The following is a 42,301-nucleotide window of genomic DNA, read 5'->3' on the forward strand; positions in this document are numbered from 1 at the left end:
CCAGGTGGCCGCGACGCGGCAGCACGCGTCGAAGGTGCCGCACCGCAAGGGCGTCAAGGCCAGCCGGCGCAACGCGGCGAGCGTCAGGAACGCGAACCGCGCGAAGCACGTGAACAACGTGGCGGCCGCGAGCAGCGCGAAGGCCGGGAAGCACGCGAAGCACGTCCGGAACGCGTCGAACGCGGTCAGGAACGCACGGAAACCGCAGAAGCAACGCGTGGCGAACGTCAGGAACGCCCGGAGCGCGCCGAACGTGGCGAGCGCCGTGAGCGTGGCGAACGCGGCGAGCGTCGCAAGCAGCAGCCGGAAGCAGCAGAAGCACTGAGCCAGAACGAAGCACAGGCGGATGTCGCAGCACAGGCGCAAGCCAATCTGACGGGCGGCGCTACGTCCGCAGAGGAAGCGCGTGATGGTGAAGAACGCCGTCGTCGCCGTCGCGGCCGTCGTGGTGGCCGTCGCGAGCGCGATGAAGAAGGCGTGAACGTCAATACGGCCGCGGATGTCGCGGAAGCGGAAGGCGAAACGGCTGTGGCAGCATCGGCGGAAGCGCCTGTGCGCACGCCGGAGCACACCGGCCGTCACGAGGCACAGCCGCAAACCGTCGAGGCCGTCCAGCAGCAGCCAGCGCAAGAAGTGAAGCCGGTCGAAGTCGTCGTGGCCGCTGTCGCAACGAGCGCAGCGGTGGTCGGCGAACTGCATGCATCGGCGGAAACGCCGGCGCTGGCAGTCGAGAAAGCCGAGAAGGCGGAAGCCCTCGTGCCCGCCGACCAAGCACCTGCCGTGACGCAAACGGCAGCAGCCGTCGAAGCGCCCGCTGTCGTCGAGCCGCAAGCCGTTGCGCCTGTTGCTTCGACGGAAGTCGTGGCCGAAACGCCCGCGCCGGTTGAACCTGTCGCGGCTGCGCCTGCTGTTGTCGAAGCGCCCGTGGCTGTCGAAACCGTGGCTGAGCCGGTCGCAGCACCCGCTGTTGAAGTGCAGCCGGTTCTGGAAACGCCCGTCGCTGCCCAGCCGGTCATCGAGCCGGTTGCACAGCCCGCCGTCGAACCGGTCGCCGAACCCGTCGTGGAAGTCGCGCAAGCGCAACCCGCGGTGGAACCTGCGCCGGCCGTCACGGAAGCAGCGCCTGTCGTCGCAGCCGCCGAGCCGCAACCCGTTCGCACGAACGGCGCAGCAGCCCATCAGTCGACGGAGTCGCTGACGACGATGCTGGATAACGCCGGCCTCGTCTGGGTCAATACCGACTCCGACAAGCTGCGCGCCGCGCAGGAAACGGCAGCGCAAGCAGTGAAGCCCGCGCGCGTGCCGCGCGAGCGCAAGCCGCTGCCGGCGGTCGACGCGACGCCGATGCAGCAGGTCGAAACGGCCAAGCCGCAGTAAGCGGTCGCTAACTTCGCCCGGGCTGTTGTGCCGGGCGATCCAGAAAGCCCGCCCCAAAGGCGGGCTTTTTGCTATTTATGACATAGAAGCACCGCGCGTTCGCCCTACTGTGATGCCGAAGTGCTTCCGCTAGAATGAAGTCTGATATCCCAAATATGTCATCATGTCCCGACGCATCATCCCTGTTGCCGACGTCAGCGCTGTGCCCGAGGTCTCCGGTCCTGTCCGGGCGCCGCGCGGCGAGCTGACCGATACGCTGTCGCGCCCGCTGCGCGATCTGCGCATCTCGGTTACGGATCGTTGCAACTTCCGGTGCGTCTACTGCATGCCACGCGCGGTGTTCGACAAGGATTACTCTTTCCTGCCACACAGTGCGCTGCTGACATTCGAGGAAATCGAGCGGATCGCGGCGATCTTCGTCGCGCATGGCGTCGAGAAAATCCGTCTGACGGGCGGCGAACCGCTGTTGCGCAAGAACCTCGAATTCCTGATCGAGCGGCTCGCGCGGATGAAGACGGCCGCGGGCAAGCCGCTCGACCTGACCCTCACCACCAATGGCTCGCTGCTCGCGCGCAAGGCGCGTAGCCTGAAGGACGCGGGCCTGAACCGCGTGACCGTAAGCCTGGACGCGCTCGACGATGCGCTATTTCGCCGCATGAACGACGCCGATTTCGCGGTGCGCGATGTGCTCGACGGCATCGAAGTCGCGCAGTCCATCGGTCTTGCGCCGCTGAAGGTCAACATGGTCGTCAAGCGCGGTACGAACGACAGCGAGATCGTGCCGATGGCGCGGCACTTCAGGGGCTCGGGCGTGGCGCTGCGGTTCATCGAATACATGGACGTCGGCACGTCGAACGGCTGGAACATGACGGAAGTGCTGCCGTCGGCGGATGTGGTCGCGCGTATCAGCGAGCACTTTCCGCTTGTGCCGCTCGAAGCGCACAGCGCCGCCGAAACCGCGCAACGTTGGGGCTACGCGGACGGCAGCGGCGAAGTCGGCGTGATCTCCAGCGTGACGCGCGCGTTCTGCGGCGATTGCACGCGCGCACGGCTGTCGACGGAAGGCAAGGTGTATCTGTGCCTGTTCGCGTCGGCGGGCCACGATCTGCGCGCGCTCGTACGCAACGGCACGAGCGACGAAGGTATCGCCACCGCCATCGCCAATATCTGGCATGCGCGCGGCGACCGTTACTCGCAGCTGCGCGGCAGCGCGAGCGCGGCATCGAAGGCGGCGCGCGAAGAGCGGCGCGTCGAGATGTCGTACATCGGCGGCTGAGGCCGTCTTTCCATGACCATTTCTCGCGAATCGATCACCGGCCTGTTGCTTGCCGGCGGACGCGGCATGCGCATGGGCGGCGCCGACAAGGGTTTGCAGACGCTACACGGCGAGCCGCTCGCACTGCACGTGATGCGGCGACTCTCGCCGCAAACCGGGCCGCTCCTGATCAGCGCGAACCGCCACGTCGAGCGTTACGCAGACCTGGGCGCGCCCTTTCACGCAACGGTCATCTCCGACACGCTGCCCGATTTTCCCGGTCCGCTCGCCGGCCTGCTCGCGGGTCTGCGTACAGCGCGCACGCCGTTCGTGCTGTCCGCGCCCTGCGACACGCCCGGCTTTCCGGCCGATCTCGCCGATCGCCTCGCGACCGCCCTGGAAGCCAACGACGGCAGCATCGCGACCGTCACGACGACAGACTCCCAGGGCGAAACGTCGATTCACCCCGTTTTCGCACTCGTGCGCACGTCGCTGGCCGATGATCTTGAAGGCTTTCTGCAAGCGGGCGAGCGCAAGGTACGCACGTGGTACGCACGCCACAAGGCGGTTGAAGTCGCCTTTCCGGACGAGCGCACGTTTTACAATATCAATTCATTGCAGGAACTTGCCGACCTCGAACGACGCTGACACGAGGCTGAGCAGGTTTGACATCCGCTGCCGCCATTTGCCGCGGTCGCCCGGCCGCCGCAGCACTGCATCCCGTCGCGACGCTCCCCTTTCATGACCACGCTGAACGAAACCTCGAGTTGCGTCGCACAGTACGACGCCCAAGCCATGCCGGTGTCCGCCGCGCAGGCCATCGTGCGCGAATGGGCGACGCCTGTGACGACCGTCGAGCGCGTCCATCTGCGCGACGCGCTCAATCGCGTGCTCGCGCAGGACATCGTGTCGCCCATCGACGTACCCGCGCACGACAACTCGGCGATGGACGGCTATGCGTTCTCCGGCGCAGCGCTCGAAGGTCAGGCGGGCGACATCGCGCTGAACGTCGCAGGCAAGGCATTCGCGGGACATCCGTTCTCGGGACATATCGACACCACGCAATGCGTGCGCGTGATGACCGGCGCGACGATGCCCGCAGGCTGTGACACCGTCGTACCGCAGGAAGCCGTCACGCGTGAAGGCGACACGATCCGCTTCGCCGCCGCGCCGCTGAGCACGGGCGCAAACCGCCGGCTCGCCGGCGAAGACCTCGCGCGCGGTGCGGTCGCACTGAAGACGGGCCGCATCGTGCGCGCGTCGGATCTCGGGCTGCTGGCTTCGCTGGGCATTGGCGAAGTGTCGGTACGCCGCCGTCTGCGTGTCGCGTTTTTCTCGACGGGCGACGAACTGCGCTCGATCGGCGAGCCGCTCGATCCCGGCTGCGTCTACGACAGCAACCGTTACACATTATTCGCGATGCTCAGGCGCCTCGACGTCGACCCAATCGATCTCGGTGTAGTCCGCGACGAACCCGCCGCACTCGAAGAAGCATTGCGAACGGCTGCGTCGAGCGCGGATGTCGTGATAACCTCCGGCGGCGTTTCAGTCGGCGAAGCCGATCTGACGAAGCAGATGCTGCGCATGCTCGGCGACGTTGCGCACTGGAGTCTCGCGATGCGGCCTGGCCGCCCGCTGGCTTTCGGGCGCATCTGGTCGGGCGGCAAGCCGGGCGCGGGCGAACCGGCTATCTTTTTCGGGCTGCCGGGCAATCCTGTCGCGGTGATGGCGGCGTTCTACCAGATCGTGCGCGAAGTGCTGTTGCGGATGTCGGGCGCGACCACGCACGCCGTGCCGCTGATCCGCGCAGCCTGCATCGACACGATCCGCAAGCGGCCCGGCCGCACGGAATTCCAGCGCGGCGTTGCGCAGCGCGACGCACAAGGCGCATGGCACGTCACACCGACGGGCTCGCAAGGCTCGGGCGTGCTCAGTTCGATGAGCGAAGCGAATTGCTTCATCGTGCTCGCCCATGAACAGGGCGACCTCGATTCCGGCGACGCCGTCGACATCATGCTGTTCGACGGCCTCATCTGATCACGCGCGGGCCGGCAGTTTTCACGCATTCCACTACGACATACGGGTTTGACTTACATGAAAAAACAGATCTCGTTCATTGCACCGGGGCAAACGGCAAAGGCACTGATCCTCGTGTATCTGACGTTCAGCGTGCCGATCGTGCTGCTCGGCGTGCTGGTCGCCTTCATCCGTTATGGGTCGGTGGAGCTGTCGACGGTGTTCAGCGCGCTGCTGCTCAACGCGATTCTCGGCTTCATCCTGCTGTGGATTGCATGTCACGCGTACAACTGGGTCGCGTCACGCTTCGGCGGCATCGAGATCCAGTTGAGCGACGTACCGGAGGAAGCGTAATGTCGGCAACGATTCGCGCGGCCAGGTCTGAAGACGTCGGCCCGATGCTCGCGTTGATGTACGAACTGGCCGAGTTCGAAAAGCTCACGCATCTGTTCATCGCGACGGAAGACGGTGTGCGCGATGCGCTGTTCGGCGCGCGGCCTTCGGCAGAAGCGATCGTCGCGGAGCGCGACGGCAAGATGATCGGCTACGCGCTGTTCTTCCACAACTATTCGACGTTCCTCGGCCGGCGCGGTTTGTATCTCGAAGACCTGTACGTGCAGCCCACCGAGCGCGGCACGGGACTCGGCTCGAAGATGCTGCGCTATCTGGCGGCGCTGGCCGTCGAGCGGCAATGCGGCCGTTTCGAATGGTCGGTGCTGGACTGGAATCAGCCGGCCATCGATTTCTATCAGAAGATGGGCGCGACTGTGTTGCCGGACTGGCGCATCGTGCGCATCACGGGCGACGCATTGGATCAACTGGCTGCGAGCGCTAGCTGATCTTTGATCGACTCCGCGCCGCACTGGCGAGACGCATAACGATTCGCGTCTCGCCTCCTCAACCTTCCTCCGAATCCGCTCCCGATAGCGAATCCCCGAGCAAGCCGGCCGCCCGCTCTTCCGGCAACGCCTCGACATCGCGCAACTTGCGGTTCATCTGCCGTGTACGCACTTCCGCTGCTTCGATCGAGCGCGTGACCGTTTCGAGTTGCGACTTGGTCTTCGCGAGCACATCGCCGAATTTGCCGAATTCCGTCTTCACCGCGCCGAGCACCTGCCACACTTCGCTCGAACGTTTCTCAATGGCGAGCGTGCGGAAACCCATCTGCAGACTGTTGAGCAAGGCCGTCAACGTCGTCGGGCCCGCGATCGTCACACGGTAGTCGCGCTGCAAAAGATCCGTCAAACCGGGACGACGCAGAATTTCGGCGTACAACCCTTCCGTCGGCAGGAACAGAAGAGCGAAGTCCGTCGTGTGCGGCGGTGACACGTACTTTTCGGCAATCGTCTTTGCTTCCGCGCGAATCCGGCCTTCGAGCGCGCGTGACGCATCTTCAACCGCAACGGGATCGGCGCGTTCCTGTGCTTCTAACAGGCGCTCGTAGTCTTCACGCGGAAATTTCGCGTCGATGGGCAGCCAGACCGGCGTCGCCGCAGCATCGGGAGAAGGCTGACGTCCAGGCAGCTTGATGGCGAACTCGACGCGATCGTTGCTCTTCGGAATCGTCGACACATTCTTCGCGTACTGGTCGGACGTCAGGATCTGCTCGAGCAACGCCTCGAGTTGCACTTCGCCCCACGTGCCGCGTGTCTTGACGTTGGTCAGGACCTTCTTGAGATCGCCGACGCCCGCCGCCAGCGTCTGCATTTCGCCGAGACCGCGATGCACCTGCTCGAGACGGTCGGACACGAGCTTGAACGATTCGCCGAGCCGTTGTTCAAGCGTCGCGTGCAGCTTTTCGTCGACCGTGCGGCGCATTTCTTCGAGCTTGGTCGCGTTGTTCGCTTCGATGTCTTTCAGACGCTGCTCAATGGTCGCGCGCACTTCCGCGAAACGACGATCGTTGGCTTCCGTCACCTGCGCCAGTTGCTGCTGCAAGGTCTCGCCGAAACGCTTCAGCGTCATGCCCTGCTCGTCGCGCGCCTGTTGCGCCTGCTGTTGCAGGCTCTGGCGCACGGCGTCGAGTTGCTGCGCATTGGTGTCGGTGAGCTTGACGAGCTGCTGCGCGAAGCCGTCAATCTTCCCCGCCTGCACGGTCGTCATGCTCGTGAACTGCGACGCGAGCGTCTGCTGGAACTGCGAGAAGCCCCCGCTCAGTTCCGTGCGCGACACACGCGCGGTTTCGGAGATTTCACCCCGCAACTCGCGTTCGAGCCGCTCGTACTCGCGCGTCTGCGCGAGCGCGGCGGCTTCCAGACGCTCACCCAGTTCGTCGAACAGCATCAGTTGCTGCGCGCCGCTATTGCCGCGCATCAGCATCACTAGCGCAATCACCAATCCAACGGCCAGTACCGCGACGGCCGCGATCAACACCATGGTCATGAACGTGCCTTTCCGATCACATCAGGGTTGATCGGATTCGGCGGACGTCCCGCGCGTGGCCCCTCGCCCAGCGCGGCGATCAGGTTGTCGGCTGCGAGATTGGCCATCGCGCGACGGGTCGCTTCCGTCGCGCTCGCAATATGCGGCGTCAGCACGACATTCGGCACGGTGAGCAGCGCCGGATTCAGCTTCGGCTCGCCCTCGAATACGTCGAGGCCCGCTGCCGCGATGCGCTTGTCGCGCAGCGCGTCGGCAAGCGCCGCGTCGTCGACGATACCGCCGCGCGCGATGTTCGTGAGCGTCGCCGTCGGCTTCATCAACGCGAGCTCCGCTGCGCCGATGGTGTGATGGTTTTCCGCTGTATACGGCAGCACGAGCACGACGTGATCGGCACGACGCAGCAGATCCTGTTTCGACACATACGTTGCGTTCAGTTCGGATTCGATCTCCGGCGCGACGCGCGAGCGGTTGTGATAGATCACGTTCATGTTGAAGCCGCGCGCACGGCGCGCAAGCGACTGCCCGATACGGCCCATGCCGATCACACCGAGCGTCGAGCCATACAGGTCCGAGCCGAGAAAGCCGTCGTACGACCACTTTTCCCACTTGCCAGCGCGCAGCCAGTGCTCCGATTCGGCGATACGGCGGGCAGCGGCCATCATCAACGCCCAGCCGAAGTCCGCCGTCGATTCGTTCAGCACATCAGGCGTATTCGTGCCGAGCACATTCGACGCGTTGAACGCAGCCATGTCGAAGTTGTTGTAGCCGACAGCCATGTTCGACACCACGCGCAGACGCGGCGCAGCGGCGAGCACGGAAGCGTCGATCGCGTCGCCCGCCGTCAGCGCGCCGTCCTTGTCGGCGAGCCGGCGCTTGAGTTCGTCGGCGGGCAGCACATCGCCGTTATGCCAGTCGACTTCGAAATGCTGCTTGAGGCGCTCGATCACATCCGGAAAGATAGGACGCGCAACCAGGACCTTTTGCATTGTCATTCTCCGAGTATCAGGCCGCGGCGCGCGCTCACCGGCGCACGCGCGGCATCAAAAGAAAATCAACGATGTTGCGATAAACAACGGTATCAGCACGACGCCCGACCACGCGAGATAGCCGAAAAAACTCGGCATTTTCACGCCGCGCGATTCGGCGATCGCCTTCACCATGAAGTTCGGCGCGTTGCCGATGTAGCTGACGGCACCCATGAACACGGCGCCCGCCGAAATTGCGGCGAGCGTCGATGCGCCCGTGGTCGTCAACGTCTGCGCGTCGCCGCCCGCGAGATTGAAGAACACCAGATACGTAGGCGCATTATCGAGGAACGACGACAACAGGCCCGTCGCCCAGAAATACATGTCGTCGCGCGGCTGGCCGGCCGCGTCGTTGACGAGATGCACGATACCGCTGAACGCGCCCGCCTCGCCCGCGCGCAAGATCATGATGACGGGCGCGATCGTCACGAAGATGGCGGCGAACAGTTTCGCGACTTCCTCGATGGGCGCCCAGTTGAACGCGTTGCCTTCGCGCGCGGCGCGCGGCGTCACGGCCAGCGACAGCAGCGTCACGACGATCAGCGCGACATCACGCACGAGATTCTGCAACGCGACGTGCGTGCCCGCCACATCGAACGTGATGCCGGATTTCCAGATGCCGCTCATCAGCACCAGCGCGATCACCAGTGCAAGCAGCACGAAGTTGATCTTGCCGATGACGCCGACGTCCGGCGTATCCGGAGACGGATCGACGGGACGCAATTCGTCGCGATGCCGGAAATAGAACGAATCGAGCGCGTAGAAAACAGCGAGCAACACGATACAGATGAAGAGCATCGGCAGCGCGAGATGCACCGTCGTCCAGAAGAAACCGACGCCGTTCAGAAAGCCGAGAAACAAAGGCGGATCGCCGAGCGGCGACAGCGAGCCACCCGCGTTCGCAACCAGAAAGATGAAGAACACGACGACGTGCACGACGTGACGCCGGTTATCGTTCGCGCGTAGCAGCGGCCGGATCAGCAGCATCGCCGCGCCCGTCGTGCCCATGATGCTCGCGAGCGCGGTGCCGAGTGCGAGCAAAGCGGTATTCAGGCGCGGCGAGCCATGCAGATTGCCCGTCACGCAGATGCCGCCCGCCACCGTGTACAGCGCCGTGAGCAGCACGATGAACGGCAGGTACTCTTCGAGCATTGCATGAATCAGCGTGCCGATTGCCGTCGATGCTCCGAACGCGAACGCAAACGGCACAAGGAACGCGATCGCCCACGCGGCGGAAATCTTGCCGAAGTGGTGATGCCAGAGTTTTGAGGCGACGAGCGGAAACACGGCAATCGACAACAGGATGCCCGCGAACGGCACGCCCCACCAGGCAGAGAGCGACGCGCCGTCGAGGCTCGCGGCCGATGCAGCAAGCGGCCAGCCCAACAACGCCAATGTCAGAGCGACCCCGTGCCGCTGCCACGGCACAGCCCTACGCGCCACGTACGACGATCGCATGCACGCGATAAGGACCGTGCGCGCCCAGCACGATGGTTTGTTCGATGTCGCCCGTACGCGATGGGCCGGAGACGAAGTTGACGGCACGCGGCAGTTCACCGCGTTCGCTGCGGATCAGGTTGAACGCTTCCTCATGGCCCGACACAATGCGCGAAGCCGGCACGATTGCAATATGCGTCTCCGGCAGCAGGCCCGCCGACGCATAGGTCTCTGCCCCGGACAGCAGCACCAGCGTGCCTGTCTCGGCGGTCGCGCAGAAGCAGCCGGTGATGCCGACGCGGTCTTCGTCGCGCGGTTTGCGAAACTCGACCTCGATGCCGGAGCCCGCCCAAGGCAGCCCTTCGAGCGTCTGCCATGCAATGGCCTGGGTCGGAAGATTCAGTTCAGTCAGATAGCGATGTGCTGCAGCGGGCGCGTCGGCGAGCGACTCGACGGTATCGACCGTGGTCGCCATCTTCTTGGCCTGCTCGATGAAATGCGCGACGAGATCCGCAGGCATTGGGGGACGCGGACCTTGTGGATGGCTTGCCAGATACGCCTGCGCCGCTTCACGCTCGGACGCGGCCGGCTCGGGCTCGCGCCCTTGCGCCGCGCGAATGCGCGCCAGGATGTTGCGGCGGGCAGTAGATGTATCCATGTGCAATATCCTCGTGCCGGTGACCGTGTGGATCGGGGGAGATGACACGCGAATTATACCGGCCGCCCTTCACGCGAACACCTGGCCGAACGGCATATAGCGGCGCCCGCAGGGAGCGCCGACAATCCCTTCACATGCCATGCGGTTGCAACAGCAAAGAGGCCTCGCGTTACTTGCCCGCGTCTTCTTCCAAAGGCTGATCGATGCCGAACACCTGGCGCAGATAGGCAAGGTACGCCTTGTCTTCGCACATGTTCTTGCCCGGCGAATCGGACAGCTTGGCAACAGGCTGGCCGTTGCACTTGACCATCTTGATGACGATCTGCAGCGGGTTGTAGCCGAGGTCGTTGGTGAGATTCGTGCCGACGCCGAAGGCCAGCTTGCAGCGGCCGCGAAAGCGCTCGTACAACTGCAGCACCTTCGGGATATCGAGCGCGTCGGAGAACACCAGTACCTTGGTGCGCGGGTCGCAGCGGTTCGCTTCGTAGTGCGCGAGAAGACGCTCGCCCCAGTCGAACGGATCGCCGGAATCGTGGCGCGCGCCGTCGAAGAGCTTGCAGAAGTACATGTCGAAATCACGCAGGAATGCCTTCATGCCATACACGTCCGACAACGCGATACCGAGATCGCCGCGATATTCCTTGGCCCACATCTCGAAGCCGAAAATCTGCGAGTCGCGCAGGCGCGGGCCGAGCGCCTGGCAGGCCTGCAGGTACTCATGCGCCATCGTGCCGAGCGGCGTGAGACCGTGCTTCATCGCGTAGAACACGTTGCTCGTGCCCGTGAACTGCTCGCGCAGGCCTTCCTTCAGCGTAAGGATCACTTCTTCGTGCCAGCGCCCGGAGAAGCGGCGACGCGTGCCGTAGTCGGCGATCTTGCAGTCGGCGAACTCGGGGCGTGCGCCGAGCAGCTGGATCTTGTCGCGCAGGCGCTCGCGCCCTTCGCTGTAGTCAGGCTGCTGCTGGGTGTTGCGGAAGTACACCTCGTTGACGATCGCGAGCACGGGGATTTCGAAGAGGATCGTGTGCAGCCACGGCCCCTTGATGTCGATCTCGATCTCCCCGTTGCCCTTCGGCGAAGGCGTGATCGAAATGTACTTTTCGTTCAGATGGAAGAGCGCGAGGAAGTCGATGAAATCATTTTTGATAAAGCGCATCCGGCGCAGATAGTCGAGTTCGCCCTCGTTGAAGCGCAGCTTGCAGAGCTTGTGCACTTCACTGCGAATCTCGTCGATATACGGCACGAGGTTGACGTTCGGCGTGCGGCAGCGGAACTTGTATTCGACGTTGGCGGCCGGGAAATGATGCAGCACAACCTGCATCATCGTGAACTTGTACAGGTCGGTATCGAGCAGCGAAGTAATGGTCATGATCTTGCAAACCGGGACTGCATGAAATCGGAAGACGTCAGGCCTCGTGCGCCTTCGTCCTTTTCGTGTTCGCCTCGTGCGCGATGCCCGGCATGCACGCGGCGGGCTTCGCGCAGTGCCCGCGCAAACCGGGACTCGCGAGGATGCTGTCGCATGTTACCCGAATGCGCGCGACGGGTTGTCTCAACACGTCAACGCAGCCGGGCGCGGGCGGCGGCCCCATAAACTAATCACCAAACGATATAAACGGCCTGGGCCGATGGCGTATGCACTACTTGACGTTACGTTACAATACCGCTTTTGGCGTTTCGCCATCTCCCCACTACCCAAAAAATATCGTTTGCAGGAGTTGCCTGAATGACTCACGTTGTGACCGAAAGCTGCATCAAGTGCCGCTATACCGACTGCGTCGATGTGTGCCCGGTGGACTGCTTTCGCGAAGGTCCCAACTTCCTCGCGATCGACCCCGACGAATGCATCGACTGCGCTGTGTGCGTTGCGGAATGCCCGGTGAACGCCATCTACGCTGAAGAAGACGTGCCCGGCGACCAGCAGCACTTCACGGAACTGAACGCAGAACTGGCAAAGGCATGGCCGAGCATCACCAAGACCAAGGCGCCGTTGCCCGAAGCCGACGAATTCAAGGACGTGAAGGAAAAGCTCGCGCTGCTCGAACGCTAATTCGCGCGCGTAGCAAAACCTGTCTTCCCAGCTCGAATCAGTCGAATTAAATTGAGATGAAGCGGGGGTATTGACAGCTTCTGCGCTACCTCCTACAATTCCGCTTCTCTGCTGTTGTTGTTCCCCGATAGCTCAGTCGGTAGAGCGCCGGACTGTTAATCCGTAGGTCCCTGGTTCGAGCCCAGGTCGGGGAGCCAAGAATTGCAAAGGCCCGTTAACCACGACGGGTCTTTTTATGTAGCAACAAGTTGTATTGCTGTTCCCCGATAGCTCAGTCGGTAGAGCGCCGGACTGTTAATCCGTAGGTCCCTGGTTCGAGCCCAGGTCGGGGAGCCAAAATTTGAAGGCCCGCATTCGTGCGGGCCTTTTCTTTTTCTACGCTCGCTTATCGGCATGCGGCTTCGTCGGTGGCGTACAGCATCAGGAAGTCGAGTCAACGGGCCGCACCACCATCCAGGTTAGGATGACATTCTCGCCGGCAGATGCCCCGCCCTTCACTTGCTCATTGTTCCGCTCACCTGATGAAACTCGCCCTGTCCTGTGCGCGCGTCGAACGCGCGGCCATTCTCGCTGCCTCCGTTGCGTTCGCCTGCGCGCCGCTCGCGCATGCCGAGGAAGTCGCCAGCGTCAACACGAACTTTCATATCACCGGCTCGGACCGCGTAGTCGTCGAAGCCTACGACGATCCCGCCGTGCAGGGCGTCACCTGCTACGTGTCGCGGGCGCGCACGGGCGGCATCAAGGGCACGCTCGGGATCGCCGAAGATCCGACCGAGGCGTCGATCGCGTGCCGCCAGGTCGGCGCCATCAAGATTGCCGAGCCTCTGCGCCAGCAAGCCGACGTGTTCACCGAACGCATGTCGCTCATTTTCAAGACGCTGCACGTGGTGCGGGTCGTCGATTCGAAGCGCAATACGCTCGTGTATCTGACCTACAGCGACCGCGTCGCGACGGGCAGCGCGAAGAACAGCGTCACGGCTGTGCCGATGCCCGCCGGCACGACGATCCCCGTCCGTTGAAAACACGTGCAAGCGGCCCCGGAACGGACGACGCGCGGTAAACTGACAGGTCCACCGGACTTTGCTCATGACTTCGACCCGTTTCCGCGATAACGCCCGTTACTGGCGCACGCCGCTTCTGCCCGGCGCGGATCTGCTCACGGCCGAATATCACGATCACGAGTTCACGCCGCACTGGCACGACGCGTACACGATTCCCGTGATCGAGGCGGGCGCGGAAACGTATCGTTATCAGGGCGCGCGCCATGTCGCCGAGGCGGGCAGCGTGCCTGTCATCAATCCCGGTGAAGTGCACACTGGCTCGCGGGCGATGGACGAAGGCTGGCGCTATCGCGTGATGTACGCGCCTGTCGACTTCCTCCATGCGCTTGCCGAAGACATCGCGGGCCGCGCGCAACCGCTGCCATGGTTCGACGCCGACGTGATCCGCGATGCCGATCTCGCGATGCGGCTGTCGCGTGCGCATCAGTTGCTGGAGGCGAATGGCGATCCCCTCGTCGCGGAAACGGCGATGCTCGACGCACTGTCGACGCTGCTCGTCCGCTACGGCCGCACGCGCCCCGTCCCAACGCAGTGTTCCACCGACGACGCGCGCGTCGTCACAATGAAAGAGCAACTCGCCGCCGAGCTGGCCGAGCCGCTCAAGCTCGCCGATCTCGCCGAGACTGTCGGCCTGTCGCAGTTCCACGCCGCGCGGCTGTTCACGCGCGTAACCGGGTTGCCGCCGCACGCATGGCGCAACCAGATGCGCTTGCAGCGATCGCTTGCACCGCTGCGCGCGGGCGCGTCGGTGGCCGATGTGGCGGCGGCGAGCGGCTTCACCGACCAAAGCCATTTCACCCGGCATTTCCGCCGCATGTTCGGCGTGCCGCCGGGGCGCTGGCAGTCGGCATGAATCCCTGAAACCGCAAACCCTCCCACTTCGAAGCGACAAGCGCAAGAACGTACAAGCCGCCCCATTCCTCGCCGGCTATGCTCCAGCCCTATCGAGGAGGAAAGCTTGACTCAACCTGCACAACCCGTTCGCCGTCTCAAGGAACTCACGGCGGGCGCACGCGACACGATCCCGATGATCGTCGGCGCCGCGCCGTTCGGCGTGATTTACGGCACGCTCGTCGCATCCGGCCCGCTGCATCTGTGGCATGGCCAGCTGATGTCGCTGATCGTGTTCGCGGGATCGGCCCAGTTCATCGCGCTCGGCCTGATCGCCGGCCACGCGAGCTATGTCGTCGTGTGGGCGACGACGCTCGTCGTCAACGCCCGCCACGTTCTCTACAGCGCGACGCTCGCGCCGTACGTGTCGCATCTGCCGTCGCGCTGGCGCTGGACGCTCGGCGGCCTGCTCACCGATGAAGTCTTCGCCGTCGCCTGGGCGCACTACCGGCTGCATCCGCCCGGCTCGGTCGGCCCGTACTATTTCCTCGGCTCCGGCCTCGCGATGTATCTCAACTGGCAGATCTGGACGCTGGTCGGCCTGCTGTTCGGCGCGGCCTTCCCCGGCCTGCAATCGCTCGGACTCGATTTCGCGATGGTCGCGACGTTCATCGCGATCGTCGTGCCGCAACTGGTTGCCGTGCGCTATCTGGCGGCGGCCGCCACGGCAGGCGCACTGGCGTTCTTCTGGCAAGGCTGGCCTTACAAGCTCGGCCTGCTTGGCGCCGTGTTCGCCGGCGTCGCGGTCGGCGTGGTGCTGTCATTGCCAGCCTTCCAGCGCACCCGCACGGTGGAGGCATCGCGATGAACTACGTGCTCCTGATTGTCGGCATGGCCGTCATCACGTGGCTGATCCGCGCCACCGTGTTCATGCTCGGCGACCGCATCGTGTTTCCGCCGCTGGTGCGCACCGCGCTCGGCTTCGTGCCGGTGACCGTGCTCACGGCGATCATCGTGCCGATGGCCGTGTCGCCGCACGGCGTGGAAGCCGAGATTACCTGGCGTAACCCGCAACTCATCGGCGCGCTCGCCGCCGTCGCCGTCAGCGCGCTCACTCGCCGGCCGCTCTTGACCATCGCGGTCGGCCTCGCGGTTTTCTTCCTCTGGCAAGGCGTCGTGCTGAAGTAACGCCTGTCTGACACCTACGTACGCCGTCCGCCCGGACGGCGTACGACCCTCAAGTTCCCTTTCAATCCGCCGATAAACACTCGTGGTCCGCGAACCAGGCAGCGTCTGTCGATGGCGCGCCGGCAATCCGGACAGAACCGCACCGAGTACCGGTGCCGCCAGCGCACCGAGGGCGCACGGCACGAGGCAAAGGCCTCGACGGTATTCGCGCGGTCGACGAAACGGGATAAGACATGGGTCAGATAACCCTTAACATCAAGGACGAAACGCTCGCTTCCTTACGGAAAGATTTCGACGCGTTCGTGCGGGTCTCGCTAAAGCTGGATCCACAGTTCGCGACGCCGTCGTTCGAGGACTTTTTGCGCGCGAAGCTCCTCGACAACATGGTGCCGCTGACCGAAAACGCCGTGCAGCGGATGCTGCAGGGCGGTCAGTACGCTTGGGCGAAACGCACGCTGGACAAGGAGTTCCCCGACGTCGTTGCGATTCTGATGAAGCAGGCGAACGAGTTCGGCTTCGGCTTTGCCGCGCGCTCGGAATGGACGCCGGAAGAACTCGCGAAGCAGAGCCGCGAGTGGGCGGCGGCCATCGTCAAGGAAGCGGAAGGCGCGCCTTCGCTGGTGGATCCGCTTGCCGCGCAGATCAAGTCGGCGGCACAGGACATTCAGGCGCTCGAAGAAGTGATGCAGACGCCCGCGTGGCGTCTGGCCGAATCGCTGCGTCAGCGGGTGTATGAGGCGAAAGTCGCGTGCGAAACCAGCGTGGGCAGCGCGGCGCGCGAAAAGCTCGGTGAACTGCGCGGCCTGTTGCGGCTGGGCATTTCGCACGGCTCGTTCCAGAAGCAGGAAGCACAGCAGATCATGGAGTATCTGCGTCTGCTGAAGCCGGAAATTTTCGTCGAAGAGCCGTATGACGTGTTCACGCGACTTGCCGCGTGGCTGCGTAACTTCTTTATGCCGCCGCCGCGGCCGCAGCAGCAACAACAGCGGCAATCGCGCTAGCGTCATCTCAATTCGACGGCGTCCGACATGGACGCCATCAGATCGCGGCAAGCTCAGTCCCACATCTTTCTGAGCTTGGCCGCGATTTCTATTTTGGCTTGCGCAGCGGCGGCGAGCCCCGCTGCCGTCGGCGCCGACACGACGGGCGCAGGCGGCCACGCATGCATATCGAATAGCGGCAGCAGATGCGGCGGGATGAAGCGGGTACGCGACGCCCACACGTGCCGGTCGCCCAGTTGCGTCTGGTTGTGCACGTAGAAGCGCTGCGGCATCACGATGTGCAGGTCTTCCTTCGCGCGCGTCATTGCCACATACAACAGGCGCCGCTCCTCGTCGATTTCCTCCTCGCTGCCCGTGCCGAGATCGGACGGAATGCAGCCATCGACACCATTGAGCACGAACACATTGCGCCACTCCTGCCCTTTCGCCGAATGAATGGTCGACAGGATCAGATAGTCTTCGTCGATCAGCGGGACGCCGGACTCGTCGCTGGTGGCGTCGGGCGGATCGAGCGTCAGTTCCGTGAGGAAGCGTTCGCGCGACGCATACGTGCCCGCGATGCTTTCCATCTGCACGAGGTCGGCCTGGCGAATCGACGCGTCCTCATGATTGCGCTCGAGATGCGGCTCGTACCACCGACGCACCATCTCGAATTCCGCGGGCCAGGGCATTTGCCGGCCGCAGATGGATGCCATCATCGCGACGAACGGATGCCAGTCTTCGAGCGCGCGCGCCGGAGGCGCAAAGGCGGCGAGTGCATGAGTGGTGCAGTTCGAAGCGGCATGGGGCGCGCCGCCAGACGCGAGCGCATCGGCACGTGTAGCGATATCGTCGAGCACGCGCGCGGCCGTCGCAGGCCCGACGCCCGGCAGCAGTTGCACGACACGAAAGCCCGCCACGCGATCGCGCGGATTCTCCGCCCAGCGCAGCACGGCCAGCACGTCCTTCACATGGACGGAATCGAGAAACTTCAGCCCGCCGAATTTCACGAACGGAATGTTGCGCCGCGTCAGCTCGATTTCGAGCGTGGCGCTGTGATGCGCGGCGCGAAACAGCACCGCCTGGGACTTCAGCTTCATGCCCGCCTCGCGCGCCGCGAGCACCTGCTCGACGATATAGCGCGCCTGGTCCGCGTCGTCGGCGACCGTGACGAGATGCGGGCGTTGCGCAGATGCCTTGTCCGTCCACAGATTCTTTGTGTAACGCTCTGATGCGAGTCCAATGACAGCGTTCGATGCTTCGAGAATAGGCTGGGTCGAGCGGTAGTTGCGCTCAAGCGTGACCTGCTTCGCGGGCGGATCGAAATGCGACGGGAAATCGAGAATGTTGCGCACGGTCGCGCCGCGAAACGAATAGATCGACTGCGCGTCGTCGCCGACCACCGTCAGCCCGCGCCCGTCCGGCTTCAGCGCGAGCAGGATCGACGCCTGCAGACGGTTGGTGTCCTGGTATTCGTCGACGAGCACATGATCGAACCGGCCGGACAGATCGGCGGCAATCGCGGGTTCGGCTGCCATGTGCGACCAGTAGAGCAGCAGATCGTCGTAATCGAGCACGCTCTGCTTCTGCTTGGCGTCGACGTAGGCGGCGAACAGCATGCGCAGATCGGCTTCCCATTCGCGACACCACGGGAAGGCGCCGTTGAGCACGTCGGCCAGCGACGCGCCGGTATTCACGACGCGCGAATAGATCGCAAAACACGCCGACTTCGACGGAAAGCGCTTTTCTTTCGCCGACAAACCGAGTTCGTGGCGCACCAGATTCATCAGATCGGCGGAATCTTCACGGTCGTTGATCGTGAAGGTTGGCGCGAGGCCGATCAGATCTGCGTATTCGCGCAGCAGCCGCGCGCCGACGCTGTGGAACGTGCCCGACCAGGTGAGCCCTTGCGCCAGCGCGGCGCGCGAGCCGAGTGCCGCGCCCGCGATGCGCGTGACGCGCCGTGTCATTTCGAGCGCGGCGCGGCGCGAGAACGTCAGCAGCAGGATGCGGCGCGGATCGACGCCCTTGACCACCAGATTCGCGACGCGATGCGCGAGCGTGTTCGTCTTGCCGGATCCCGCGCCGGCGATCACGAGCAGCGCGCCGGATGGATGCGCGACGTCGTCGGCGCCATACTCGACGGCTTCGCGCTGCGCGTCGTTGAGCTTCGCGAGCCAGTCGGCAGCGGATGCGTCCGTCGCGGCGGACGACGCAGAAGTCGGGGAATCGGCGACGGAAAGCACGATCGGCGCAATGGATAGTGAGGGCGACGCATACTGTATATCCATACAACCTGCGACGACAAGCGCCCCATTTTTCGATGTCGCATGCGGATCGACATGCACAAGAAAAAGCCCGGCATTCAGGCCGGGCTTTTTCCTGCCGGACGGGACATGTGGCGCCCGACCGGCGCAACGACGGATCGCTTGCCTATTGCGATTTCGCGTCCTTGACCTTCGCTTCCGCGTTCGCCTTGTCGGCGTCGGCCTGTGCATCAGCCTTCTTCTTGTCGGCCTTTGCCTGCGCGACATCCGCCTTCTTGTTCGCCTTCGCCTGTTCCTTGGCGGCCTTGCTATCGGCGTGCGTCATCGGCTCGGTGGCGGGATCGTGCGTCGTTTGCGCGACGGCGAGCGTGCTCACGCTACCGGCGATCAGCGCCGCGCACAGCGCGCTCATCGTCTTGCTGGTCGTTTTCATGTTGTGTCCTCCCTCATGCAAACTTCGTCAAACTTCGAAACCTTCAGGCTGTGACGGCTCAAATCAGCGCGTATCAGTTATGCGCCTCACCCGACGCGGCCGCGCCTGTCGGCTGGCCCTGCATATCGGCCTTCAGTTCGTTCGATGCGGCCGCCTTGTCGGCCTTCTTGTTCAGCTTGGCGTTGCGGACCTGATCCTTGTAGGTGTCCTTCGCGGCCTTCTGCTGATCCTTCAGTTGCTGCTTCGAGAGCTTCTTTTGTGCGCTGTACTCGGCGTTCGCCTGCGCGTCGGCGTTGCGCTTCTGGACGAGCGGATCGGTCGAGCCGGGTGCCGTCAGGTTTTGCGGCGCGGGAGCAGGCATCTGGACGCCTTGCGCGGCGGGTGCGGCGGCAGGCGCCTGCTGGACCTGAGCCTGAGCGGAGAGATCCGCGGAAGGCTGGGCGGTCGTCTGGGCGAATGCGGCAGTCGACGCCATCGCAGTGAGGGCGGTACCGATCAGAAGCGTACGGAGCTGGTTCATGGCAATCCTCTCTGAAGTTTGTCGATATCGGCACGCGGGCAGATTCCAGTTGGCGTCGATAGCGTCGACGCCACCCGCGTTTTGCGCCAGCCGCAAAATTGCAGCAGGCTATTCCACAGACCGGGGTATCGCGAGTGAAGTTCGCCACAAAAGCCGACTGTTACTCACCGTTTCATTTTCTGACAACTGAATAACATCTGCTTGCAAGTGCCCGGCGTGCGGCCATGCACGCACGCCGAAGCGCGGCGCGATGGCTTATCATGCGAGTCGCTTTTCAACGACTGAGCCGACATCCGTCGATCGCAACTGCCATGCCCAACCTTGATTTCACCCTGACCGGCGACTACGTCGAACTCCACAATCTGCTGAAGATTACTGGCCTCGCGGACAGCGGCGGCTCGGCAAAAGTGATCGTTGCATCGGGCGCCGTGACCGTCGATGGCCAGGTCGAAACGCGCAAGACGTGCAAAATCCGCGCAGGCCAGGTCGTGCTGCTCGGCGATACGCGGATCGCGGTTCACGAAGCCTGACCACCCGGCAAGCCTGTTCGGGCGCTCCTGCCGGGTCGCGCCGTATGCGACACACATAGGCGGCACACGTAGGCGCCACACCTAGGCGGCACGTGACTCCGGCCATAAAACCCGCACCAAAAGTGTGCCTGTTCATCGACAGCGCCGCGTTCCCGCAATAAGCTGTCCGTCTGGACAGAAAAACAAACGACGCGCGGCACCTTTGCTGCGCGTGTCGCCCTTACGCGCAACAGCGCCTGAAACATGAATCCGACCGGAATGTCCCGCGCGCTCAGCGGGCCGCCCACTCTTTCGCGCCACGCCGCCGATACCGCGCGCCTCGCCGCCCCACTCGCCATCGCGCAGCTGTCGCAGATGGCCATGAGCGTGACAGACACCGTCCTGCTCGGCTCGCTCGGCCCGGATGCGCTGGCGGCGGGCGGCCTCGGCGCGAATCTGTTCTTCGTCGTCGTGACGCTGCTGCAGGGCGTGCTGACGTCCGTCAGCGTGAGCGTGGCGCATGCACGTGGCGCGCAGGCCGAGGATCGCGTGCCGCACATTTACTGGACGGGTTTCCTGCTGTCGATGCTGCTGGCGGTGCCGGCGTTCGTGCTGCTGTCGTTCGCGGCGCCCATCCTGATGGCGTTCGGCGAGCCGGCGCTGCTTGCCCACAACATCGGCGAGTACTGCGCGGTGTTGCGCTGGGGCGCGCCCGCGAGCCTGATCGGCGTGGGGCTGATGCGCTCGTTCCTTCCCGCGATCGGCGCGGCGCGGCGGCTGCTGTGGGTGTCGATCGGCGGCGTGTTCATCAATGGTTTTCTGAACTACGGGCTGATTCATGGCGCGTATGGCTTGCCGCGGCTTGGCTTTCTCGGTTCCGCTGGCGCAACGACGATCACCGTCTGGCTCACCGCGCTCACGCTGATTGGTCTGCTGCATCTGCGTCCACGCTTCCGGCATTTCGTGACGGCCACGCGGCCGAACGTGCCGTTGATGGGCGAGCTATTCGGGCTCGGCTGGCCGGTGGCGATTACCTATGGCGTCGAATCGATGCTGTTTCTCGCGACGGGGTTGATGGTCGGCCTGCTTGGCGAGTCGCAGCTCGCTGCGCATCAGATTGCGTTGAATGTGGCGTCGGTGGCGTTCATGGTGCCGCTTGCAATTGGCCAGGCGGCCAATGTGCGCGTCAGCTTCTGGTCTGGGGCTGGACAGCCGCTAGCGGCGCGGCATGCCGGGTTTGTCGCGCTCGCGCTGGGTGTCGGGTTCATGAGCTTGTCGGGGCTGTTTCTGATCGCGGCGCCGCGGTTTATTGTCGGGCTGTATCTGCATCTCGATGATCCGGCGAATGCGCCGACTGTGGCGCTAGCCAGTTCCTTGCTGGGCGTGGCTGCGATTTTTCAGATTGTCGATGGGATGCAGACGGTCGGTTCAGGGTGCTTGCGTGGGCTCAAGGACACGCGGATTCCCATGATCGCTGCTGCGTTTGGATATTGGGGAATTGGGTTTCCCACTGGATATACCCTCGCGTTTCATTTCGGGCTCGGCGCCCGCGGGCTCTGGTGGGGGTTGGCTGCTGGCCTCGCCAGTGTCGCTATTTTGATGACCCTGCGGTTTCATAAGAAGAGTCTTTAGGGGGCGGGTTTTTGCTGGCATATGCGGTTTAGGCTTTGCGCTGGCGTCCTCGGTTTAGGCTCTGCGCTGGCATCCGCGATTTGTTATCGGTGCTTCACGCGTCGCCCCTGTGCGGGGCGGCACCTACTTTTCTTTGCCGCGGCAAAGAAAAGTAGGCAAAAGAAAGCCGCTGAACACCGCTAGTTCTTGTTTCTATCCACGGGCCCCCAACGGCCCCGTCCTGTTCGCGGCAACGTTCTTCTCAATGCCCGTTGCCAGCGCCTTGAAACGGCGCCTCACCCGCTGCACGCTCCCGCGTCGCCATACACGCGATCAAATCGCCCACGTTCTATAGCGGCAAACTGTGTGTAGGCTGTCGCGGCGTATGCGCTTCACTCCGGACTGAAAACCAAGGTGGGCCGCTCGGAAGCAGGATCGGTGTCGTAGGAGCGCTGACGCGTGAAGTACTACGACCTACACACAGTTTGCCACCTGGGCGGCCGTAACCATTCGCTGCCGCTGGCAGTTGTACGGGTGTTTGAAGTAGGTGAGGCGCCTAGCCGAAGCGCTGGCAACGGGCAGTGGATGGCAGAACGCCGTGTGAAGTGGAGGACCCGTTGGGGGCCCTCAGGCGGTGGACAAGAACGGGCGGTGTTAGCCCGCTTTCTTTGCTTACTTTCTTTGCGGCGGCAAAGAAAGTAAGTGCCGCCCCGCACAGGGGCAACGCCTGAAGCAGGCAAGACAAAACGCGGATGCCAGCGACAACAAAAGCAAACCACGCCAGCGTCGCAAGACAAACCGAAACCAAAACCAAAACCAAACCAACCCCAGGCGAAAGGTAAAATGCCTGCCGCATTCAGGCAAAAAAACAAACTTCCAGGACAAACTCCATGCTTGCCCGCATCACCCGTTTATTCCCGCTCTGGGCCGTGCTGTCCTCCCTCGCAGCCTACTTCTCGCCATCCTCAGTAACGGGCATTGCCCCTCACGTCACGACACTGCTCACGATCATCATGCTATCGATGGGCGTCACCCTTTCCATCGACGATTTCCGCCGCGTCTTCACGCGCCCCGCGCCCGTGATCGCAGGTATCGTCCTGCATTACCTCGTGATGCCGCTCGCCGCATGGGTCATCGCCAGGGCACTGCATATGCCGCCCGACCTGACAGCAGGCATGGTGCTGGTCGGCAGCGTCGCCAGCGGCACGGCATCGAACGTGATGATCTATCTCGCGCGCGGCGACGTCGCGCTGTCCGTCACGATCAGCGCACTGTCCACGCTCGTCGGCGTGTTCGCGACACCGCTGCTCACGCGTCTGTATGTCGATGCCTCGATTGCCGTCGACGTGCACGGCATGCTGATGAGCATCCTGCAAATCGTCGCGCTCCCCATCGCCGTCGGTCTCGTGGTCAATCATCTGGCCGGCAAGCTCGTGCGCAAGATCGAACCAGTACTGCCGCTGGTTTCGATGGTGTCGATCCTGCTGATCATCGCGGCCGTGGTCGGCGGTACGCAGAAAAGCATCGCGTCGGTGGGCCTCGTCGTTGCGTTCGGCGTCGTGCTGCACAACGGCATCGGCCTGCTAGGCGGCTATTGGGGCGGTCGCCTGCTCGGCTTCGACGAAGCCGTGTGCCGCACGCTTGCCATCGAAGTCGGCATGCAGAACTCCGGCCTCGCCGCTACGCTCGGCAAGCTCTACTTCACACCCATCGCCGCACTGCCCGGCGCGCTGTTCTCGGTATGGCACAACCTGTCCGGCTCGATGCTCGCGGGCTATTGGGCTGGCCGCCCGGCGAAAGGCTCCACGGCCGGGCAGGACGCAAACAACGCGCTGACTCGCGAACGCGTCTGATATCTGCCTTTCCCTTCCTTTCCGACACGCCGCGCATTCAGCATCTCGCGCAGCGTGTCCTCCGAACTTCCCTACTACAAACCGGCCCAGGCGCCGGGCACGCGCGTTGCACTGTTGCAGTGCGTTGCTATCCGACCCGCTTTACCGATTCCCCTTAGAATGACCCGGTCGATGGGCGACGCAAGACGACCATCCATGCCGCTCTAGTGGAGGAACAAGCGTGTCGGTAGACAACTCGAACGACGCCGCCGTATCGCCGCATCAACAGCAGCAACGCAGCAACCCCGTCTCGCGCCACGCTCGCAGCACGCTGCTCCGGCGTGCGTCCGCGCTGGCCGTATCGGCGGCGCTGCTGGCGGCCTGCGCGACGCGCCCGCCCGCCACTGCGTTCGACCGCCCTGTCACGCACGCGCTTCCCACCACCGACGCCACGCCGCTTGCCACCGCGCTCGCTGCGCCCGAACGCGCGCATCCCGGCCAGTCGGGTTTTCGCGTGCTGTCCGAAGGCACGCAAGCGCTGCAGATGCGCATCGCGCTCGCACGCTCGGCGACGAAGACGCTCGACATGCAGTACTACATCGCCGAGGAAGATACGACCGGCAAGCTGCTGCTCGGATCCGCCCTGTACGCGGCGGATCACGGCGTGCGCGTGCGCATGCTGGTCGACGACCTGAACTTCAAGGACATCGACCGCGTGATGGCCGCGCTGAACTCGCACGACAACATCGAGATCCGCGTGTTCAATCCGTTCGGCAGCGCGGACACGAGCTTCTACCAGCGCAGCGAGAACTTCTTCACGAAGGTGGGCGCGTTCACGCGGCGCATGCACAACAAGGCGATGATCGCGGACAACCAGATTGCGATCGTCGGCGGTCGCAATCTCGGTGATGAATACTTCAGCGCGAGCCCGACGTTGCAGTTCCGTGACATCGACGTGCTCGCGACCGGCCCCATTGCGGCCGACATTTCGGCGAGCTTCGACGCGTACTGGAACGACAGCAACGCGTACCCGCTGCGCGCGCTGAACAAGCAGAAGTTCGACCCGCAAGAACTCGACGACATGCGCAACGAACTGCGCGCGCACTGGCGCAAGAACGCCGATCCTTACAACGCAAAACCGCTGAACGCGACGCCGCTCGCCACGCAGATCGCGAAAGACGAACTGGGTCTCGTGTGGGCAAGCGCCGAGTTCAAGGCCGATTCACCTGAAAAAATGAAGCTGCCCGCCGATCAGTACAAGAGCCCGCCGATGCAGCGGCTCATCGAACTGATGCACGGTGCGCAGACGGAATTTCTGATCACGTCACCCTATTTCGTGCCGCACCAGGCAGGCGTCGATGCGCTCGGCGAATTGACGAAACGCGGCGTGAGCGTCAAGGTGCTCACGAATTCGCTGGCCGCGACGGACGCCATCGCCGTGCAGGCAGGCTACAGTCCGTACCGCGTGCCGCTGCTCGAACGCGGCGTCGAGCTGTACGAGTTCAAGCCGACGCCCGGCGACGAACCGCCGACAGCCGGCCTCTTCGGCTCGCGCTCGAAAGCGAGCCTGCACGCGAAGACCTACGTGATCGACCGCAACACGCTCGTGATCGGCTCGATGAATCTCGACCCGCGCTCGGCGCATCTGAACACCGAACTCGCGCTCGTGATCCACAGCGCGCCGCTCGCCGGTGAGGTCGCGAAGCTGTTCGACAACGCCACGAAACCCGCCGTCAGCTACCACGTCACGCTCGCCACGCCAGCCGAACTGGCCGTGCTGCGCTACTCGGCGACACCGCAGTCGAAGCTTGTCTGGACCGACGAGGAAAACGGCCAGATTCGCCGCTACAACCTCGATCCCGGCGCGGGCTTTTACCGGAACGCGCTGACGGGTCTATTCTTGTTGCTGCCAGTCGACGAGCAGTTATAGCGACACAGTCACAGGTGCGCCTCGCACCCTTCCCCGGAAGCCTTCCGATCACCCAAGTCAAGCGGAGTAGAACATGACCGAAAATGTGCGCATGGAACGCGATACGTTCGGCGAAATTGCCGTGCCGAACGCGAAATTGTGGGGAGCGCAAACGCAGCGATCGCTGCAGAACTTCAAGATTTCGACGGAAAAACAGTCGCCCGAACTGATCACCGCGCTCGCCATCATCAAGCGCGCCGCCGCCGAAGTGAACCTCGCGCTCGGCGTGCTGGACGCGACCAAGGCGAAGGCGATCATGGCCGCCGCCGATGAAATCATCGAAGGCAAGCATCCCGACGAATTCCCGCTCGCCGTGTGGCAGACGGGCTCCGGCACGCAGACCAACATGAACCTCAACGAGGTGATCGCGAACCGCGCGAGCGAACTGATGGGCGGCGAGCGCGGCGAAGCGCGCCTCGTCCATCCGAACGACGACGTGAACCGCGGGCAATCGTCGAACGATGTGTTTCCGACCGCCATGCACGTGGCGGCCGCCGTCGGCATCGTCAAGCATCTGGTGCCGTCGATCAAGGCGCTGCGCGGCACGCTCGACCAGAAGTCGAAGGCCTTCGCCGATATCGTGAAGATCGGCCGCACTCACTTGCAGGATGCAACGCCGCTCACGCTCGGCCAGGAATTCTCAGGCTATGTCGCGCAACTCGACCAGTGCGAGAAGCACGTCGAGTCGGCGCTGCCGCATCTGTATCAGCTTGCCCAGGGCGGCACGGCCGTTGGCACGGGCCTGAACGCGCATCCGAAGTTCGCCGACGACGTCGCGGCGGCGATCGGCCGCCTGACGGGTCTGCCGTTCGTGTCGGCGCCCAACAAGTTCGAAGTGATGGCCGCCGCCGATGCGCTGGTGTTCGCGCACGGCGCGCTGAAGACGCTCGCCGCCAGCATGATGAAGATCGCCAACGATATCCGCTGGCTCGCGAGCGGCCCGCGCTGCGGTCTGGGCGAACTGTCGATTCCCGAAAACGAGCCGGGCAGCTCGATCATGCCGGGCAAGGTGAACCCGACGCAGTCCGAAGCGGTGACGATGCTGTGCTGTCAGGTGTTCGGCAACGACGTGGCCGTCAATGTGGGCGGCGCAAGCGGCAACTTCGAACTCAACGTGTTCCGTCCGATGGTCGCGCACAACGTGCTGCAATCGGTGCGACTGCTCGCCGACGGCATGCACAGCTTCAACGACAACTGCGCGGTCGGCATCGAGCCGAACCGCGATCGTATCGATCAGTTGCTCAATGAATCGCTGATGCTGGTGACGGCGCTCAATCCGCACATCGGCTATGACAAGGCCGCCAAGATCGCCAAGAAGGCGCATAAGGAAGGCACGACGCTGAAGGCGTCGGCGCTGGCGCTCGGCTATGTGACGGAACAGCAGTTCGACGAATGGGTGCGTCCGAACGACATGGTCGGCAATACGAAGGCCTGACGCGCCGTCGTATCCTCCTGATGCTCTGCGCGCGCAGAGCATCACGTGCAGGCAGGCGTTACAGCTTGCCCTGCGCCACTTCATCAGGCTTCAGGTCGACGATCGCGTCGAGTGCGGCCTTCACGTCCATCGCGTACTTCGCGAGCGCCTTGTGCTCGTCGGTCTGCGGCACGAACGACGGCACGGGCACGGGGCTGCCGTTCTCGTTCACAGCGACCATCACGACGAGGCAGTCGGTGGTTTGCAGCAGTTCGCCGCCCTTCGGATCGCCCGCATACACCGACACATGAATGTGCATGCTCGTGCGCCCCGTCGCGACGACGCGCGCGCGCAGTTCGACCAGATTGCCGACGTGAATCGGCCGGCGAAAGCGGATATTGCCGACGCTGACCGTCACGCAATAACGGCTCGACCAGACGGCCGCGCATGCATACGCGGTTTCGTCGATCCATTTCATCAGCGCGCCGCCGTGCACCTTGCCGCCGAAGTTGACCGAGGTCGGTTCGGCGAGAAAGCGGAAGGTGGTCTCTGACCGATCCAGCGGTGCAGCGGTTGGCGTGCTCATGTTGACTCCCGTCAAACAAATCGAAAGGAGCCGATTATACGAGCGCAATAAGGCAGCCGCTGCGCTGTCTGGGCGTGCGTTGCTGGGGATTGCGCAAATGCGCGCGACGTGCCACGCGCGGATTTGCGACTACTGCCGGCTCAACGCAGACGCAAAGCGCTCGCGATAATCGAGCGGCAGCACGCCAAAGCTGCGGATAAACGCGCGCCGCAGGTTCTGTTCGCTGCCGAAGCCGCAATCGAGCGCAATCCGTTTCAGCGGACGGCGCGATTCGGCCAGCGCGCGCGAGGCCGCCTCCAGCCGCATCGCCGAGACGGTCTTAGCGGGCGTGCGGCCCACTTCGTCGACGTAGCGCCGCGCAAATGTACGCGGACTCATCCGCGCTTCTTCGGCGAGCCGCTCGACGGACAGGTCCGTGCTCAGATTGGACGCCATCCAGCCATGCAGGCTGTCGAACGCGCCGCCAGCCGAGGTCTGCGCCGCCAGCGCCGCGCTGAATTGCGCTTGCCCGCCTGGCCGCTTGACGAACACGACGAGGCGCCGTGCGACCTGCATCGCGACGGGATGCCCGTAGTCCTCCTGAATCAGCGCGAGCGCGAGATCGATGCCCGCCGTCACGCCCGCCGAGGTCCAGACCGCGCGGGAGTTATCGTCCCCGCCGCCGCTTTGAAGCGCCTCACGGATGAAGATCGGTTCGGCGTCCACCTGCACGCGCGGGAAACGTTGGGCGAGCCGGTGCGCGTCGCGCCAGTGCGTGGTCGCGCGGCGTCCGTCTAGCACACCCGCCGCCGCCAGGTAAAACGCGCCCGTGCATACGGAGCACACCCGCCGCACGTGCGGCGCCCGCCGGGCGATCCAGTCGATGAGCGCGGGTTGCAGCGTGCGCGGATCGTCGACGGGGACGCCGGGCACGATCAGCGTGTCGATCGGTTCGTCGTCGAGCGTATCGAGGCGCTGCGTGAGCACGGGCAAACCGGGGAACGTGTCGAGCACGCCGCCGTCGATCGATGCGACCGTGGTCCGATACGCAACCGGTTCGCGCGATGCCGCCGATACACGGCGCGCGTCGCGCACGCCCAGTTCCGCGCGATGAAACGCCTCTAGTGGACCACAGGCGTCGAGCAGCACCAGTTCGGGCGCAACGGCAAAGACGACGTGGCGAACCTTCGGTGCGGGCATATCGTGAGGTTCGTCGGCAACGTGGCTCATTGAAATGATTGTCCTGTTCGATACACAAAAAGCGTTCACATGCCTGACGCCGCAACCGTGCGTCTGCGCGACCACGCGAACGTCATCGTCGCCAGCGCCGCGAGCGCGAGAAACGGAAAAATCGCGATGTTGATGGCCGCCCAGCCGAAATGCGCGAGCATCTGCCCGGCGCACAGCGAGCCGAGCGCGGAAAACGCGAAAGTGGTGAACTCGCTGGTCGCCTGTGTCTTCGCGCGCTCCGACGCCCGGTACGACTGCGCAAGCAGCGTCGTGCCGCCGACGAACATCAGGTTCCAGCCGACGCCCAGACACGCGAGCGCCGCATAGAAATGCGTCAGATCGGTCGAGCGCAGCGCGAGCACGCCGCACAACGCCGACAGCACGATGCCCGCGCCGATCACGCGCAGCACGCCGAAGCGCGCAATCAGCCGCGCCGAGAAAAACGACGGCGCGAACATGCCGACCAGATGCCACTGGATGATCTGCGCGCCATCGCCGATCGAGTGTCCGCACGCGACGGCGGCGATCGGCGTGGCCGTCATCACGAACATCATCACGGCGTAGCCGAGCGCGTTGTTGGCGAGCGCGGCGACGAAGATCGGCTGCCGGACGATCGCGCGCCACGGTCGCGCGGGTTCGCGTTGCGCGGCGGCATCGACGTGCGGCGCGGCATCGCGGTAGAGGCCGGCGAGCAGCGCCATCGACAGCAGGCCGAGCGCCGTCACCAGCGCATACGAGCCGGCGAACGCGACGGGCGCGAGCCAGTCCTTGCTCCATGCCGCCAGCGCCGGGCCGAGCACCGCCGCGACGACGCCGCCCGTGAGCACGGTCGAGATCGCGCGGCTCTTGGCATCGGCGGGAACGGCGTCGGCGGCGGCCAGACGGTAGTACTGCGCGAACGCCTGGAACACGCCAACCGTCGCCGTGCCCGCGCAGAACGCCCAGAAGCTGTGCTGAAAGATCGCATACACGGAGATCGCGCCGCCCGCCGCGCCGATGGCCGCGCCCAGCAGAAAGCCCGCGCGTCGGCCGACGCGTGCCATCAGGAACGACGCGAACACGGTGGTCAGCGCGGCGGCGACGGTGATCAGCGAGAACGGCAGCGTGGCAAGCGATTTATCGGTGGCGAGCGTGTAGCCGACAAGGCCCGTGAGCGTCAGATCGATCGATACCGACGATGTGTACAGCGCCTGGCAGACGGCCAGCACGCGCGCTGCACGCCGGCCATGCGGATCGGCGCGGCCCGGCAGGTCATGGCCGACAGTGGGAGCGGAGGAAGGAGACGGCGGCATCAAGGGCCTCGAGGCTGGGTGACGATGCTGGCATCGTCACATCGATCGCCTTGGCAGAAAGGCCAATGATGCATCAATTTCTGCCAGACGTGCACGCGTCGTTCACGCGGGCAGCGCTGGCGGGCCGATCAGTTGTGGAACGAGACGCCTTCGTCGATCGTGCCGTACATCGTGATGCTGCCCGAACCGGCCGACGACGGGCCCGAGCCGCCCTGCGCGCAGGCGCTGCAGAGCAAAACGGCGGTGACCACGGCAAACAGGATTTTCATGACTGCGTTGTTCGCAAAGCGTTAATAGCGTTTTCGATTCTAGCCCACCCGCTCCGGCAAGCGCAGATTGCCTCGTGCCGCGACCCACGCGAGAATGCATCCGACGCTTCACGACAGGCTGAAACATCGAATACGCGTCTCGCCTAGAGTGAAGGCACGACACATGAGAAACGGGAGACCCTGATGGCCGCTGCGCTTCCTTCCGAACCGAGTCACTTTCCCGGCCTGAGCCGGATCGGCGCGCTGCTCGCCGATCCCGGCCGCGCCGCGATGCTGTGGGCGCTGATGGATGGCACCGCGCGTCCGGCGGGCGAATTGACGCTGATCGCCGGGCTGTCGCCGTCGGCGGCGAGCGCGCATCTGTCGCGGCTGACGGACGGCGGACTGCTCGCGCTCGAAGTGCGCGGGCGGCATCGCTATTTCCGGATCGCGTCGGCGGAGATCGCGTCGACCATCGAGGCGCTCGCCAATGTCGCGCAAGCCACCGCACCGCAGCGGACCGTGCCACGTCCGGCGCGCACCGTGCCCGTCGACATGCGCTTCGCGCGCACCTGCTACGACCACATGGCGGGCGAACTGGCCGTGCGTGTCTATGAGCGGCTCGTCGATGGCGGGCTCTTGACCGTGCACGGCGATGCACTTGACGCCACGCCCGACGGCACGGCGCAACTCGCGCAATGGGGTATCGACGTGTCGCAGCAGCGCGGGCGCCGTCGCCGCTTCGCCTGCACGTGCCCCGACTGGAGTGAACGTCGGCCGCATCTGGGCGGCGCACTCGGCGCGGCGTTGCTCGATTCATGGTCATCGCATGGCTGGGTCGAACGCACGGAGCGGCCGCGCATCCTGCGCGTGACACCGGCCGGCCATCGTCATTTCGACGCCTTTTTGGCTCATTGACGAACGATTCGTCAGACAAGCCTTACCAGACGACAACTTTTGTTACAGCGCCGTCTGGATGGCTTACAAATGAGAGCGCCTTGAAACAGGGGCCACAGGTAGAGTGATTTCACACGGCGCGGCCTGACGCCGCGCCCGATGGAGCGACAACCATGAAATCACTCACCACACCCGTTTCTGTTTCCCGCCAGACTGCCCCTGCCCTTCGAGGCGACACGCGTCGTGCCTCGCTCGTTGCGCTCGCCGTGGCGGGCGCGCTTGCTGCGCTGGCCGTGCACCCCGCCTCGGCGCAGGAGCAGGATGCGCCGCCGCCCGCGAACTACGCGCCGAATTCCGCACAAAGCGCACCCGATACCGATCCGCCCGGACGCATCGCGCGCCTGAACTACATGGCAGGCACCGTCACCACGGAACCGGCGGGCGCATCGGACTGGTCGTACGCGCAGGTCAACCGGCCGCTCACGACGGGCGACCAGTTGTGGAACGACAGGAACGCGCGCTCGGAACTGCACATCGGCTCGACGGCGGTACGCATGGGCCAGCAAACCAGCCTCGACATCCTCAATCTCGACGACAACAGCGCGCAGCTCAAAGTCGCGCAAGGCACGCTGTCGACCCGCGTGCGCGCGATCGCACCCGGCTCCTCGTATGAGATCGACACGCCGAATCTCGCGCTGGGTGTGAACAGTCCCGGCGACTATCGCGTCGATGTCGCGCCCGACGGCAGCAGCACCACCGTGACCGTGCGCAGCGGCAGCGCGACCGTCTACGGCGACAACGGCCAGGTGCCGGTTGGCGCCGGACAGCAGGTCACGTTCACGGGCACGAGCCTGCAGCAGGCCGCCGCCAACGGCGCGCCCGGCGCCGATCCGTTCGACCAATGGGCGGCAGGCCGCGACGCAGCGGAAGACCGCTCGGTGTCGGCGCGCTATGTGTCGCGCGAAATGCCCGGCTATCAGGATCTCGACGCAAACGGCACGTGGCGCAGCACGCCGCAGTACGGACAGGTGTGGGTGCCGAACCAGGAGCCGGCCGACTGGGCGCCGTATCGCGACGGTCACTGGGTCTGGCAGGCGCCATGGGGCTGGACATGGGTCGACGACGCGCCGTGGGGTTTCGCGCCGTATCACTATGGCCGCTGGGCGCATATCGACGACTCGTGGGCGTGGGTGCCGGGTCAGGCCGTCGTCAGCGAGCCGCCCGTGTATGCGCCTGCCCTCGTCGCCTTCGTCGGCGATGGTGGTGGCGGCAACGACTGGGGTGTGAATCTCGCGATCGGCGGTGCAGCGGCGGCCGGTCTCGCGTGGTTCGCGCTCGGACCGGGCGAGCCGTGGCATCCGCACTGGGGCGGCGGTCATGACTGGAGTCCGCGCTACTACGAGCGCGTGAACAACACGGTCATCGTCAACAACCGCGTGGATATCCATAACAACATCCACAACACGTACATCAACTATCGCGCGCCCGGCGCTGTGACGGGGATGCCCGCGACGGCGTTCGTTCACGGCCAGCCGACCAACCATTTCGGTCAACGTGTCGATCCCGCGCAATGGCGCAATGCGCGCTTCAATGCGGGCGCGCCGGGCATTGCGCCTGTGCGGCAGAGCTTCGGGCCGGGCATGCGCAACGCGACGTACCGGCCGCCCACGAACGTGATGGCGCGGCCTGTGGTCGGTACACGCAATCCGGGCATGCCCGCCGCATTCCACGACCGGCTCGCGCAGAACTTCGCGCAAGGCGGACACGGACGTGTCCCGGGTGCTGGAGAACCGATCGTGCGTACGTCGGTACCGGCACACTTTGGTGGACAGACGCTCGGCGGGAACGGGCCGGTCGCGAACGTGCGCGTCGTGCGCCCGCATGGGCCGGGGCAAATGGCTGGCGCGATGCCGGGTGCGCCGATGGCGGGCGGTCCGGGTGCCCAGCGTCCTGGCGGCGGTGCGCCGCAGGGCAACGGACAGCAGCAGGGTATGCCCGGTCACGGCTTCGCACCGGGACAGATGGCGGGTGCGCCGAACGGACAGCGGCCCGGTGGCGCGCAAGCGCCGGGCAATGTCCAGCAGCATGGCATGCCCGCGCAGGCGGGCAATGGCGTGCCGCGTCCTCCGCAGCTCGAGGGTGGACGTCCGGTGAACGGCGCGCCGCAGCAGCCTGGTGGCGCACAGCGGCCCGATATGGCTGCAGGCCAGCAGCGCGAGCCCGCGTGGACGCAGCACCATGCGCCGATGGCGCAGCAACGCGGCAATCCGCAGCAGTTCGGCGGGGCTCAAGTGCAGTCGCAGCCTGGTCAGGTGGCGCAGCAGCATCAGCCGATGCAACGGCCGGCTAATGCTTTCGGCGGAGGTGTCGCACAAGCGCAGCAACCGCACGGGATGGATCCACGCCCACAATCAGCGCCCGCGCCGATGCAACAGGCGCAGGCGCAGCCGCGTCCCGAGATGCATCCGCAGCCGCAGCAAATCCAGCAGCAGCAACCGCGCGCTGACATGCATCCGCAACCTCAGCAGCAGGCGCGTCAGGAATTTCATCCTCAGCCGCAGCAGCAACCTCAACCGCGGCCGGAATTCCACCCGCAGCAGCCGCAGCAGCAGGTGCATCAGGAAGCCCGTCCGCAGGCGCAGCCTCAGCCGCGTCCGGAGTTTCATCCGCAACCCCAGCCGCAGCAGCAGGCGCGCCAGGAATTCCACCCGCAGCCGCAACCTCAACCGCGTCAGGAAAACCGTCCGCCACAACAGGCGCAGCAACCGCATCCGCAACCCCAGCCGCAGCCGCAGCCCCAGCAGCATCAGGAACAGCAGCGCGCCACGGGCGGCGGACACGACGAGCATCATCGCGGTTAAGCATCGTCGCCTCGCCTCAAATGAAAAACGCCCACCGCGGATCGCGGTGGGCGTTTTTCATTTCCCGGACGTCAGAACGCGTCGACGAATCAGATCGCCATCGGCGCCGTCAGCGGCTCGTGGTGCCGGTAGCCGACCAGCGAGAAATCCGCCGGCTCGATCTTCTCAAGCCACTCGGGCTCATACACGCCCGTCTTCGCATACTCGGGCACGCGGTCCGAAATCGCGAATTGCGGGCTTTCGTACGGATCGCGCGTCAGTTGCTGCTGCAACATGTCGAGCTGATTCTCATAGATATGCGCATCGCCGATGAAGTACGTGAACCAGCGCGGCGTGTAACCCGTCAGACGGCCGACCAGGTGCAGCAGCGCCGCCCCTTCCGTCAGGTTGAACGGCGTGCCGAGCCCGACGTCGTTGCTGCGGATATACAGGCACAGCGAGATCTCGCGCTTCGCGGCGTTCGGCAGGAACTGGTACAGCAGGTGGCACGCCGGCAGCGCGATCTCTTCCAGCACGGCCGGATTCCACGCATGAAACAGAATCCGACGATCGGACGGGTTGTTCATGATCGTGTCGAGGCACTGGCGAATCTGGTCGATTGCCTTGTAGAGCAGCACCTTGCGCACGCCGTCCTCTTCGAACTCGGTGACGGGCGCGTAGCCGCGCGAGGCCGCGTCTTCGATCTGCGCGCTCGCCGTCACGTCGAGCACCTTGTACGCCGGCCACCGGCGCCACTGCACGCCGTACACGTCGCCGAGGTCGTCGAGGCCCTGCCGGTAAGGATTGGCGAGCCATTGCGCGTTTTCGTTCGCGTTGCCGTCCCAGACCTTGCAGCCGAGCGCACGGAAATCCGCCGCGCTACGCGACGCGCGCAAGAAGCCGATCAGCTCGCCGATCGCCGATTTGAACGCGAGCTTTTTCGTCGTCACGGCAGGGAAGCCCTGCTGCAGGTCGAAGCGCAACATCGCCCCCGGCATGCTGATCGTGCGGATGCCAGTGCGGTTTTCCTGCCAGCTACCGGTATCGAGGATCGTGCGGACGAGGTCGAGGTATTGTTTCATGCGGGTTCCTTCGGTCGGGCGTACCGGCGCAGCGGAGCTTTTTAGGAAAACCCCGATTCTAGCAAGCCGGACGAACCGAGGTCGGCGCGCTGCTGGCGAACGCGAAACACGGCTTGCGCACGTCAGCATCCGAATGGGCGGCTCATAAAACAAAAAGCCCGGTCAACCGACCGGGCTTTCAGAGGCTACGGCTTGCCGCATTACAGATGCGGCATCGTCGATGGCATTTCGGCCGGCTGCGCGAGCGGCTCCGTTTCCATGTGCCGCATGCCGTGCGAGCACAACAACCGGTACAGCGTCACACGCGAGATACCGAGTTCCTGCGCGGCATCGCCCAGACGGCCGCGATGACGCAGCAGCGCCAGCTCGATCGCCTGGCGCTCGGCCGCTTCGCGCGCCTGCGCAAGCGACACGGGCACGATCTCGACGTATTCGGCCAGTTCGAGATCGCGTGCGGTGATGGCCCGCCCTTCCGACATCACGATCGCGCGGCGCACGCGGTTGATCAGCTCGCGCACGTTGCCCGGCCAGCTGTAGTTGTGAAGTGCCGCGATGGCATCAGGTGCGAAGCCACGCAGCCGACGGCTCGCATCTTTCCTGAAACGTTCCAGCATGTGCCGCGCGAGCAGTTCGATATCTTTACCGCGCGCGCGCAGCGGCGGCTCGTCGATCTGCAGCACGCACAGCCGGTGATACAGGTCCGAACGGAAGCGGCCTTCGATCATCGCCGTGTTCATGTCGACGTGCGTCGCCGAGATGATCCGTACATCGACTTCGATCGAGCCATGCCCGCCCAGCCGCTCGACCTTGCGCTCCTGCAGGAAGCGCAGCAGGCTCGCCTGACTTTCGAGCGGCAAATCGCCGATTTCATCGAGAAACAGCGTGCCGCCGTTGGCCGCCTCGACGCGCCCGATCTTGCGCTGGTTCGCGCCCGTAAACGCGCCGCGCTCGTAGCCGAACAGTTCGGATTGCAGCAGATGCGGTGGAATTGCACCACAGTTAATGGGAATAAACGGCGCGTTGCGGCGTGAAGAACGTTCGTGAATGGCGACGGCCGTCAGTTCCTTGCCGGTGCCCGATTCGCCCGAGATAAACACCGGCGCGTCGGTCATCGCGACCTTGCGGATCGAGCGGAACAACGCGAGCATCGCGTCGCACGAACCGACCATTTCGCCCTCGGAGCCGCCTTGCGACGAATCGTTCGATGCCGGCTCGCCGAGCGAAACCATGCCGTATGCATGACCGACGGAATCGACGATCCGGTCGCCCGAGTAAGGCACGGTAACGTAATCGAAACAATAATCGCGTACGAGGCGGCGCAATGCGGCGTCCTGTAGCTGGCCCGCCATGGTAGTCGCGACCCAGCCGACGTTCGGCATGGTCAGACACGACTCGAAAGCCGCGATTTCATGTTGCTGGAAACAGCTCGACAGATCGAGCAGACCACCCGCCGCCATCCCCGAACGCACGGCGCGGCGTGCATCGCGCGCCGACGTGACCACCTCGACATGCCACCCGCGCTCATTGAAACGCGTGTTCAATTCAGCGCTGGGATCTCTTGATACGTAAATCAGTTGCCGCGTGGCGGATTCCATTATTCAGATCCTCTCGTCAACGAACGTTAAGGATGACGGCATGTGCTGATCTGGATTTAGCTTTTCAGGCACGCCTATTCGCACGGGATTCGCAAACAGCGAAAACCGAACGGCCATTCCATTCCGTACGGACAGCTGATCCCCGAAAAACGGCGCGTGTATTGAAACGGCCCAGTACTGGGCTTTTTAAAATCGTGTGCTGTGGATGAGAGCTTACTATACGCGCGAGCCGTCGAAAACAAATATGCGAATTAAATCGTCCAGCCTTGTCCAGTAAGGGTTTGCGGTTCATGAGCATGCTCATTGGGGACCGATTAAAACGGTGGAAGCGCATTCACCATACTTTTTTATCAACGTACTACGCTTGCGTTGTGCTTTACGCATCGAATTGAAATCCAGCGGTTTTCTGGTCCAGGTTTCAGAGCTGAAACGTTTTCGTCCGATTTGCAGCGACGCCCATCAGATCCATTTCACGTCGTCCAATTGCATCAACGGATTGCGACCGATGGCACACGTTTCGCTAAATGTCCCGCACCAAGGAGAGACATCATGCGACTCGTTTTCCGCATCGACTCGAACCAGATTTCAGTACTGCCCGCCGGCCTCGCCGTGTGTATCGCGCTCGCGCTGTCGTCTGTGACGGTCGGCGTGAATGCGCAGGAATCCTTCACGGATGCGACAACTTCGACATCGACGGCGGCCGTGCAGCCCGCCACCCATGCATCCGTCGACGAAACATCCAGCGCAACCGGAGACGCCGCGACGGGCGTGGATATTGCTAACGAAACCGATACGAACGGTCGGCAGTTTTTCAGCGTGCCCGCCGACAGCATCGCGAGCAGCGGCACGGGAGAGTTCGCGCTCGACGATCAGATCCTGTCGCGTCAGCGCGGAGGCGCAGCCGGCATGGTGATGGTGGCTGCGACACCGCAGTTGATGCACGGCTCGTCGGTCACGTTGTGGGACGAAATCGCCCCGCCTTCGCCGCTGCCGATTCCGATCGACGCTGCGCGGGCCGCGCAAGGTAACGTAGCAAACTATCAGCGCAAGTAACACGGCAACGACACATCGCACACGCAGAACAGACCAGTGCGAACTATTTCGCACTCCATACGGAATAGACCGGGGACACATAAAATGATCGCTTCACTGGGGACGCTGTGCACCCGCACGATTCGTGCGACCCGGCTCGCCGCCATCGCCGGCCTGTGCGCCGCGGGCTTGACGGGTATGGCCGCCGCGCAGACGGCCAACCCCGGCGACATCGTCGTCGAGCGCGAGATCGCGCCGCGTATCGCCTATGCGCCCGTGCCGAAAGACCAGAACCCCGTCAGCTCGCGCGTCTCGACTTTTCCCGCCAACACCTTCAACCCGACGCTCGCTCAGGTCGCGTCGGACGCCGACCTGACCAACGCGCGCGGCTCGACGGGCCTCGATAACAGCATCGCGGGCGGCGCCGGCCTGCAGGCCGTCACGCGCATCCTGACGGGCAACACCACGAATAACAACGTCGCGCTCAACTCGGGCGGCATCGGGCAACCGGCGCCGGGCATCGGCGGCACGATCTCGTCGTCGGTGACGGGCGCGCTCGCGCCGCTGTCGACGGCGCTGGGCGGCGCGCTCGGAGGCCTGAACAAATGAATACGCTACTTCGTCCGCTTCCGCTTTTGGCCGTCCTCTCGCTCGCCATGTCGCAGGCGTCGTACGCACAACAGGTGGGACGCGTGAGCGGCGACGCGAGCATAGCCACGGGCGCCGCCGTCAATGCGACGGGCGCGATCACGGTGAACCAGGCCGCGGGCCTCAACAACGCGCAGATCAACCAGCTGACGATCACCAGCGGCGACGCCGCGGCCAACGACAACGCGAGCGCCCAGAGCGCCACCGCCCGGGTCCGGGTGCCGAGCGCGCGTGCGTCGATCGAAGGCAACGCATTTTCGAATTCGTCCGGAGCGGTGATGGTGAACCAGTCTGCGGGCGCAGGGAATCTCCAGCGCAACAGTGTGCAGCTCGGCACTGCGGCGCCTGGGGTCGAGACCGTCTCGGATGGGGTGCTATCCGCGACGGCCGCGAACAACGGCGGTCAAGGTCGAGCGGTCGCGCCACAAGGCGTCCGCGAGGCCAGCATCTCCAGCGACGCGTTCAGGAACGTCAACGGAATCGTGCAGATCAACCAGACCGCCGGAGCCGGTAATGCCACGGCGAACAGTTTTGTGCTCCGTCCCCCGGCGGGCACTCTTTTCTAACTGACCACAACTAGTATCGGAGCGAAACCATGAAGCGCACTCTTATTGCAGCAGCCGTCCTCGCAGCCGCTTCCACCAGCGCCTTCGCGAGCCCGCTGAAGAACCCGTTCATCTTCAACGCGACACTGGTCGGAGAAGCCGTCGGGATCGAAGGGTTCGTCACGCTGTTTGGCTGCGTCAGCGTGTCCAGCACGGCGGGCGCGGTCGTCAACAACAGCCAGCACGCGTATGCGAACGCGTCGCTCAGCCCGAACGCCCAGTCGTACACGTCCGGCTCGATCACGACGCGCATCGACAACAGCTACAAGTCGATCAACGGCGGCGGCAATGCCTGGGCCTCCGTGTCGACCTCGCACTCGTCCGAGTCGTATGGCGCGCAGGGCTCTCAGGCATCGGCCGGTTACGCATATGGCCAGCAGAGCAGCTCGGTCAAGGGCGGCGGCTACGAGTACAGCGCACAGGCATCCCAGATCGGCGGCAGCTTCAGCCACGAGAGCCAGAACTCGGGCGGCCACATTTCCGCGGGCGGACATGCCGGCATCAGCTACCAGGCCTCGTCGAACTACAACCCGTGGACCAACACCGCTTCGGGCCATGCCAGCGTGTCGGGCGGCCTGTCGGCTGGCTACAAGGAATCGAGCTATGCCAATCAGGAGCAGATCGGCGGCTCGTTCGGCGCAGCCCAGGGTTCGGGCCAGGGCAAGGTGTGGGGCTACCAGGCCAAGCAGGGCTCCGGCTATATGGCCTACGGCGAGCAGTCGAGCGGCTATGAAGTCGAGAAGTCGAAGACGCACGACAGCATCTCCGCGTCGTGGGGCTTCAGCTCGACGGTTGCGTCGACGGATGTGGATGTGTATGGCTCGGTCACTCAGCACATCAACACGCAGAAGGCGGGCAACCTGACGGCCACGACGGGCAGCAACGCAGCACAGCGCGTGAGCGGCAACATCGGCGTCAACATCGCGGAAGGCGTCAACAACGCGCAGAGCAACGACGCAGCGCTCGCTTCCGTCGATGCCGGCAACGTGTTCGGCAATGCCCAGGTCTTCAACAACCAGAGCTCCGGCGGCAAGGCGAACATCAACAACTTCAACGTCAACGCCTCGGTCGGCGACGGCTCGCTGCAGTACGCATCGGGCAACGTCGGCGTGAACGTCGCGTCGGGTATCAGCAACGTGCAGAACAACAGCATGGCTGCTTCGACGTCGACGGTCTCGCGCAACCACGGCAGCGCAGCGATGGTGGCCACGGATGATTCGTCGCAATCGGCGGGCGTCTCGTTCCACGGCTCGTTCGAAGGCACGGCAATGCTCGGCGCCAACGCGCTCAGCGGCGCCACGGGCAACATCGGCGTGAACATCGCGGGCGGCGCAGGCAACGTGCAGCACAACGGCCTCGCGATCGCTTCGATGAACACGAGCCGCTAAGCCTGGCGGACAGTAAAAGAAAAGCAACCATACGGGATGCGCCGTCGGCCGATGCAGGCCGCCGGCGCAACCTGGCAGGAGACCAGCATGCCCGGGTTTGACCGGTTCCCGGCGTTACGACTCGCCGTTGCCGCAGTTGCGTGCGCAACTGGCGGCTTGTGTGCGCAAGTGCACGCACAGGCGAGCGTCGACACGTCTACTCTCGCAGGTATTCCTCTTACCAAGACGGTGCACTCGATGAGGGACCTGCGTTACCGCCACATCGTCAGCCAGCAGTTCGATTACAGCTGCGGTGCGGCGGCGCTTGCGACCCTTCTCAAGTTTGGCTACGGCATCGAGATTCCCGAGACGGAGCTGATCCGCCGGATGATGGTTTTCTCGACGCCCGAAGTCGTGGTCAAGAACGGATTCTCGATGCTCGACATGAAGAAGTTCGTCGAGACGATCGGGCTGCGGGGCCGCGGATTCCGGGTCAATACGGACGCGCTGTATCACCTCCAGATTCCCGTCATGGTTCTGATGAACCTCGACGGCTATGAGCATTTCGTGATCGTCAAGCACGCGCAGGACGGTCGCATCTTCATCGCGGACCCCGCACTCGGCAACCGGATCCTGCTCGAGGAGGACTTCGCGAAGACATGGAATGGGCTCGTGTTCGCAGTCGTCGGGAAACCCTTCAGGGAGGATTCCCCGCTGTTGCAGGACAACGAGTCGCTGGCCTTGCGGCTGCGCGAGCGCGCGCTCGCCAACGGCACGGCCGCGACTCCCTTTGTCGAATACGGCTTGATCAAGGCAGACCTGTTCTGACCACCCATGAAGCATGACCTCAACCCGCCTCGCCTCACGCTGCTCGCGACATTGATCGCGCTCACGTGCGGCTTCGCCACCAGCGCCCATGCCGCCGACGCCTCGAGCTCGCGCGACGTGGCGCCAGCGGCGATCCAGTGGCAAAGCGTCGGGGATGATGTGCTCGCCCAGCAGACCGGTAAAGGCGCGGGCGGACAGATGATCTCCGGTTTCGTATTGAACGTACTTTCGCAATGGCAGTTGCCGAACGGCGCAAATGCGCTCGCGCAAGGCTCCCTCTCCGTTGCCACCAATGCTGCGAACGTGCTGACGGCCAGCGTCAACACGCTCGCGCGCGTCACCGACGGCCACGGCAATCCGGGCGCAGACCCGAATGCCCAGTCCATCGGCGGCCAGAGCATTGCGGTCAACGGCGTATCGCAGGTCACGCAGGTGGCGGGCGATCGCAACGCCGGGTTCAACACGGCGACGATCGACTTCAACAACAATCCGCAACTGCTGACGGGCGGCACGAACGCGCAGAGCGCATCGGCATCGAATGGCGCGGGCAACATCAGGGCAGGTATCTCGTTCGGCAACGGCGGCGTGACCGTCGCGCTGCAGACGCCCGCCGGACTCGCCTCGCAAACCATCGCACCCAGCAACGCGCAACAGGCCGGCGCGATTGCTCAACTACTGCAGATCGCAGGCAATAACCAGCAAGTCGCCAACCAGTTGCAGCTCTCGTTGCAGACGGCACCCATGTCGTCCGCGATGCTGCGCCAGGCCGGCGTACTACAAGCCCTGCAAAACGCAGTAAATGCAAGGAGATAGGACGGGCCGCCACCCGTCGACACGCATCACCAGGAGGAGAAGTCGTACAGAAAGCGGCAGCGCGAAGCATAAGAACGAGCCAAGCGCTGCCCGTTTCACCGGGGGAAGAACAATGATGACCGATACAACAGGCAGGAAGCCGCGAGTCCGACTCGCGGCTATTCCTGCTGCCGCGATGCTGTTCGCGCTTTCGCAGGGGGTGTCCGCTCAGGCCATCGGCAGCCAGTCACTCGAAGAGCGGCTCAACACGCTGATGCGCGTCGTCGATGAGCAACAGCGGCAGATCCAGTCGCTCGAGCGTCAGGTGACGCATCTGGAGATGTCGCAGCGCGGCCGCGGCGCGCCGGGTTACGGTGCGCCTGCCGGCAGCGAGTATGTCGCCGAGCAGCCGGGCGCCGACGGCCTGCCGATGCCGCTGCCGCCGCTCGCGCAGGTGACGCCGGG

General features: G+C 64.4%; 38 protein-coding genes, 2 tRNA genes and 2 pseudogenes. 28 read left to right on the top strand and 14 right to left on the bottom strand.

What is annotated here, in order from left to right; genetic code table 11:
- From G3O01_RS41810 to G3O01_RS41835, 6 genes and pseudogenes are all read left to right on the top strand, one after another.
- Positions 1 to 1,377 (top strand): annotated as a pseudogene (locus G3O01_RS41810) (ribonuclease E/G); the annotation flags it as partial.
- A 163-nt stretch (positions 1,378 to 1,540) separates the two neighbouring features.
- Positions 1,541 to 2,653 carry a GTP 3',8-cyclase MoaA gene (gene moaA, locus G3O01_RS41815; protein ID WP_205813346.1) on the top strand — a complete coding sequence of 371 codons (1,113 nt, stop codon included), beginning with the start codon at positions 1,541 to 1,543 and terminating at the stop codon, positions 2,651 to 2,653.
- 12 nt (positions 2,654 to 2,665) lie between these two features.
- Positions 2,666 to 3,280, top strand: coding sequence for a molybdenum cofactor guanylyltransferase MobA (gene mobA, locus G3O01_RS41820; RefSeq protein WP_205813347.1), 615 nt, complete (start codon positions 2,666 to 2,668; stop codon positions 3,278 to 3,280).
- A gap of 93 nt (positions 3,281 to 3,373) precedes the next feature.
- Positions 3,374 to 4,669: a gephyrin-like molybdotransferase Glp gene (gene glp, locus G3O01_RS41825; protein ID WP_205813348.1), complete on the top strand. Its 1,296-nt coding sequence runs from the start codon at positions 3,374 to 3,376 to the stop codon at positions 4,667 to 4,669.
- Positions 4,670 to 4,726: 57 nt separating this feature from the next.
- On the top strand, positions 4,727 to 5,002 hold the full coding sequence (locus G3O01_RS41830) for a hypothetical protein (RefSeq protein WP_007741774.1): 276 nt from the start codon (positions 4,727 to 4,729) through the stop codon (positions 5,000 to 5,002).
- Entirely contained in the window at positions 5,002 to 5,487 is a 486-nt protein-coding gene (locus tag G3O01_RS41835) for a GNAT family N-acetyltransferase (RefSeq protein ID WP_205813349.1), read from the top strand. The genes G3O01_RS41830 and G3O01_RS41835 overlap by 1 nt, the downstream gene beginning before the upstream one ends.
- A 58-nt stretch (positions 5,488 to 5,545) precedes the next feature.
- Here G3O01_RS41835 and rmuC read toward each other — a convergent pair whose 3' ends face one another.
- The 5 genes from rmuC to pncB all read right to left on the bottom strand — a co-directional run bounded on the left by rmuC (position 5,546) and on the right by pncB (position 11,519).
- Positions 5,546 to 7,030 (bottom strand): DNA recombination protein RmuC, encoded by a 1,485-nt coding sequence (gene rmuC / locus G3O01_RS41840; RefSeq protein ID WP_205813350.1) that lies wholly within the window; start codon positions 7,028 to 7,030, stop codon positions 5,546 to 5,548.
- A complete protein-coding gene (locus G3O01_RS41845; protein WP_205813351.1) occupies positions 7,027 to 8,016 on the bottom strand; it encodes a D-glycerate dehydrogenase in 990 nt (329 codons plus the stop codon). The genes rmuC and G3O01_RS41845 overlap by 4 nt, the downstream gene beginning before the upstream one ends.
- A 54-nt stretch (positions 8,017 to 8,070) precedes the next feature.
- Positions 8,071 to 9,513 carry a sodium:proton antiporter gene (locus G3O01_RS41850; RefSeq protein ID WP_241024715.1) on the bottom strand — a complete coding sequence of 481 codons (1,443 nt, stop codon included), beginning with the start codon at positions 9,511 to 9,513 and terminating at the stop codon, positions 8,071 to 8,073.
- Positions 9,488 to 10,150, bottom strand: a complete 663-nt coding sequence (locus G3O01_RS41855; RefSeq protein WP_205813352.1) for a lactate utilization protein C — start codon at positions 10,148 to 10,150, stop codon at positions 9,488 to 9,490. The genes G3O01_RS41850 and G3O01_RS41855 overlap by 26 nt, the downstream gene beginning before the upstream one ends.
- A 169-nt stretch (positions 10,151 to 10,319) precedes the next feature.
- Positions 10,320 to 11,519, bottom strand: a complete 1,200-nt coding sequence (gene pncB, locus G3O01_RS41860) for a nicotinate phosphoribosyltransferase (protein WP_205813353.1) — start codon at positions 11,517 to 11,519, stop codon at positions 10,320 to 10,322.
- Between the two features lie 357 nt (positions 11,520 to 11,876).
- Here pncB and fdxA point away from each other — a divergent pair, with 357 nt between their 5' ends.
- The 8 genes from fdxA to G3O01_RS41900 all read left to right on the top strand — a co-directional run bounded on the left by fdxA (position 11,877) and on the right by G3O01_RS41900 (position 16,281).
- A complete protein-coding gene (fdxA, locus tag G3O01_RS41865; RefSeq protein WP_035990147.1) occupies positions 11,877 to 12,200 on the top strand; it encodes a ferredoxin FdxA in 324 nt (107 codons plus the stop codon).
- Between the two features lie 121 nt (positions 12,201 to 12,321).
- A tRNA-Asn gene (locus G3O01_RS41870) sits at positions 12,322 to 12,397 on the top strand.
- Positions 12,398 to 12,460: 63 nt separating this feature from the next.
- Positions 12,461 to 12,536, top strand: a tRNA-Asn gene (locus G3O01_RS41875).
- Positions 12,537 to 12,721: 185 nt separating this feature from the next.
- Positions 12,722 to 13,219: a CreA family protein gene (locus G3O01_RS41880; RefSeq protein ID WP_205813354.1), complete on the top strand. Its 498-nt coding sequence runs from the start codon at positions 12,722 to 12,724 to the stop codon at positions 13,217 to 13,219.
- Between the two features lie 67 nt (positions 13,220 to 13,286).
- Positions 13,287 to 14,114 carry an AraC family transcriptional regulator gene (locus G3O01_RS41885; RefSeq protein ID WP_205813355.1) on the top strand — a complete coding sequence of 276 codons (828 nt, stop codon included), beginning with the start codon at positions 13,287 to 13,289 and terminating at the stop codon, positions 14,112 to 14,114.
- A 174-nt stretch (positions 14,115 to 14,288) separates the two neighbouring features.
- Positions 14,289 to 14,960: an AzlC family ABC transporter permease gene (locus G3O01_RS41890; protein ID WP_241024716.1), complete on the top strand. Its 672-nt coding sequence runs from the start codon at positions 14,289 to 14,291 to the stop codon at positions 14,958 to 14,960.
- The gene (locus G3O01_RS41895) at positions 14,957 to 15,280 is read left to right on the top strand and encodes an AzlD domain-containing protein (protein ID WP_205813357.1); all 324 of its coding nucleotides are present in this window, start codon (positions 14,957 to 14,959) and stop codon (positions 15,278 to 15,280) included. Before G3O01_RS41890 ends, G3O01_RS41895 begins: the two co-directional genes overlap by 4 nt.
- 233 nt (positions 15,281 to 15,513) lie before the next feature.
- Entirely contained in the window at positions 15,514 to 16,281 is a 768-nt protein-coding gene (locus tag G3O01_RS41900; RefSeq protein WP_205813358.1) for a DUF4088 family protein, read from the top strand.
- Between the two features lie 53 nt (positions 16,282 to 16,334).
- Here the strand turns inward: G3O01_RS41900 and G3O01_RS41905 are convergent, their stop codons facing one another.
- The 3 genes from G3O01_RS41905 to G3O01_RS41915 form a co-directional block, all read right to left on the bottom strand.
- Positions 16,335 to 18,551 carry an ATP-dependent helicase gene (locus G3O01_RS41905; protein ID WP_205813359.1) on the bottom strand — a complete coding sequence of 739 codons (2,217 nt, stop codon included), beginning with the start codon at positions 18,549 to 18,551 and terminating at the stop codon, positions 16,335 to 16,337.
- Between the two features lie 142 nt (positions 18,552 to 18,693).
- Positions 18,694 to 18,960 carry a hypothetical protein gene (locus G3O01_RS41910; protein WP_205813360.1) on the bottom strand — a complete coding sequence of 89 codons (267 nt, stop codon included), beginning with the start codon at positions 18,958 to 18,960 and terminating at the stop codon, positions 18,694 to 18,696.
- A 73-nt stretch (positions 18,961 to 19,033) separates the two neighbouring features.
- Positions 19,034 to 19,480, bottom strand: coding sequence for a hypothetical protein (locus G3O01_RS41915; protein WP_205813361.1), 447 nt, complete (start codon positions 19,478 to 19,480; stop codon positions 19,034 to 19,036).
- Positions 19,481 to 19,791: 311 nt separating this feature from the next.
- Here G3O01_RS41915 and G3O01_RS41920 point away from each other — a divergent pair, with 311 nt between their 5' ends.
- The 5 genes from G3O01_RS41920 (at position 19,792) to fumC (ending at position 26,836) form a co-directional block, all read left to right on the top strand.
- Positions 19,792 to 20,010 carry an RNA-binding S4 domain-containing protein gene (locus tag G3O01_RS41920; RefSeq protein ID WP_205813362.1) on the top strand — a complete coding sequence of 73 codons (219 nt, stop codon included), beginning with the start codon at positions 19,792 to 19,794 and terminating at the stop codon, positions 20,008 to 20,010.
- Positions 20,011 to 20,253: 243 nt separating this feature from the next.
- Positions 20,254 to 21,621 (top strand): MATE family efflux transporter, encoded by a 1,368-nt coding sequence (locus tag G3O01_RS41925; protein WP_205813363.1) that lies wholly within the window; start codon positions 20,254 to 20,256, stop codon positions 21,619 to 21,621.
- Between the two features lie 869 nt (positions 21,622 to 22,490).
- Complete coding sequence (locus G3O01_RS41930; protein ID WP_205813364.1) at positions 22,491 to 23,453, top strand: bile acid:sodium symporter family protein; 963 nt, start codon at positions 22,491 to 22,493, stop codon at positions 23,451 to 23,453.
- A 220-nt stretch (positions 23,454 to 23,673) separates the two neighbouring features.
- Entirely contained in the window at positions 23,674 to 25,362 is a 1,689-nt protein-coding gene (locus G3O01_RS41935) for a phospholipase D family protein (protein WP_205813365.1), read from the top strand.
- A gap of 73 nt (positions 25,363 to 25,435) precedes the next feature.
- Positions 25,436 to 26,836: a class II fumarate hydratase gene (gene fumC / locus G3O01_RS41940; protein ID WP_205813366.1), complete on the top strand. Its 1,401-nt coding sequence runs from the start codon at positions 25,436 to 25,438 to the stop codon at positions 26,834 to 26,836.
- A 58-nt stretch (positions 26,837 to 26,894) separates the two neighbouring features.
- Here the strand turns inward: fumC and G3O01_RS41945 are convergent, their stop codons facing one another.
- The 4 genes from G3O01_RS41945 to G3O01_RS41960 form a co-directional block, all read right to left on the bottom strand.
- On the bottom strand, positions 26,895 to 27,401 hold the full coding sequence (locus G3O01_RS41945; RefSeq protein WP_205813367.1) for an acyl-CoA thioesterase: 507 nt from the start codon (positions 27,399 to 27,401) through the stop codon (positions 26,895 to 26,897).
- A gap of 129 nt (positions 27,402 to 27,530) precedes the next feature.
- Complete coding sequence (locus tag G3O01_RS41950; protein WP_205813368.1) at positions 27,531 to 28,610, bottom strand: helix-turn-helix domain-containing protein; 1,080 nt, start codon at positions 28,608 to 28,610, stop codon at positions 27,531 to 27,533.
- 35 nt (positions 28,611 to 28,645) lie between these two features.
- Positions 28,646 to 29,902, bottom strand: coding sequence for an MFS transporter (locus tag G3O01_RS41955; protein ID WP_205813369.1), 1,257 nt, complete (start codon positions 29,900 to 29,902; stop codon positions 28,646 to 28,648).
- A gap of 128 nt (positions 29,903 to 30,030) precedes the next feature.
- Positions 30,031 to 30,171 carry a hypothetical protein gene (locus G3O01_RS41960; protein WP_205813370.1) on the bottom strand — a complete coding sequence of 47 codons (141 nt, stop codon included), beginning with the start codon at positions 30,169 to 30,171 and terminating at the stop codon, positions 30,031 to 30,033.
- A gap of 183 nt (positions 30,172 to 30,354) precedes the next feature.
- Between G3O01_RS41960 and G3O01_RS41965 the strand changes: the two genes are divergently transcribed.
- Complete coding sequence (locus tag G3O01_RS41965) at positions 30,355 to 31,068, top strand: helix-turn-helix transcriptional regulator (RefSeq protein WP_205813371.1); 714 nt, start codon at positions 30,355 to 30,357, stop codon at positions 31,066 to 31,068.
- Positions 31,069 to 31,220: 152 nt separating this feature from the next.
- A complete protein-coding gene (locus G3O01_RS41970) occupies positions 31,221 to 33,908 on the top strand; it encodes a DUF6600 domain-containing protein (protein WP_205813372.1) in 2,688 nt (895 codons plus the stop codon).
- 89 nt (positions 33,909 to 33,997) lie between these two features.
- Here the strand turns inward: G3O01_RS41970 and G3O01_RS41975 are convergent, their stop codons facing one another.
- Together G3O01_RS41975 and G3O01_RS41980 are read right to left on the bottom strand one after the other, a co-directional pair.
- Positions 33,998 to 34,969: a thymidylate synthase gene (locus tag G3O01_RS41975; protein ID WP_205813373.1), complete on the bottom strand. Its 972-nt coding sequence runs from the start codon at positions 34,967 to 34,969 to the stop codon at positions 33,998 to 34,000.
- 200 nt (positions 34,970 to 35,169) lie between these two features.
- A complete protein-coding gene (locus tag G3O01_RS41980; protein WP_205813374.1) occupies positions 35,170 to 36,564 on the bottom strand; it encodes a sigma-54 dependent transcriptional regulator in 1,395 nt (464 codons plus the stop codon).
- Between the two features lie 549 nt (positions 36,565 to 37,113).
- Here G3O01_RS41980 and G3O01_RS41985 point away from each other — a divergent pair.
- The 7 genes and pseudogenes from G3O01_RS41985 to G3O01_RS42015 all read left to right on the top strand — a co-directional run.
- Positions 37,114 to 37,617: a hypothetical protein gene (locus G3O01_RS41985; protein ID WP_205813375.1), complete on the top strand. Its 504-nt coding sequence runs from the start codon at positions 37,114 to 37,116 to the stop codon at positions 37,615 to 37,617.
- An 84-nt stretch (positions 37,618 to 37,701) separates the two neighbouring features.
- Positions 37,702 to 38,205, top strand: coding sequence for a hypothetical protein (locus G3O01_RS41990; protein WP_205813376.1), 504 nt, complete (start codon positions 37,702 to 37,704; stop codon positions 38,203 to 38,205).
- Entirely contained in the window at positions 38,202 to 38,810 is a 609-nt protein-coding gene (locus G3O01_RS41995; RefSeq protein WP_205813377.1) for a hypothetical protein, read from the top strand. Before G3O01_RS41990 ends, G3O01_RS41995 begins: the two co-directional genes overlap by 4 nt.
- Before the next feature lie 29 nt (positions 38,811 to 38,839).
- Complete coding sequence (locus G3O01_RS42000; protein ID WP_205813378.1) at positions 38,840 to 40,237, top strand: hypothetical protein; 1,398 nt, start codon at positions 38,840 to 38,842, stop codon at positions 40,235 to 40,237.
- Positions 40,238 to 40,324: 87 nt separating this feature from the next.
- Positions 40,325 to 41,044 (top strand): C39 family peptidase, encoded by a 720-nt coding sequence (locus tag G3O01_RS42005; protein WP_205813379.1) that lies wholly within the window; start codon positions 40,325 to 40,327, stop codon positions 41,042 to 41,044.
- Between the two features lie 6 nt (positions 41,045 to 41,050).
- Positions 41,051 to 41,857, top strand: a complete 807-nt coding sequence (locus G3O01_RS42010; protein ID WP_205813380.1) for a peptidase C39 — start codon at positions 41,051 to 41,053, stop codon at positions 41,855 to 41,857.
- 112 nt (positions 41,858 to 41,969) lie between these two features.
- A pseudogene (locus G3O01_RS42015) lies at positions 41,970 to 42,301 on the top strand (hypothetical protein); the annotation flags it as partial.

Origin of the sequence: Burkholderia sp. Ac-20365 (assembly GCF_017104715.1) — a bacterium.
Classification (GTDB): Bacteria; Pseudomonadota; Gammaproteobacteria; order Burkholderiales; family Burkholderiaceae; genus Paraburkholderia.

Bases quoted from the DNA above. Each gene is read 5' to 3' on its own strand.
- moaA (WP_205813346.1), top strand. From the start codon at position 1,541: ATGTCCCGACGCATCATCCCTGTTGCCGACGTCAGCGCTGTGCCCGAG.
- mobA (WP_205813347.1), top strand. From the start codon at position 2,666: ATGACCATTTCTCGCGAATCGATCACCGGCCTGTTGCTTGCCGGCGGA.
- glp (WP_205813348.1), top strand. From the start codon at position 3,374: ATGACCACGCTGAACGAAACCTCGAGTTGCGTCGCACAGTACGACGCC.
- G3O01_RS41830 (WP_007741774.1), top strand. From the start codon at position 4,727: ATGAAAAAACAGATCTCGTTCATTGCACCGGGGCAAACGGCAAAGGCA.
- G3O01_RS41835 (WP_205813349.1), top strand. From the start codon at position 5,002: ATGTCGGCAACGATTCGCGCGGCCAGGTCTGAAGACGTCGGCCCGATG.
- rmuC (WP_205813350.1), bottom strand. From the start codon at position 7,030: ATGACCATGGTGTTGATCGCGGCCGTCGCGGTACTGGCCGTTGGATTG.
- G3O01_RS41845 (WP_205813351.1), bottom strand. From the start codon at position 8,016: ATGCAAAAGGTCCTGGTTGCGCGTCCTATCTTTCCGGATGTGATCGAG.
- G3O01_RS41850 (WP_241024715.1), bottom strand. From the start codon at position 9,513: ATGCGATCGTCGTACGTGGCGCGTAGGGCTGTGCCGTGGCAGCGGCAC.
- G3O01_RS41855 (WP_205813352.1), bottom strand. From the start codon at position 10,150: ATGGATACATCTACTGCCCGCCGCAACATCCTGGCGCGCATTCGCGCG.
- pncB (WP_205813353.1), bottom strand. From the start codon at position 11,519: ATGACCATTACTTCGCTGCTCGATACCGACCTGTACAAGTTCACGATG.
- fdxA (WP_035990147.1), top strand. From the start codon at position 11,877: ATGACTCACGTTGTGACCGAAAGCTGCATCAAGTGCCGCTATACCGAC.
- G3O01_RS41880 (WP_205813354.1), top strand. From the start codon at position 12,722: ATGAAACTCGCCCTGTCCTGTGCGCGCGTCGAACGCGCGGCCATTCTC.
- G3O01_RS41885 (WP_205813355.1), top strand. From the start codon at position 13,287: ATGACTTCGACCCGTTTCCGCGATAACGCCCGTTACTGGCGCACGCCG.
- G3O01_RS41890 (WP_241024716.1), top strand. From the start codon at position 14,289: ATGATCGTCGGCGCCGCGCCGTTCGGCGTGATTTACGGCACGCTCGTC.
- G3O01_RS41895 (WP_205813357.1), top strand. From the start codon at position 14,957: ATGAACTACGTGCTCCTGATTGTCGGCATGGCCGTCATCACGTGGCTG.
- G3O01_RS41900 (WP_205813358.1), top strand. From the start codon at position 15,514: ATGGGTCAGATAACCCTTAACATCAAGGACGAAACGCTCGCTTCCTTA.
- G3O01_RS41905 (WP_205813359.1), bottom strand. From the start codon at position 18,551: ATGGATATACAGTATGCGTCGCCCTCACTATCCATTGCGCCGATCGTG.
- G3O01_RS41910 (WP_205813360.1), bottom strand. From the start codon at position 18,960: ATGAAAACGACCAGCAAGACGATGAGCGCGCTGTGCGCGGCGCTGATC.
- G3O01_RS41915 (WP_205813361.1), bottom strand. From the start codon at position 19,480: ATGAACCAGCTCCGTACGCTTCTGATCGGTACCGCCCTCACTGCGATG.
- G3O01_RS41920 (WP_205813362.1), top strand. From the start codon at position 19,792: ATGCCCAACCTTGATTTCACCCTGACCGGCGACTACGTCGAACTCCAC.
- G3O01_RS41925 (WP_205813363.1), top strand. From the start codon at position 20,254: ATGAATCCGACCGGAATGTCCCGCGCGCTCAGCGGGCCGCCCACTCTT.
- G3O01_RS41930 (WP_205813364.1), top strand. From the start codon at position 22,491: ATGCTTGCCCGCATCACCCGTTTATTCCCGCTCTGGGCCGTGCTGTCC.
- fumC (WP_205813366.1), top strand. From the start codon at position 25,436: ATGACCGAAAATGTGCGCATGGAACGCGATACGTTCGGCGAAATTGCC.
- G3O01_RS41945 (WP_205813367.1), bottom strand. From the start codon at position 27,401: ATGAGCACGCCAACCGCTGCACCGCTGGATCGGTCAGAGACCACCTTC.
- G3O01_RS41950 (WP_205813368.1), bottom strand. From the start codon at position 28,610: ATGAGCCACGTTGCCGACGAACCTCACGATATGCCCGCACCGAAGGTT.
- G3O01_RS41955 (WP_205813369.1), bottom strand. From the start codon at position 29,902: ATGCCGCCGTCTCCTTCCTCCGCTCCCACTGTCGGCCATGACCTGCCG.
- G3O01_RS41960 (WP_205813370.1), bottom strand. From the start codon at position 30,171: ATGAAAATCCTGTTTGCCGTGGTCACCGCCGTTTTGCTCTGCAGCGCC.
- G3O01_RS41965 (WP_205813371.1), top strand. From the start codon at position 30,355: ATGGCCGCTGCGCTTCCTTCCGAACCGAGTCACTTTCCCGGCCTGAGC.
- G3O01_RS41970 (WP_205813372.1), top strand. From the start codon at position 31,221: ATGAAATCACTCACCACACCCGTTTCTGTTTCCCGCCAGACTGCCCCT.
- G3O01_RS41975 (WP_205813373.1), bottom strand. From the start codon at position 34,969: ATGAAACAATACCTCGACCTCGTCCGCACGATCCTCGATACCGGTAGC.
- G3O01_RS41980 (WP_205813374.1), bottom strand. From the start codon at position 36,564: ATGGAATCCGCCACGCGGCAACTGATTTACGTATCAAGAGATCCCAGC.
- G3O01_RS41985 (WP_205813375.1), top strand. From the start codon at position 37,114: ATGCGACTCGTTTTCCGCATCGACTCGAACCAGATTTCAGTACTGCCC.
- G3O01_RS41990 (WP_205813376.1), top strand. From the start codon at position 37,702: ATGATCGCTTCACTGGGGACGCTGTGCACCCGCACGATTCGTGCGACC.
- G3O01_RS41995 (WP_205813377.1), top strand. From the start codon at position 38,202: ATGAATACGCTACTTCGTCCGCTTCCGCTTTTGGCCGTCCTCTCGCTC.
- G3O01_RS42000 (WP_205813378.1), top strand. From the start codon at position 38,840: ATGAAGCGCACTCTTATTGCAGCAGCCGTCCTCGCAGCCGCTTCCACC.
- G3O01_RS42005 (WP_205813379.1), top strand. From the start codon at position 40,325: ATGCCCGGGTTTGACCGGTTCCCGGCGTTACGACTCGCCGTTGCCGCA.
- G3O01_RS42010 (WP_205813380.1), top strand. From the start codon at position 41,051: ATGAAGCATGACCTCAACCCGCCTCGCCTCACGCTGCTCGCGACATTG.